Below are 57671 nucleotides of genomic sequence, written 5' to 3'. Positions count from 1 at the left end.
GCACCATGCTGTTCCTCCTGATCACTCGAAACAGGCTTCCCTCTTATTTGGGAAGCTCGTTTGGCTTTATCGCTCCGCTGATCGCCTCTCAAAGTGAAGGTATCGCTGTCCAGTTGGGTGGCGTAGTGGTCACAGGCCTTGTGCTTATTGCGGTGGGATTTATTGTTAAAGCCGCAGGTAAGCGAGTCATTGATCTTGTCATGCCTCCCGCCGTCACGGGTGCCATTGTCGCGCTTATCGGGCTTAACCTTGCTCCGGCCGCTACGTCTAATTTTCAAGCACAACCGTTGGTCGCAACGGTGACTCTGGCTGCGATTCTCTTTTTTACAGTTGCTGGACGTGGAATGATTGCCAGACTGGGGATTCTCATTGGAGTCATCATAGGCTGGGTTTTTGCCGCTCTGACCGGAAACCTTTCGGAAGGCGCGACTACTGCTATTCATGATGCCGCATGGATCGGGTTACCACAGTTCCACACTCCACAATTTACTGTGCACACCATCCTCGTGACCCTGCCGGTAGTGATCGTGCTTATCGCGGAAAACGTAGGACATGTCAAAGCCGTGAGTGAGATGACCGGGCGTGATCTAGACGATTTGGCTGGCGACGCACTCATCGCGGATGGATTAGGAACTACTTTTGCTGGAGGCTTCGGTGGATCAGGAACCACCACGTATGCAGAAAACATCGGTGTTATGGCTGCAACGCGAGTCTACTCAACAGCTGCTTATTGGATTGCGGCTTTGACAGCAGTTGTCTTGGCTTTTATCCCGAAGTTCGGGGCGCTCATTTTCACTATTCCTACGGGCGTTCTCGGGGGCGCGGCCATTGTCTTGTATGGCCTCATCGGAATGCTTGGTGTGCGGATCTGGCAAGACAACAAGGTCAACTTTAATAACCCTGTGAATCTTACCGCTGCTGCTGTGGCACTTATCGCAGGAATCGGAAACCTGACTCTCACGGTCTTCGGCGTTGAACTTCAAGGTATTGCTTGGGGATCCATGGGAATCATCGTCTTTTACCCAATCTTGCGATGGTTGTATACCCGTGTTGGTGAGGGGCAAACAGCACAGTTTTAAAAACTGGCCCGTATCTTGATCAAGATACGGGCTTGCGTTATTTTCCGGGGAACATAGCCGGCATGCGTGTACTGTGTATCCACAGAGGTCATCAAGGGAAGGGACCCTCATGGAACATATGCAACAGTCAGTGATTGAGAATCGCTTCCTCGTTGGAATCCACTATAAGGTTCCTCTGTCGGAGATCCCTACGGTGTTCGAGCCAGCATATACAGCTCTCGGTGACCTGTTTAAAAAGCAAGGAGTAGCGCCTGCTGCCCACGTCGCTTATTACTATGAGATCTCAAGCGGGGTAATACACATGGCTCCAGCGTTTGTGGTGCAGCCGAAGGACTGGGCCTTGATGGAGGCTGCCTGTGGAGCTTCTGACGAGGCTCATTACGAGTGTCTTCCTAGCCAGGTAAGCGGGATGACTACGTGGGAAACACCAAGCACTACCGCGGCTTTTGTGGAACATAGAGGGTCATATTCTGCTCTTCCTAAGGTGTGGAGTGAACTGGAGAAACGAGTGGCGGAATGTGGGGAACCGGGGCCGCTTCGCTGGGAAGAATATATGGTGATGTCGGAGCAAGAGGAAGAACGTGTGACTCGCTTGTATTGGTCATATTTCTAAGTTTTGCCTTTTGCCCCGACTGCACGGTTAGGAACCAGTATGTCCCCGGAGCAGTTCGCTAAAAGGAGTCAGATTTTCCTGAGGATCGGTCCCAGTGTGTCGTCTTGTTTCTTTGTGTAAAACAAAATTCCCAAGACCATCTACCTGTGAGGAAACATTGACTATATGCTCTGCTAGCTCATTGGCGGCTCGTTGAATTCTTATATGAGTTGCCTCTGATTCGATGCTGCCAAAATCTTCTGTAGCAACGAAAACCCCTGTAGGTACAACTATCGCGCGCATATAGGTAAACAGGGGACGCAAGGCGAAGTCGAGAACCAAAGAATGCCGTGCAGTGCCTGCAGTAGCACCGATAAGTACCGGCATATCGACGAGAGCTTCCGCATCAAGAACATCAAAAAAAGTTTTGAATAATCCGGAGTAGCTTGCTTTAAAGACAGGGGACACCGCCACGAGGGCATCTGCAGACGATAATTTTTGCTTGACCTCTTCTAGCCGTGGCGTCCCAACGCCCGTCGACAATGCAGTGCTGAGATCCGGGATTAGTTCAGATAACTCGATTGAATGAATCTCTAAAGACTCACCACGCGCAGTAACAGCCGCGGATACAGCACGAGCGATAGTATCGCTGACATTTGTGGTTGATGAGGGAGTGGATAAACCTGCCGATATGACAACGAGAGAGCGCATAGCTTAAGACTCCTTAGAGGTTGGATCAACGAGGAAGTGTGGAGAATCCCGATGTTCAGCGAGCCAGCGGTGGCTAGGAGGGTTACTGGGAACGTGTTCTGGACGGCGAGCTTCCATACGCTTTCGCAATTCGGGAACCACATCTTTTCCTAGAACCTCAATTTGTTTCAAAACAACTTCTTGTGGAAGTCCTGCATGATCAATGAGGAACATTTGGCGCTGATAATCGCCGACCCAGTCTGCAAAGTGCATCGTTCTTTCAATAACTTGCTCAACTGTACCTACAGTTAGGGGCGTTAATGAGGAGAATTCTTCTAGTGATGGGCCGTGACCATAGACAGGGGCATTATCAAAGTAAGGACGGAAGATACGCTTGGCTTCGGATTCTGTTTCTGCGATAAATACCTGTCCGCCAAGGCCAACAATTGCTTGATCGGCTTGCCCATGACCATACGATTCATAGCGTTTGCGATATAGGTTGACCATTTTGGCTGTGTGCTCTTTGTTCCAAAAAATATTGTTATGAAAGAACCCGTCACCGTAATATGCTGCTTGTTCGGCGATTTCTGGGGAGCGGATAGAGCCGTGCCAGACGAAGGGCGGTACATCTTCGAGTGGAGCTGGAGTAGAGGTATAACCCTGTAGTGGTGTCCGGAATTTACCGTGCCAATGAACAACTGGCTCGCGCCACAGTCTGCGGAGAAGATGATAGTTTTCTACTGCTAACGGCAAGCCGTCGCGGATGTCTTTACCAAACCACGGATAAACAGGGCCGGTATTTCCACGTCCTAGCATGAGATCAACCCTGCCTTGCGCAAGATGCTGGAGGAAAGCGTAGTCTTCAGCGATCTTTACTGGGTCATTTGTTGTGATAAGCGTAGTTGAGGTCGAAAGCTGAATATTGGTGGTTTTGGCGGCGATATATCCCAGATGTGTCGTAGGGGAGGAAGGCACAAAAGGCGGATTGTGATGTTCACCAGTAGCAAAGACATCGAGTCCTACTTCTTCTGCTTTGAGGGCTATCTCAGTGATCCTGTTAATGCGTTCATGCTCTGTGGGGGTCTCTCCAGTAATAGGGTTGGGGGTGAGATCGCCGATCGTGAAAATCCCGAATTGCATGGTGTTTCCTTCTTGGTGTTAAAAGCGTTTTGGAAAACATTTTATATGACATGTCAACAAAAATATTTTGCAAATATTCCACGCAGATGTTTGAAGGAGTTTTCACGCCAGGGACTAGATGCTCAACGCGGTTTTAGATGTGCAGATGAGGCATAAATAAAGCGCTGAGGAGGGGAGTGTCCCAACCTCAGCGCTTTATCAGAAAGGATTATTCAGCGTCCAGATCTTTTTCGATCAGGGCTGCAATCTTCTCAACTGCTTCTGCGTTTTCAGAAGTTACGGTGACTTTATCGCCTTTTTCTGCGCCGAGAGCCATGATCATCAAGGATGACGCTGCATCGGTTTCATCATCGTCTTCCCCCTCAAGGGCAAGGAAGATTTCCTCATCGAACTCGCCGGCTGCCTCTGCGATGATGGAAGCTGGGCGTGCGTGGAGGCCAACTGCGGAGCCGACTGCAACAGTCTTAGAAGCCATGGAATATTCCTTTCATAGTGTTGAATCCAGCTCTGGAATGCTGAATCCTAACGCTTTTCTTTGTCCCTAAAGGAGATTAAAACTCAGTTTTGCGCATGTGAGAGCCTTGCGTAAGAACCTTGCAATGCGCAAAAACCATGATCGGAGTTTTCCTCCGTAGGTTCTATGCCCGATTCTATTCCGATTCTGTCGGTTTTTCCATTAAACGGGCATAGAATTGTCATAATCCTTTGTGTTTGGATGTTTGATGTCTCATAAGGAGTCTTGTGAGATAAGTTCTACGCTTGGGCTTTAACAGCTGCTTGCTCTGCCAGCTTGTTGGGCCACAAGCTTTTTAGTGCGATGACGGAAAACGCGGAGACAACCACACCAGCTATTATCCCAAGGACGAAACCCCAGATGGGCTCGATAGCAAAGGAAACAAAAATTCCGCCGTGGGGAGCCCTGGAAATAGTATGTGTTGCCATGGTTATCGCTCCAGTGACCGCACCGCCTGCCATCATCGAGGGGATGACGCGCAGTGGGTCGGCTGCGGCGAAAGGAATGGCGCCTTCAGAGACAAAGGAAAGACCGAGCAACCAAGCCGATTTGCCGTTCTCTTGTTCTGCTGGGGTAAACAGGTTTTTTCTTATAAGCGTGGCAAGGGATAGAGCAATGGGAGGCACCATTCCTGCTGCCATGACTGCTGCCATGATCTGTAAGGAGGCCTGATCGCCAGTAGACAAACCTGCTGTGGCAAAGAGATAAGCAGCCTTGTTCACTGGACCGCCTAGGTCAAAGCACATCATTAAGCCAAGGATGATGCCCAAAAGGATGGCGGAAGAGCCCGACATCGTTCCTAACCAGTTTTGTAGCCCCATCATGGCTGCAGACAAGGGGCGTCCTAGTAGAAGGAACATGATGAGGCCTATGAACAGCGAGGTGAGGAGCGGGATGATGACCACTGGCATAAGAGATTGGACAATCCGATGTACTTTCCACGAGCTAATCCACAGTGCAATAACGCCTGCTAATAAACCAGTAACCAGGCCGCCAATAAAACCCGCGCCTAAAGTCACGGAGATGGCGCCACCAACAAAACCGGGGGCGATACCAGGACGCCCTGCGAGGGCATAAGCAATGTAGCCAGACAACGCTGCCACAATAAAACTCATTGCTGCTTGACCTGTAGCAAAGAGAACAGCGCCAAGATAAAGCAATAGCCCTGAACGGTCGAAGGTTATGTCGGAGCCGTCGATAGCTACGGTATTGCCAGGCAGGTTGGTAATTGAATACTCGCTAGCGATCGTCTTCCAACCATTGGCTATGTCATATCCTCCAAAGAGGAACCCTAATGCAAGGAGGAGACCACCCGCGGCGACAAAAGGAACCATGTAAGAGACGCCAGTCATGATTGACTGCTGTACTTTCTTGCCTAGACTCAGGCCTCCGCTTGGTGCTGTATCGGTTGTTCGTCCGGAAGATGAAACGCCTGATACTTTGCGAGCTTGCGGATTCTGTGCAGCGAGAACGGCTTCCTCTAGCATTGCTACCGGCTCGTTGATAGCCCGTTTAACTCCCGATTCGACTAGTGGTTTACCGGCAAATCGCTCCCTGTCTTTTACGCCAACATCGGTGGCAAAAATAACCACGTCCGCAGCGTTAATCGTATCTTGGGGGATAGGCGTAACTGCTGAAGATCCTTGGGTTTCTATCACTAACTCAACATCGTCGCGTTTGACGGCTTCTTGACTGAGGGAATCTGCAGCCATGTACGTGTGGGCTATGCCGGTGGGGCATGCTGTTACTGCGACGATACGAGTGATGTGATTTTTATTAGCTATTGCAGCTTCTGAAGCTTGGGCGTCTGTCGGGGTTTCAGGGGCAGGATGGATGACGGTATTCACCAATTCGACTACGTGCTCTTCAGAAGTAGCGTTGTGCAACGCATCGATAAAATCTTTTCGGACGAGAGCTCTCGCAAGTTTGGAAAGGATCTTTAGGTGCTCTTTCCCACCTCCGGCAGGCGCTGCAATTAAGAAAATCAGAGAAGCGGAGCCGTCCGGAGCACCGAAATCCACGCCATCTTTGAGCCGTGCAAAAGCAAGAGTAGGTATCTGCACAGACTCGGAACGACAATGTGGAATGGCGATTCCGCCAGGAACGCCGGTACCAGATTTTTCTTCTCGCGCGAGCGCATCAGCGAGAAGCGTTGCCGCATGATCGGTACGTCCAGCATCTGAGACGATGTCCGCGAGGGAAGAAATAACATCGGTTGGAGTTGGGCCGAACTCAGCGTCCAACCGCACCAGTGAAGCAGTGATTACGGGTTGAGCCATGGTTTTCCTTGAGACTATGCCTCCGTTCGCGTCAAGGACGATAAGAAAAGGCTGTCCTTCATTGTGGCGGTGAAAGGCAAACTGCGTGATAGATAGGGGTAGTGGCTAAAAACAGCACCGTCCGGTGCTCGGAGATTGTTCGAGTAGGGTTAAGAAACTTTAATCTTAGTAAAAGCGAAGACTCGAGTTCCGGCTACGTCTATGAGATCAGGTGTTGGGATAGTGGTTCCAGGTAAGGCTGCGGCTGCGCTGCCATATGCGACGCCTAGTGCTAGAGACTCGGACTGGGATAAGCCTGTGCTTTGTCCCATGATAAAACCGGCGAGGGTACAATCGCCAGCCCCTACAGTGGAGACGACGGTGGTCTCCGGTGGCTGAGCAATCCATGAACCGGTAGTAGAGACTAGTACGGCTCCTGAAGCTCCCAGCGTTACTAGTACGGCTTCCAGTCCCTGCTTTATCAGCTCTTCTGCCGCGGAAACCACTGGCTCGTAGTTTCCTTTTTCGGCTTCAGCTTCAAAATCTATGTCCTTAGCGCCAACTAGCTGACCTAGTTCCATGCCATTCGGCTTAATTATTGTGGGGGCGACCCTAGTAAAATCAGCGGCTAGTGCAACGAGTGGTTTATCAGAAGTGTCAACAGCGATGTTGATGCCCGGAATCTCTTTTTGCAGCTTTTCCACGAGTTGGGAGTACCAATTTATGGGTGCTCCAGGTGGCAATGAACCGGAGAGAACGACCCAAGATGCGCGTCGTGAAAAAGCAAGGAGCTCGGATTCTAAAGCTTCAATATTCGTGGAGTCTAGTTGTGCACCTTGATCATTGAATTTTGTTGTTGTTCCATCAGGTTCAGTAACAGCGGTATTCACTCGAACATGTCCACAGACTGGGACTGCGTGTCCTGGAATTTCAGCTTGCTTGACCAACTCTATAAAAGGGTCGTGTGCTGCAGAGGGGAAGAGCGCAATAGTTTCATGTCCCGCTTTTGCTATCGCTTGAGACACATTTACCCCCTTTCCACCGGCTACGCTTTTGTTCGAGATCGGGCGTTGTACAGAGCCTCGTCGTAAAGCGGTATCGAGGGTAAGCGTTGTGTCAATGCTGGGATTGGGTGTGAATGTAAGTATCACGGGATCACCACCTGGGTGTTGAATGTGTTGAAGCTGGCTCGTAGCTGTTTTGAGGCATGCCGGTCGGTTACTAAGAAATCGATGTCATCAATACTGGCAAACGTGACGTCAGAAGTTCGGTTAAGTTTCCCGGAATCGCAGAGCGCAACTACGCGCCTGGATTGGGCGATCATAGTGGCCTTGATGGAAGCTTCTCGCGGATCGGACGTGGTCAGTCCGGTTTCAATGCTGAGACCGGTTGTTCCCATGAATGCGATGTCTGCTTTAAGCGTGCGTAAGGATGCTTCCGCTTTTTCGCCAACAATCGCTTGAGTTCTTCCTTTAAGCGTCCCACCAAGGATCATCACGTCAGGAACACCGGCTCCGCTAAGCGTTCTGGCCACATTTGGGGAATTAGTAACAACTAACCAGTTTTGTCCCACGTAGTTGCGGGCTAAAACGCTGGCGAAACTTTCTGTAGTAGACCCTGCATCAATGAAGATGGCCGCGGTCGGTCCGGGGATCAAGGGCAACGCTGCGTGCGCGATGGCTTGCTTACGCCGTTGCGATTGATGAATGGGAAGATCATCGTCATCATCTACCGCAAGTATTTCTATATGAGGCATAGGGAAACCGGATACTGCGCCGCCATGAACTCGAGTGAGTAAACCTTGATGTTCAAGACTTTTTAAATCGCGTCTGATCGTCTCTGGTGTGACACAAAAACGCTGAGAAAGTTGTGTCACACTACAACGGCCTAAATCATTGGTAAGGGTGACAATTGCTGATTGTCTAAGTTGAACCTCTTCGACGGTGGCCATAGTCACCTCCTAACAAAATTGGCGTTTTGTGAAGAGTTGAAGCATGTTGATTTCCGCCGTTTTTACCGTTTCTGCTGGAAAAATGTTGAAATCAATGCCCAATTTATGCCCACTTGTGTCTGTTTGTCAATAGTTCTCTGTTTGTTTGGTTGCGGAAATGTTGAGTTTGTGGTGATGTGTAGGAAGAATGAACTTCAACTGTGAAGATGGGTGGAAACCTTGAATAACGTTGCAACTGACACAGTTTTTAAGGGCACTGGAGTGGTATCTGGTGTTCGCTACGCAAAAGCTGTGTGGATTAGCCCGCGTCCCGAATTGCCGCAGGCTGGTGAAGTGATCGAGGAGTCCCTGCGCGAGGCTGAGTTTGAACGTTTTACAACTGCTGCGGACGTCGTCGCTAAGCGTTTGCTTGATCGCTCACAACGCGCAGAGGGCGCTGCTTCAGAGGTCTTGAAAGCGACTGCAGGCATGGTCAATGATCGTGGCTGGAGAAAAGCTGTGAAAAAAGGCACACAAGGTGGCCACCCGGCCGAATATGCTGTTGTTGCAGCCACCACTAAATTTGTTTCGTTGTTTGAAGCTGCCGGTGGAATTATGGCCGAGCGCACAACGGACCTACGTGATATCCGGGACCGTGTGATTGCACAGCTTCGCGATGAACCGGAACCAGGTCTCCCAGATGTTGAAGAGCAGGTTGTGCTTTTCGCTGATGATCTCTCGCCTGCGGATACTGCAGCGCTAGACACTGATTTTTTTGTCGGGCTAGTCACTGAGCTAGGTGGCCCGACCAGTCATACCGCTATCATCGCTCGACAGCTGAACGTGCCTTGCATCGTGGCAGCTGGGGAGAAGATTCATAAAGTGCAGCTCGGTGAGCCTGTGCTTGTCGACGGCGCCCTGGGGACCGTGACTCTTAAAGCAGACCCAGAAACCGCCCGAGCCGCGGAGCAAGAATCCAAGCTACTCGCAGAGCGTATTGCGCAATGGCAGGGCCCAGCGACCACCAAAGACGGACACCGCGTGCAGCTGCTGGCTAATGTTCAAGATGGTAAAGCCGCTCGTATTGCAGCCACTGATAGCCAGGCTGAAGGTATTGGTTTATTCCGTACTGAGATGTGCTTCCTCACCGCAACGGAAGAGCCAAGCGTTGAGGAACAGGCGAAAGTTTACAAGAAGGTCTTAGAACAGTTCCCGGATTCTAAGGTTGTCGTCCGGTCACTAGATGCCGGTTCTGATAAGCCTGTTGCTTTCGCTTCAATGGCAGATGAAATGAACCCAGCTCTTGGAGTGAGGGGGCTTCGGGTGGCGCGTGCCAACGAGGCTCTCCTGACGCGACAGCTTGATGCTATTGCCAAAGCCGCGGCGGATCTTGGTCGCGATGAACACTCACCGACGTGGGTTATGGCGCCGATGGTGGCAACTGCTCGTGAAGCGAAATGGTTTGCTGGGCTATGTGCAGACCGTGGTTTGGTCGCGGGTGCCATGATTGAAGTCCCAGCGGCTTCTTTGATGGCAGACAAGCTTATGCCGCACCTTGACTTTGTTTCCATCGGTACAAATGACCTCACCCAGTACACCATGGCAGCGGACCGTATGTCTCCGCAGCTAGCGTACCTGACCGATCCGTGGCAGCCGGCGGTACTGCGTCTTATTGCACATACTTGTAAAGAGGGCGCACGGTTTGATACCGCTGTGGGTGTTTGTGGCGAGGCTGCTGCTGATCCTCTGTTGGCCTGCGTGCTTACCGGATTGGGCGTTAACTCGCTATCCGCTGCTTCGACGGCTATCGCAGGCGTTGGCGCTCAGCTTGCTGCCGTTGACATGGAAACCTGTAAGAAAGCGGCAGAAGCAGCCTTGGATGCCGAAGGGGCTAAAGAAGCGCGTGCTGCTGTGAGAGCTATCATTCAGCCTTAGTCTAGGCCTAGAACCTCAAAGGGGCGGGGCTACCAGTAATATATGGTGGCCCCGCCCCTTTGTTGCGGCGTTTGTTTATTTACGCGGTGATGACCTCAACATCATGCTCGCGGAGAGCTTTGATGAATGATTCGGGAGCATTTGAGTCTGTGATCACTACGTCTATGTCGTTGATTGAACCAAAGCTAACAAGATAATCAGTTCCCATTTTTGTTGAGTCACACAAGACGACTACTTTATGCGCATTCGTGATCATGGCTGATTTGATTGCTGCTTCTTGAGAATCAGCGGTGGAAAGGCCATGATCAATTGTTAGCGCATTTGTGCCGATAAAAGCCACATCTGCGCGCATGAGGGCTAATGTGCGCAGTGCAGTGTCACCCACAACAGCTTGAGTGATTGCGCGTACGCTTCCACCAAGAAGCTGAATCTCGTCGAGCCCTGAGTTGGCTAGAGTCAACGCGATAGAGAGGCTGTTGGTAACAATCGACCAATGCTTTGCAGCTGGTTGAACCGATAAAAGTTCCGCCAATGCAGCTGTGGTCGTACCTGCATCAAGGAACATTCCACCATGGGACTCAGGGAGATATGACAGAGCAGCGTGTGCAATGGAGTTTTTAGCTCCGGATGCTGAGCGTGCACGAGTATCCAAACTGAACTCGGTGGTTTGGAATGTCTGATTTGCCACTGCACCGCCATGAACTCGATGAACGACTCCCTCACGGTCGAGCACTGCCAAATCTCGACGAATAGTCTCGGCGGTAACATCAAATCGGGCGGCAAGCTCAGTAACATTGACGCGCCCCTCTACCGCCGTAAGAGAAGCTATTTGGCGCCGTCGTTCTTCTGAGTACATGTCCAATCCCTTCGAGTGAAATCAAATATCGGAAAAGTTCGGTGCTTGAACCGTTGTTTTCCGTAAGACTTACCTCTTGTCATTTTGTCACGGGTAAAAGGAGAAAACAGTCAAACGGACAAATGAATCACGAATGTTCGGACATGAATCAAAACATTTTTTGGGAAAAGTAGGCGTTAGCCAAGGTGGCGGTGTCCGTTTTATTTGAATGTGATGTTTATCTTGCTTTTTACATACTCCCTGAAATGGGGGTAACCGTGCTGTGCAATCTAAAAGGATAAGGGTGGATCAGAGTTTTCGAATAACAGAGACTACCTTGCCCATGATGTCTGCTTGGTCACCTGGGATTGGTGAGAAAGCGTCATTGTGGGGGAGTAGCCATATTCCTGAAGAGTCTTTGTGGAATTCTTTTACGGTAGCCTCGCCGTCAATGAGGGCAGCGACAAATTCACCTTGTTCTGCAACAGGCTGAGAACGTACAACTACCCAGTCTCCATTGAGGATGCCTGCATCTCGCATAGATTCGCCCACGACTTCGAGCATGTAGAGCTCGCCATCTCCCACAATCTCTTGGGGGAGCGGGTAGTAGGCATCCACGTTTTCTTCGGCGAGGATTGGGCTGCCTGCGGCAATGGATCCTACGATAGGAATGAAGCTAGTAGGTGAAGTTTCGGAGGGGTCTGGCGACTTGCTCGGCTTTGCGTTTTGTTTCCTGCCCGGTTTAGGGGTGCTGGATTCGGGCAGTGTTCTCACGTCGACAGCGCGTGGTTTATTAGGGTCTCTGCGCAAATACCCTTTCTTTTCTAGCTCTTTGAGTTGATACGCCACGGATGAGGTGGACTGCAAGCCTGCGGCATCTCCAATTTCTCGAATGCTTGGTGGGTAGCCTCTCAAAACAACAGCATCTCTGATTACTTCAAGGATGCGTCGCTGACGTTCGGAAAGCTTCTTCTGGTCAGGCTCGGTGGCGTTCGGTTTATTTGATTGTTTGGCCATTGATGTCATATCCCTTCAGGATTTTTTTTTGGGGGGGGGGGGGAGTTCTTTTAATGCTCCGCGAACGTGTTCGTCCTCTACTGCTGTTCACCTTAGCTTATCTTTGTGCTCTTAGGGTGATCTGTTCGAAAAAATGGATGAGAGACTTGACCGTCTGTTCGAAAAGGTGTAAAAATCGAACGTGTGATTGATTCTTCGAACATATGATCGTGTTTCTGTGTGGTGTGTTTGAAGTGGTTTTTATAGTGACTTTGTTGCTAAAACAGCAGGGATGATTTCTTTGCTGCGAAAAGTTAGGAAGAGTAATGACGCTGGCTTATCGCCCTCAAAAAATGAGTGATTCTCGGGTAAATCGAGCGCAAATTGTTCCTGCGTCGGATGTCTGGGACATTGACGCGAATCGTAACAGTGATATTAAAACGAATGTTCGTACACTTTCCTTGCATGAAGGATCTGGACGTAATAGAGGCAACCACAAAGAGTGGCGGAGTTTGTTAACCACAGCGGTTCCTCGCTGGAAGGAACACGCCAGTAATGTACTTGCTGGTGCTGTTTTTGGTCTTTTCCTTCTTCTTGGAATCGTCGTTGCGGGCGAGATAGAAGGAAATCCGAGTACGATCCCTGCGCAAAGTACTTCTGGCTCTGAGACTCTACATGCAGGAATACCCCAGTTCGGTGCTAAGAATTAGGACGTCGTGCGTTTTTTGAAGGCCGCCTTTAACAGCTATTGCTCAAGCCTGTGCGGTAGCCTTTAAGTTACGCTAGTTAAACGACTATCGAGTGTAGGGATTATTCAAAGTGTATTGCCCGTTCTGCCACCATGAGCATTCCAAAGTTATCGATACCAGAATGATTGATGCTGGTTCAGCAATCAGGCGGCGGCGTGAATGCTCGGAGTGCAATGGCCGTTTTACCACTGTGGAAAAGGCACAGTTACTAGTAGTAAAACGTAACGGCCTGACGGAGCCCTTTAGCCGCGATAAAGTTATCGTGGGCGTGAGGAGAGCCTGCCAGGGGCGTGACGTGAGCGAAGACGCATTAAAACGATTGGCCCAACAAGTAGAGGAACGTATCCGGAAGCACGGAAGTTCTCAGATTCAGGCAAATGCCATAGGCCTAGCAATTTTGGAACCTTTACGAGAACTCGATGAAGTTGCCTATTTGCGCTTTGCTTCTGTCTATAAATCGTTTGAGAGCGTTAATGATTTTGAATCTGAGATCCGTTTGATGCGGCGGCGTGATCGTAGCCTTTAGAGCTGCTCGATTGCTTTTGCAATCTTCCTTTCAGAGACTGATTGTGCAGTTCCCAGCCTTTGGGCAAAAAGGCTGACACGCAATTCTTGAATCATCCATTGGATATCTCGTATCTGTCGAGTAGATTTTCCGTGCCCAGATTTTTGAACTTTCTGCGCTAGGTCCCGTTCTAATCGATTAATCAGTAACTGTCTGTCTGCATCTCGATCAGGCATCCGACCCATGTCTTCGAGCCGAAGCGTGATTGCTTGCACGTATCTTGAAAGGTGCTTGAGGCGTTGTGCTCCATGCTGGGATAGGGCATGCGGCGGAAGTAGAAAATTGAGTTGATCGTTAATATCGTCGATAGCTGGACCTGCCCAATTGCTGATCTCTGATTTGATGCGAAGATAAGAGTTAATACCGGGAGCTAATTCGACGACTATTGCACGTACCTTGCTGGGAACTAATGGTTTGATAACCGCTTGTAGCTTGGAAAACTCTTCTGGTGACCTCACCGCGCCACCGTGAGCGATGATCAAGTCTCGTACGACCGCAACCCGCGCATCGTTGACAAAGCCTGTGGCGCCACCGTGCGGATAATTTTCTATAGCAACTCGTTGTTGCAGCGGCAGTCCATTGAGCATCTTTTGGGTGTTCACGGGTACGGCTTTGAGTAATAACGTTAGCGTCGCTGTAAACATGGAGGCATCAGCCTCGCGTTTAGTCGCCATAGCCTTAACAGAAACGCCTTCGGGCGTAACGACAAGTGCTGGGTACGTTGTCACTATTTGTCCATCGACTTTTGTGGTGACTTCTTGTGCGATAGCACCTAGAGACTGCGTAGTCCATTCCTTAGCAGAGGACTGCTCAACTGCATGAGACACCCGCGAAACCGATGCTCGGATCTGCTCGGAACGTCGGGATTTGAGCGACTCGAGCGATTTATCCCGATCGATGATACGCCCGCGTTTATCCACAGCCGCGAATGTTATTTTGAGGTGTTTGGGAAGCGCTTGTGGGTTGAAGTCTTCCGCAGATATTCCAGGACGACCCAATTCTGCTAAGCATTCGGCGATGCGATGGTAAAGGGAACCGTCACGATAGGCCAGCATCGCTGTGATTTTATGGGCAAAATCGGGTGCAGGAACAACGGTTTTACGCAAGTGTTTAGGTAAAGAACGGATCAGGTCGGTGACCAGATCTTCCAACAACCCTGGAACAAGCCATTCAAAGCCATCGGCATCGAGGCCTCCCAGCAAGGGCACGGGGACAAGAACGGTGACACCGTCGTCTTCGGCACTGGGATCAAAGTGATAAGTTAAACCGAATTCCAAAGACCCTCGGCGCCATACATCGGGGAAATCTTTCTCATCGACGTTTGCTGCGCCATCTCGGCGCAGTTCCTCCAGATCAAAGTCCAGAAGGTGTGGCGTTTCGTGCGCAGTAGTTTTCCACCAGCGGTCAAAGGAACGTCCGGTGGCGATGTGCTTGGGGATTCTGGAATCGTAAAAGCTAAAGAGGGTATCTTCATCGACTACAACATCACGGCGTCGGATTTTTTCTTCAATTTGTGCAGCTGAAAGTAGTTTTTCTGCGTTACGACGATAAAAAGCATGGTGCGTAGTCCAATTGCCGTTGACTAGCGCTTCCCGAATGAACATATCGCGGGCAGCGTGAAGATCAATAGAGGCATACCCGACTGATCTATCCGCAATAACTGGCACACCATATAACGTTGACCTTTGGTGCACCATGGCGGCCACGCGCTTTGTGGACCAATACGGCTCAGAGTAATGGTGTTTGAGCAGGTTTTTACCTATATGTTCGACCCAAGCGGGATCGATTTCCGCTACATTTCGTGCCCACAATCGGGAAGTTTCTACCAGTTCCGCTGCCATCAGGAATTGCGGTGGACGCTTGGATAAAGAAGAACCTGGGAATACTAAGAATCTGGAGTTTCTGCTGCCTATGAACTCTTTGGAATCACCATCGCGCAAACCGATATGAGATAACAACCCAGAGAGCAGAGCTTTGTGTAAATTGTCAGGATTGAAAATCCCTCCGATGTCTTCTGGGTTGGTCCAGCCAATCTGTTCCCCGATGCTACGCAACTGACGAATGAGATCTGACCACTCCCTGATGCGCATATAGTGCAAAAATTCAGATTGCATGGTGCGTCGGAAAGCATTGCCAGACAGTTCTGCACGCTTTTCTGCGATGTATTCCCAGAGCTTAAGATAGCTAAGAAAATCGCTGCTTGTGTCTTTAAAACGTGCGTGGAGTTGGTCCGCCTGGCTTTGCTTTTCCAATGGACGTTCACGGATATCTTGAATGCTCAAAGCGGCTACCACTATGTAGGCCTCTCTGAGACAACCGTATTCTTTTGCAGCAATCAGCATTCGCGCAAGACGGGGATCCAGGGGAATCTTGGCTAAGCTACGGCCGACTGTGGTGAGACGAAGAGAATCTTCTTGATCTGACTCGGTGAGAGCTCCGAGCTCTTTGAGAAGCAAGAAACCGTCGCGGATGGCCCGGGTGTCAGGGGCTTGAATAAAAGGAAAGTTTTCAATATCGCCTAATTTGAGCGAAGCCATCCGAAGGATAACACTGGCCAAATTTGTTCGCAGGATTTCTGGGTCAGTAAATTCTGGTCGAGACTCAAAATCTTGTTGGGAGTACAAGCGGATCGCTATGCCATCCGTGACACGACCACAGCGTCCTGACCTTTGATTGGCGCTAGCCTGCGAAATTGGTTCGATAGGAAGGCGCTGGACTTTAGTCCGAGTGGAATACCTGGAAATGCGTGCGGTTCCGGTGTCCACCACAAAATGAATACCGGGAACAGTAAGTGAGGTTTCCGCGATATTAGTTGCTAAAACAATTCTGCGTCCTGAATGGGGAGAGAAAACCCGATGCTGCTCTTGGTTGGAGAGGCGGCCGAAGAGGGGAGTGACCTCAACGTTTTTCCAGCGTTTGGCTTCGATAGCATCCATGGCCTCGCGAATATCTGCTTCTCCTGCAAAGAAGCACAGGATATCTCCGGGGCCATATCCCATAAGCTCCTGGATGGCTTGGATAAGTCCATCGATGGGATCGACGTCTATAAGTTTTTCGCCCTCGGAGAGTTCAAGCGGACGATAAAGAATCTCAACGGGGTATGTGCGCCCGGAGACTTCAATGATTGGCGCAGGATTACCGTGGGCGTCAGAGAAGTGCTGTGCAAATCGTTCTGGATCGATTGTCGCAGAGGTAATGATGACTTTAAGATCAGGACGCCGTGGAAGGAGCTTCTTGAGGTAGCCGAGAATAAAATCGATATTGAGACTGCGCTCGTGCGCTTCATCGATGATTATTGTGTCATAAGCGTTGAGGAAGCGATCTCGCTGCATCTCTGCGAGCAGAATGCCGTCGGTCATCAACTTGATAGACGTGGACGCAGAAACGCGATCATCAAAACGGATGGCATATCCCACCGAATCACCGATTTTTTGACCGAGTTCTTCCGCGATGCGTTCTGCAACCGTGCGTGCAGCAAGCCGCCGCGGTTGTGTATGGCCGATCAAACCACGTACTCCGCGGCCTAGCTCTAAACAGATCTTAGGAATTTGCGTGGTTTTTCCCGATCCTGTTTCTCCCGCAATAATGACAACCTGATTGTTGGTGATAGCTTCTGCGATAGCGTCACGTTGGCTAGAGACTGGAAGATTCTCGGGGAACGTAACAGCAGGAATGTTTGCTGTTCGTTGTAATAATGTTGCCTGGGCTTGATCAATATCATTGGTGATAGCCTTAATGGCACCCATGGACGAGGCCTTGTGAATACGACGAAGAAAGACTCGTTCCTCGGCAATACTGACCTGATTAAGCTTTGTGCGAAGCGATTTCTTTGCAGAACGTAACTCGGCATCCGGTCGGAAAGATGCCGTCGAGTGTCGTTGCTTCTTAGGAGTGGCAGGGATTGCGTTGGTATCAACGTTGTTATTATCGCGGGGCTGATGTTTCGCAGTACTCATTTCTTGACCATGGTACTTGGCTCTGTTGGGTAAAAGAACCTCAACTGTTGAGTACATAGCTTGTGTGTGAAATCACCGCATCGAATTTTTACCCCTAATGTGGGTATTGTTTCCTATTCTGATGGTTATAAGGGGTGGGTAGGGAAGCATTCTTTACCCCCATTGTGATCAAACGATAATCTATACAATGAAAATTGTTTTTCCCTATCAAGAAAATAAGTATCAAGAAAATAAATACACTGGAGGGTGTTATGTCTGACCCACATGATAAAGATAGCAATGCAACAGGGGATCATAATAAGGGTGGGGCAGATGATTTTCGTCCTTACCCGGAGGTTAATCATCCGGAAGACAAGCCAGATTTTCCTTATAGCGCTGGCGAGCCTCGGCAGAATCAGACGGGAAGTTATGACGGTTATTCTGCAAACGCAATGGAGCAAACAGCGGCTGGGGTAAATGGCAACGCTTATGCAAGCCCCGTGGCACAGGAGATGCACCCGGACGTGGACCGATTTATGGTCACTGGTGATCCAGGGCTCCAGATCAAGTCTGCAATTAAATATGGATTTGGTATTACTTTTAGTCGTCCAGTGCTGTGGATTCTCGGTGCTTTTATTGTCTGTTTGATCGTTATCGGCGGCAGCATAGGCGTAGCACTACCACAGATAGCTGCTCAGATTGACGCAGGTTCCGCTCCCGGACCGGAAGATTCTGGTAGCCCAGTCTTTGACATCGTTGTTTCGTTGATTACTGTGTTCCTGACAGCATTCTTGTATCAATTGCTATTGCTGCAAATAGACGGGAAAAATATTTCTTTTTCTGCTGTTTTCCAAAAAGTAAATTATTGGCCTGCGACGCTTACTTTGCTGGCTATTGCTGTGATTGATTTTCTGATTCTGTTTGTGGTCGCCGCAGTCGTGGGCGTTAACCTGTGGAAAATCTCTGGTTCTATAACTGATCCGCAACTTATCGCTGTGACGTTGGGAGGGCTAGCAGTTTATGCTCTTATCTCTCTATTAATCCAGCCATTTGTGAGTTTTTCTGCGTATTACGCAGCTGATCGCCGAGGCGGAGTGAAAGATGCTCTGTTGTGGGGAATTGCTGTTGGAAAGAAAAATTATCTTCGGATCCTTGGGTTTTTGATCCTTACTGGACTTATTTCTGTTGCTCTTATGATTTTTACACTTGGATTGGGAACGTTTATTGTCTTCCCAGTCATCTACAACGCTACAGTTCATGCTTATAGGCAACTCGCGGGTGGTCCATACCCGAAGTATTAGAGATAGGCTCCAAAAAGATCATGAGAAAAGCGCTGTCCAGAGGAAACCTATTGGACAGCGCTTTTCTGCTGTATGTTTATGCCTCGGAGGCTAAAGCGTTGTGATAAGCCTGTCCAACAATTGAACCAAGCTTCTGGTATTCCTCTGTGCGTGTGGAAGAAGCGCGGAATACTAAGCCCACTTGGCGCGCGGCTGTTACTTCGCGTGCAAAGCTTGCCGTCGCAATGTTAGGCCGATTGCATTCAATAGGTATTGAACTCTCGGGGACTAGTGTGCTTCCAAGGCCTGCTCCCACGAGCTGCATAACGGTGGTAAGGCTAGCTGCACGCATTTCAGCGTTCTTAGAGCGCGCAGGGTTAACATCTACCTGTTTGCAAAGGTCTACGATTTGGTCGTGTAGGCAGTGACCGTCGTCAAGCAAAATAAGGTCAAGTTCTCGCAGACTGCTCAAAGTGAGATTATCGCGTCCTGCAAACGGGTGGTTTTTGTGCACTACCATCCGGAAGTTTTCGGTATAAAGAGGCATTTCGATAATCCCTGGCTGCTCCGTGGGGAGTGCAAGCACTGCGCAGTCGAGTTGCCCGTCGCGCAGTTGCTGGAGTAAATGCTTGGTTTGTTCTTCAATAATGCGTAATTCGAGATCGGGGAATTCCTCGTGTACCAAATCAAGGAGTTGCGGGAGGATGTAGGGTGCGATCGTTGGGATAATGCCTAAAGATAGAGGGCCTGAAAGCGTGCCGGATGCGCCCTGTGCATAAGAAGTAAAAGCATCCGCGGCGTCTAGTGTGGCTTTTGCAAAGGGGAGAAGAGCCTCTCCTGCGGGGGTTACGATGACTCGTCGAGTAGAGCGCTCGATAAGCTGTACGCCTAGACCATTTTCCAGGGCAACCAGGGCCTGCGATAAGGATGGTTGTGAAATGGATAGCTTGGCTGCGGCGCTTCCGAAGTGCTTATTTTCTGCAATTGTGACAAAAGTTCGTAGCTGTGCGAGAGTTGGTCGGTATTCTTTATTGCTCATACCTATTTATTATAGCTAGTTAAATCGTAAAGTCATATTGACACTGTGGTGGGGAATAGGTATAAACGATTGTAGGTGCATGACACTACGGTGAAACCTATTAAGCATGCCTGCTATGAAATGGATTATGTGGGGCTAGTGCACGTCTAAGGCTTTGCTCCGGCTCTAATGTGCAATTCATATACTCATGGTCGCAGGCATCTTTTGGTATGCATAGGAGCATGATCTGCCGTGGTTAACTGTGAAGTCTTTGGATTTGCGGCTGGCTACGGAAATAAAAGTAACGTCATTTGTTTTATTGGAGGAAAACATGGCAATCCTGACAGTTGGAGAGAAGTTCCCTGAGTTCGAGCTCTTGGCCCTTAAAGGCGGTGACCTGCACAACGTTAACGCCTCCCAGCCTGAGGATTACTTTGAGACCGTTTCTTTGGACAAATATGAGGGTAAATGGAAGGTAGTCTTCTTCTACCCGAAGGACTTTACCTTTGTTTGCCCCACCGAAATTGCTGCATTTGGAAAGCTCGATGAGGAATTCCAAGACCGCGATACCCAGATCCTTGGTGGCTCCATTGACAACGAGTTCTCTCACTTTAACTGGCGCGCTACGCACCCTGAGCTCAAGACCATCCCATTCCCAATGTTCTCTGATATTAAGCATGAGCTTATTCGTGAGCTTGGTGTTGAGAATGCCGCAGGTGTCGCAGATCGCGCAACCTTCATCATCGATCCTGACGGAATCATCCAATTTGTTTCTGTTACCCCAGATGCTGTTGGCCGCAACGTAGATGAAGTTCTCCGTGTGCTAGATGCTCTTCAGTCTGAGGAAGTATGTGCTTGTAACTGGCAGAAGAATGATCCGACCAAGAACATCGACAAGCTTGAGGTAGTTCAGGGATCCCTGAAGTAATCAGTTGAACTAACCAACTGTGGTAACGCCTGCGATTACAGAGGCGTGATTGGCCCGGGGCAGATTCTTTGTATGAGGTTTTGTATAGAGACGTTAGCGCCGGGCCCTTTTAGATAAGAAAAAATTTCAACAAAAGGAAACATATGTCCATCGAGAACCTTAAGAATGCGCTTCCAGAGTACGCAAAGGACCAAAAACTCAACATTGGTACCCTCGTTAGGTCTACCGAACTCAGCGAACAGCAGCTGTGGGGAACTTTAGTAGCGACTGCGGCAGCAACCCGCAACGATACGGTTATCTCAGAAATCCTTGATGAGGCTCAGGACCACCTTTCTGCAGAAGCAATTGAAGCTGCTTTTGCTGCTGCGACTGTTATGGCCATGAATAACGTAGCTTACCGGGCTAAGAGCTGGCTCGGTGACGACTTTGCTCAGGTGAAATTTGGTCTGCGGATGAACATCATTAACAAGACTGGCGTTGATAAAGCTGATTTTGAGTTATGGGCTGTTGCTGTTTCCGCGATTAATGGTTGCGAACACTGCGCAGTCGCACACGTTAAAACGGTGCAAGAAGAGGGACTGACAAAGGAACAAGTCTGGGAGAGCATCAAGATCGCTGGCGTAATGCAAGCTATCGCACAAGCAGTACAAATTGAGGCTGCTCGCTAGAAACAGCTGGCTAACGCTGAAGTTATAACGTCTGGCGTCCTAGATAATTTCAGCGTGAACTACTACTAAGAAAGTACGCGGTGCTTAGGGTTTTAGACCCCTGAGCACCGCGTACTCGTAGAAAAACATGAGATGTTAATGTGCGTAATCGAGTGCTAATTGTGAGAAGCGTACTTCGCCTGCAGCATCGGAAGCATCAAGGTCAACAGTTCCAACAAAAGCAAAGGCGTTATCACCCGCAGGATCTTTGATTATCTGGCGTACTTGCCATTCTCTGCCAGAAGCCTGTACCAGGAAGTACTCCCGCCCACGAGCCTCCGGTCCAGTATCAAGATCCGAATATTCGTCAAAGTAATCATCCAAGGCAACTCCGAAATCGGGAACTTCGCTGAGATATGCGAGCATCTCTTTGAGTTCGTCTTCTTTCTCGTCTGCGAAAAGCTGGACGAGTCGGAACATTGTGTTACGCACCATAATGGTGAAGGCACGCCTATTAGCTGTAAGCGCGGTTGGGTCTTCCACTCCGAAAGCTAGTTCGCGTTCAAGAGTCTCTTGAGAAATCGGCGCATCGGGGTCTGCCATCTGAGCCCATTCGTCGACAAGCGAAGAGTCCACCTGGCGGACGACCTCTCCCAGCCAAATGATGACGTCGTCAAGCTCTTCGGTGCGATACTCAGCAGGGACGCTGTGCTGCAGCGTTCTCCACGCATCGGTGAGATACCGCAGCACGACGCCCTCAGAACGTGCAAGGCCGTATGTGGCTATCAGATCACTGAACGTCATGCCGTGTTCGATCATGTCTCGGACTACAGATTTGGGGCTTAGCTCAAATTCTTTAGCCCATGGATGACCTTGAGCGTATATCTCGAAAGCATTCTCTAATTCATCCTCTAATGGTTTTGGCCATGTGATGTCCTCGATCAATTTCATGCGTTCGGTGTAGTCAACGCCCTCTGCTTTGAGTGCAGCTATCTCGGTTGCGCGTGCTTCCTTTTGCTGCGCAATCAAAACCTGTCGAGGATCATCCAAAATAGCCTCGAAGGTACTAATCACGTCAAGGACAAAAGTGTCCGATTGACGGTCAAGCAGTTCAAGAGAGGCTAGCGCGAAAGGCGCCAAGGGCTGGTTGAGTGCAAAGTCTCGTTGCAGCTCCTGGGTAATCGCATAATAGCGGCCGGTTTCATCCGGGGTTTCTAGCTTCTCGACGATCCCAGCGTTGAGAAGCCCCCTGAATAATTCAAGGCACGTCAGGATGTCTTTATTTTGCTTTTCACGCGAATCATGGTTGTTACGAAGCAACTGTTTGAGATGCATGTAGCCATCACCGGGGCGGCTAATGATATTGAGCAGCATTGAATTAGATACCCGGAACTGGCTTTGCAAATGCTCCGGTTCCGCGGTGCTGAGGCGCTCGTAGGTGCGTTCTCCCCAGACAACATCGCCGTCACGCGCCGATTTTTTGCGTAACTTTTTTAGTTTTTTGGGGTCGCTACCTGCTCGTTGTCGGAGTCGCCAATTTTCAATTTCAAATTCAGGAGCCTCGATTACCACAGACCCGACTGTGTCAAAGCCAGCTCGTCCCGCACGACCTGCAATTTGGTGAAACTCCCGAGACGCAAGGATACGCTGTTTCGTGCCATCAAATTTAGCGAGACCAGTAAACAACACGGTGCGAATAGGCACATTAATGCCCACCCCTAAAGTATCTGTGCCACAAATTACTCGCAGAAGACCCGTCTGAGAGAGCTTCTCCACTAGGCGGCGGTATTTGGGCAACATACCGGCATGATGTACCCCAATACCGCGACGCAGTAGCTTGGAAAGAACATGGCCAAAAGTTGTGGTGAACTTAAAGTCACCGATCTCTTGCACGATTTTTTCTTTGGCATCATTGTCTATGATCGTCATGCTCGTCAGCGATTGGGCGCGTTCGATCGCCTCCCGCTGGGTGAAATGCACAACGTAAATAGGGGCCTTACCCGTTGAAAGAAGGTCTTCAATAGTCTCATGGATGGGCGTATAAACATAAGAAAATTCCAGCGGGACTGGCCTCGTGGAACCGGAAACTAGCTGGGTATCGCGCCCAGTGCGCTGTTCCAGATCTTTTTCTAAGAAGGAAGTATCGCCTAATGTCGCTGACATGAGCAGGAACTGTGCCCGAGGGAGCTCCAAGAGTGGCACTTGCCAGGCCCAACCGCGACCAGGTTCGGAGTAATAATGGAACTCATCCATGATGACTTGGTCGATGTCAGCGCGAGCGCCGTCCCGAAGTGCAATGTTGGCTACAATCTCGGCCGTGGCACAAATGATAGGAGCGTTGCCGTTAACGGTGGCATCACCCGTCATCATTCCTACTGACTCGGGGCCGAAAATATCGCATAGCGCGAAGAATTTTTCGCTGACAAGAGCCTTGATGGGGGCCGTATAAAAAGAGCGTTGTCCCCGCGCCATTGCAATAAAATGAGCTGCGGTAGCAACCATGGACTTTCCGGAGCCCGTAGGGGTCGCCAAGATAACGTTGTCTCCGGCAAGGATCCCCAGAGCGGCTTCTTCTTGGGCCGGATAGAGAGAAATTCCCTTAGCCTTTGTCCACCCCAAGAAAGAGTCAAAAATAGCGTCGTCTAAAAGCGACGAGGGGACTTCTTCTAGGTCGGGGAGCATCTGAGTAAGGTTCACAGTGATTAACCCTAGCCGGGTTTGTTGTCGTGTGCTGAAACACGTATCACATGCGCTAAGAACAGAAAGGAAAATGGGGGAATAGCTATACGACATGACAAAGCAGGGAGGGAATAACGTGTTCATTCCCTCCCTGGTGGGGCTGTTTTTGACGTTAGAGCTCCGTTTCCCCATCTGGCTCGTCAGTGTTGTCTGTGGAAGTTGAGGGGTCTTTATCGTTCTCGCTTTTTCCACCGTTTAATGAACGGTTGTCGATGTCTGCAAGGAATTTCTCAAATTCTTCTCCCAGCAGCTCAGCGTTAGGTACGGCACTTTCTCCTGGCATGACAGCCTCAGGATTTGCCTCACGGTACCGCTCAAGTTCTTCGTCGTATTGTTGCTCCAAAAGGCGAACAACATTTTCGATTTCTGCAGAACTTGCAACTTGTTCTTCAATTTGAAGAGCAACCTTGCGAGAATCCTCTTCTAATGTGCGAAGCGGAAACTTTAACCCGGTGGAAGATGAGACAGCTTCAAGCAAGCTCAGCGTTGCTTGTGGATACGGTGATGCAGAAAGATAGTGCGGAACATGTGCGGTGTATCCGGCTACGTTTCGTCCTTGCTTGTTGAGCAGGCGCTCAAGCTGAAGCGATGCAGACCCCGGGACTGTGATCTTGGTGTCTAAGCTGAAATGATGATCGATTAAATCCGCGGAATTTCCGTGAGCGGAAACCACCATGGGCCGGGTATGTGGGGCAGCCATAGGGGCTGCATACAGACATATGGTGCGAGATACCCCAAAGCGCTCTACGAGATCCGCGACGGCTTTAGTAAAAGCATCCCACCGAAGATCTGGCTCGGGTCCAGAGAGAAGTAGGAAAGGCGTTCCCGAATTATCTCGGAGAACCTCAATACCTAATGCGAGTTCCTCTGCGCTAACAATATTATTGTGTTCGATGGTTACCGAGGGGCGCCGGGATCGGTAGTCGATGAGCTCGTCATTATTAAATGAAGCCACTGGCCTATGGTCGAGAGCTGCAAGCAAATGCTCCGCACTGGCATCGATTGCATGTCCAGCGTCCGCATAACCCTGGAGCGCAACGATGAGAGTTGGGCCTTCACTGTCCTTCAAGGACACTTCAGGCGCAGGGAACTCTAATTCGTACATGCGAGCGTTTTTCTCTTGCATGTTACTCCTCCTAAACATCTTCCCACATCTTAATAGCGTTCATAGTGCCGGACGAAAGACACAACGAGGTCACTATTTACGCTAAGCCCTCCATTTTAGTCTGTTTTACGATAATGCGGGTAAGCGGTAGCGTAGTCTTCTCCACAGAACACAATAGTGGCGTTGAACAGCCATTTCTCTGTGTACTTTCAACAACAGATCGTGTGAGCTTTTTGTTCCACGCTGAGCATTTTTCGCGGGTGCCAGTGCTTTTGTAGAAGCATCCACTAGAGATAATAGAAAAGTTGTTGTACACAGACAGCAACAGAAACCTAGAGTTATCCACCGATAAGAGTGGTTCAAGTATGAGGCACTGTCCAACCTGGAACAGTCTCAGTAGAAATTTGAGACATGAACATTGTCTTTACTCCGAGAGAAATACTTGCCAATATCCCTGGTTTGCTTGGCTATTACCCGCATGAGTCCTTGGTATTTGTCACCTGTGTCAAAAATTCTGAGAACCGTATAGTCCTCGGTCCTGTGCTGCGTCTGGATATTAACGATGCTAGGCATCTGCCGGATGTAGATCAGGCATTAAGCGTTGTGGAACCGGAATTTGTGATGGGTTTTGTGATTACGTCACGATTAAGTGCAGAACAGATCGAAGATTTGCGAGACTATCTTTCCCAATTGTCTCATTGTGGGATTCTGCACCTGGATGGATGCTGGATTACTACGGATATTGCTACGTCACAGCGATACCGGGCGTTGTTCCTGGGCGATGACGCACAGCGATGGGCAGATAAGGATCGATGCTGGCAGGAAGGTGAGATCTCGCAGATTTCAGCCTCTCGTACTAGCCAGGCTTTGCTCGAATGTGGAGAATTGCCTGCTATCAGTCGTGGGGAAGCCTTTCACTATTTTGAGGCAACAGGGGAGCAGCTGGAGGATTTGGATGTTGCCTCTTTGTGCCAAAGTGCATTAATGCGAGCGCAAGCAATAAAAAGTGACAAGCAGCAGGGATGCGACTTAATTAAGCAACTTCGTATGATCCTCATGTCGGCTTGGGAATCCCCCGCAGACACGCATTATCTTAATAATGCGCATTTAAACGTAGTGAGAGAGATATTGTCGGATTCCTTCCTCAGAGATTTATGCCTCTCCGAGTTTCTTGAACAGCCGGAAGCCGCACGACGTGTGACTCGTGAAGTTGCACAGCTCTCATCAGGTAATATCCGCGCCAACGCTTTGTGCGTTTATGCCATTAGTTGTTGTAGCACGCCTTTGTCTCCGCGGATTCCTATTGCCTTGGCTAGTGCTTTGGATGACAATCCTGACCACCGTCTTAGCCGCTTACTGTTAGCTGGGTATCAAACTGGGGAGCTAGCCCGTGTGTACGAGGCTGTGCAGGAAGGAGTACAACAAACATGGGAGTCTCTTGGCTTTTGCAATGACGGGAAAACGAATGCAGCAGCATAAGCTTCTACGTTTATGCTGCTGCAGAACGGTGGAAAAATCGGTTATTTACGCGCGCTATGGGCACGTTCTCCCAGCTTAGAGGTAAAAGACCATGCATCTTCAACAATGGTGGAAAGATCGGTGCGCGTAGGATGCCATCCCAGTTCTGACTGGGCTTTGGCTGAAGACGCAATCAATACAGCTGGATCACCAGCTCTGCGTGGCGCAACCTCTGCAGGAATGGGATGGCCCGTCACCGTACGGCACGCTTCTATGACCTGCTTGACCGAGAAGCCTTCTCCAGAACCAAGATTGAAAATTCTATGGACACCCGGTTGATTGGACTCCATAGCTAGAACGTGAGCATCGGCGAGATCTCGAATATGGATGTAATCGCGAACCGCAGTGCCGTCTTCAGTGGGCCAATCGTCACCGAACATAAGAATCTTGTCTCGGTGTCCCAATGCCACCTGGAGTATCAGAGGAATGAGGTGGGTTTCCACTTCGCGATTCTCACCGATGTCTCCGTAAGCTCCGGCAACATTGAAATAGCGAAGGCTCGTAGCGCTCAGACCGTAAGCGTGTGCATAAGACGTGATGGCGTGGTCGATAGCAAGCTTAGTGGCGCCGTAGGGATTGGTCGGCTGGGTGGGGAAGTCCTCTGTGATGGGGACTGACGCTGGCTCGCCGTAGGTTGCCGCAGTAGAAGAAAAAACCAGATTTGTTACGTTGTTGGTGCGCATCGCGTCCAAAAGCGCCAACGTGGTAACAAAGTTGTGTTGCCAGTACTCGGATGGTTTTTCCACTGATTCGCCAACCAAAGAGCGTGCTGCAAAGTGCAGGACAGCATCGTATGAATCAGATGCGAGTATCTCGTTGGCTTTGTCGCGGATATCTCCTTCGACAAGACTGGCTCCAGCAGGCACAGCCTCCCTGTTACCAGTAGAAAAGTTATCTACGATTGTAACTTCGTGGCCCTGTTCCAGAAGCACTGCAGCGCAGACGCTTCCTACATATCCAGCTCCGCCAGTGACAAGGAGTTTCATGTGTGTGCCCTTTAAATTTCTTCGATTCGTACTGCGTGAGCTAGGTCGTCGATAAGCTCTACTGTTTTTTCTCCGTGAGTGATAATAACTCGACCGTCTACCTCGCTGAGCGTGACGGTTGTGCCAATTCGAATGTCTGCGTCGATAAGTGCCTGGAACTGATCAGTATCCACTTGAAGGATCTCGTTGATCTGAACTATGCGTACGTCCCTAGGGGTGGAACGGGCTACGTCAACGGCACGCTTGCCGGGCTCTTCCTTTTTCTTCAGGGAAACACCGAGTTCGTCTAAACCGGGGATTGGGTTGCCAAAGGGGGAACGTGTGACGTTATCGAGGACTTCGACGAGGCGTCGTTCTACTTCGTCGCTCATGACATGTTCCCAGCGGCAGGCTTCATCGTGAACTTTGTGGATATCAAGGCCAATAATGTCCGTAAGGAGGCGCTCTGCAAGGCGGTGTTTGCGCATTACAGCAGTGGCTAGAGATCGTCCAGTGGGTGTCATTTGAAGGCTGCGGTCGGATGCGACTACGACGAGCCCGTCGCGCTCCATACGGGCAACTGTTTGGCTAACTGTAGGGCCTGACTGATCGAGGCGTTCGGCGATGCGGGCGCGAAGGGGAGTAACCCCCTCTTCTTCCAGCTCGTAAATGGTCCGCAGATACATTTCTGTGGTATCGACCAAATCTTTCATTTTTAACCTCTTTCCTTTATCCACCGTGGGGCAGGCTAATCAAAGTTCGTGGCGAGTTCTCCTACATAAATCTATATGGATTCTGTCGAACTTGCAGGTTTGGGCTAGGTAAGATGTCTGCGGCGTGTAAACCGCATGCACTAGAAATAGAATATCAGAATGGGTTGCTGGGGATAAATTGAAAACTTCAATTAATTAGTGATGGAAAACCAAACTCCCTTGAAACAAAAGTTGTCTGATTCAAGGGAGTTTCTAGATGAAAGGCTCGTTAGATTGCGTAAGCGCGAAGCTTATCGGCGCGGGCGCCGTCGCGAAGCTTAGTCATGACTTCGCGCTCGATTTGGCGGACGCGTTCGCGAGACAAACCGAATTGACGGCCGATCTGATCAAGAGTTCGGGGAACTCCATCGTCTAAGCCATAACGCATTCGAATAACGTCTTGTTCTCTTTGCTCAAGAGTGTCTAGGACTGAACGAATATCGGAATGGCGCAATGAAGCGACGACAGCGGACTCCGCATCGGTTGCTTCAGAATCTTCGATGAAATCACCCAAGGGGGCTTCTTCATCAGCGCCGACCGGCATATCTAAGCTGACTGGATCGCGAGATTGGCGCAACAGAAGTTCGATTTTGGACTCATCGATTCCGGATTCTTCTGCAAGCTCCTCATTGGTAGCTTCCCGGCCAAGGTGTTGATACATTTCACGCTTGATTCGTGAGAGTTTGTTGACCTGTTCTACGAGATGAACTGGAAGACGGATGGTTCGTGACTGATCAGCCATGCCTCGTGTGATTGCCTGTCTGATCCACCACGTTGCGTATGTGGAAAATTTAAAGCCCTTGGAATAATCAAATTTTTCCATGGCTCGGATAAGGCCGAGGTTCCCCTCCTGGATGAGGTCGAGAAGCGGCATGCCGCGGCCGGTATAACGCTTAGCTAGGGAGACGACAAGGCGGAGGTTTGCCTCAAGGAGATGTGCGCGAGCTTTGCGACCGTCTTTGACTAAAACTTTAAGGTCTCGTTTCATCGCGCGTGTGAGTGGTTCTTTCGAGTCCTCTAAAAGATGCGCAGCATAGAGTCCAACCTCAATAGTTTGAGCTAGCTCTACTTCATCTTCTGCGGACAACAAGGCAGTTTTTCCGATGCCATTGAGATAAACGCGGACGAGGTCTGCAGAGGGATTATCGTTAGTTTGTCCGCGGCGGCTTCCGCGGTCAATCAACTCCTGAGCTAGTTCTTGGCTGGATGATTCTGTCATCATGACCTCCTCAAGTCGGCGCTTCTATGGGACTCAACGGAAAAACCTCTGAAAAAGTTCCCGATTAGCTTTGATGGATTAACTTGGGGTTATCTCTTAGCCCCGAAAGAGTGCATACGGATAGATACCCCGGATAAATCAGCACTCCACTATCACTGTGAAGGGACCCTGATTTACAGAGGAAATTTCCATTGTTGCACCAAACTGACCTTCCTCCACGTGGATCCCGCGTTGCTTTAATGCTGTGGCGATCTTTTCCATGATGGGCTCTGCTTCTTCTCTCGGAGCCGCCTCTGACCATGAAGGTCGTCGGCCTTTAGCGGTGGCACCCATAAGCGTGAACTGGCTGACTAAAAGAACAGGGGCCTGTGCCTCGGAAACACTTTTTTCGCCTTCGAGAATGCGAAGTTCCGCAATTTTCCGGGCCATTGTTTTCCACGCATCAGCGTCGTCGTTTCTTCCCACGCCTACCAAGGCGAGAATGCCTCCTGTATCTGGCGCATTAATACTGCCTACGACGCGTCCGTCTACGGACACGGATGCTGAACTTACTCTTGTGAGTACTGCACGCATGTGGCCTACCAACCCGTTGTGATGTCTGCGGGGAGGATAATCCCATGCTGAATGAGGGCAACGATGGGTTGGATAAGGGCTGCACAGAGAGCATCGTCTTCAAGACCATTGCTAAAAGCATAAAGACCAGCGACTTCACGCAGAGACAGCCCTGTCGGGTGCAACCCCGCAATAATGGCGGCGATGTGCTGGTCTACGTCGTGACTAAAGCGGAAACCGTCGGTTCGGGTCAGTCTTAGTGCAGCTGGTGCAAATCCCATGCCTGTCTCCACATCCGTTGTAGAGACATCTTCTTTAGCCACACCAGGGCGTAGATAATATTGAGCGTCCAGAATTGCCTCTGCGTCTTTAGACCGTAGCCATTCCATTCTTACGAAGTGTTCTTGAACTTCGTCGCCCACATAGGCGTCGATGGGGTGGGAAATATCTTCAAAGACTACTTCGGAGGGAAGGTGGTCGTCGATACGCTTTATTGCGATGAAACCGAATCCCACCGCGGTGACATGGGCGCGGTCAAAGTGTTGCAACCAGTGCTGCGTGCGCTGTGCTCCCTCGCTACTGCGAGGATCTACAGACTCGTCTCTTAACCAGGTGTTGACGTAGTCAATGCTATCGACGATGTCTCGTTGGATGAACCATGCTGATATCCCTTTCTCGGGAATCCATGATGCAACTCGTGCTGGAACAGATTCTTCTTCGCGATACACCCAGGAACCCAATGCATGAAGGCAACCTTGTTCTTTGAGATGCTCGACTCCACCTCGGACAACGCACTCGGTGGCTCCATCTAAATCGAGGCCGGAGTCACGATAGACATGTCCAATTTCTGGGGGGCCGACAACAAAAGGCGGGTTGGCTACGATCCGGTCAAATTTTTCGCCGGACACGGGCTCAAACCAGGAGCCAGAACGTATGTCGAGCGATACTTTATTTGCCACACCGTTAGCTTCTGCGAAATCAAGAGCGCGGTCATGGACATCAGTCGCGACGATTGTGCGTGCGTAGGGAGCTTGCCCCAGTGATTGAATGCCGGATCCCGCGCCGAGGTCGAGCAACGCGTGAACAGGTGTTCGTGGAGTCGTCGATAGTAGCGATAAACTGGCGGCGCCGATACCCAGGACATGGTCTTTCCCCGGAACGTGGCCTGCGGCCATAGAAGCATCCATGTCGGAAAAAACCCAAACCAATCGACCATCGATCAAGGTACTGCGAATGTCGATCCCAATAGTGACGAGGGAGTCCTTCTCCTGTGCCATTCCGAGCGTTAAAAGAGCGTCGATGATCTGTACGCCGAGGACGCTGTCAAGGTGCCGTCGAGGCACCTCAGCATGTACCAGAAAAGCTTGTATCAGGATGGCTAGTGGTTCTTCTTCTCGTGTGCGCAGCGTATAGAGGATTGACGCGGGTTCACCTCGGGCTATAGAGGAAAAAGCTGCAGGTCCTAGATATTCTTGCAACGCTGCAGGGGTGAAACCTACCTCTTCAAGTACCTGGACAAGCTGGAGTGAGATCTCAGTGAGAGTACTGCGCATGTATGTAGCACGTCTTTCTGTGAAATGGCGTGGAGAAGCCGTGGGTGAAGCACTGTAGAAACCGTAACAGGTGTTAAGTAATGGAAGCTAAAGGAAGGAGCGCGGAGAGGGGGTTAGCGTGCCGACTCCTGCCTGTGTCGCTTATAGTTCGGTGCTGTGCTACAGCGGTCACGTAAGGTTTTGTGAGACATTATCGTCTGTGTCATCAGCGTCAATAACCATAGGTTGGTTTGTTGTGGCGGAAGGCGCAGAAAGCTGTTGTTGATCGTTGTGAGCGTTATTTAAATAGCGCTCTTGTTCTCGCGCTGCAGCAGGTTTATACACGGTTGGCGCACGAGGATCTCTCTTTTCTCCTACGCCGTTGGCAATGACAACGGCGATCCAGGGGAGTGGTACGCAGATGATAAAAAGAATTACTGATAAAACCATGTTGTGCATCCAGATATATGCAGCCATGGCTGCAAGCAGAAAAGGAATCCGTAATCCTTGAATCCAGGAGTAAACCACTTCTCGATGATGGCGGTCTTCCGAGGGGCTCTTCTTGGCATCGGTGACTAATTCCACACGGTGGCCCATGAGACGGCGTAAAACACGAGTCTTTCGGCTTAGCTTGAGCTCGGCTACCTCAGTATCCGCAAGATTATGCTCACTGTGATCTCCTTGACGCTGCTGCATAACCTCCTAGGGTAGACCCATGTAGCCGAGACCACACATTGTGGTGCAATATAGGTGGAGTGAGTACGAGCACGCAGACCATCGAACGTCCAGACATCAGAGAAGACAATCTCACTGGTGATGACACCCCGAAGTTCTTCCATTATGTGAAAAAGGATCAGATTGTTGATTCTGCAATTTCAGGAAAAATGGTTGTCGCTCTGTGTGGAGAAACCTTCCCTGTAACCAAACAAGCTAAGCCTGGGTCGCCTGTATGCCCAGACTGCGAGCGTATCTATAGGGGTCTACGTAAAAAGTGAAAAGCGACCTACGCGCCTGGCAGCGCAAGGCGCTTACCAAGTATTTGATGAAGGGCCCGCGGGACTTTCTTGCAGTAGCTACTCCTGGTGCTGGTAAAACCACCTTTGCCTTGAGGGTTGCTACGGAACTGAAAGAAAACCGTACTGTCGACCGGGTTATCGTCGTTGTGCCTACGGAGCACTTGAAAGTGCAGTGGGCTCAGTCAGCCGCACGAGTGGGGTTGGCTCTAGACCCTTACTTTAAAAACTCCGATGCAGTTAACCCCCAATACGATGGCATCGTGGTGACCTATGCGCAGGTTGCTATGCACCCGTTTAAGCACCATGCGGTGTCTACCGCAAAGCGCTCATTGGTCATCATGGATGAGATTCACCATGGCGGCGATGCTAAAAGCTGGGGCGACGGAATCCGCGATGCTTACGGTGACGTGGAACGTCGATTAGCTTTGACCGGAACTCCTTTCCGCTCGGACGATTCCACGATTCCGTTTGTCCGCTATGAAGAAGACGGCGAAGGCCACCTTGTGTCCCAGTCGGATCACACATACGGCTATTCGGATGCATTGGCTGATGGCGTAGTGCGCCCCGTGGTGTTCTTGGCATATTCTGGCGAGGCCCGCTGGCGCACAAACGCGGGCGAGGAATTTGCTGCGAGATTAGGAGAACCTTTAAATCCGGAACAGACAGCGCGCGCGTGGAAGACCGCTCTAGACCCCAGGGGCGATTGGATACCTGCAGTACTGCAAGCTGCCCATACGCGGTTATTGCAGCTGCGCAAACATATTCCTGATGCTGGTGGTCTTGTGATTGCAACGGATAAAACGACGGCGCGAGCTTACGCCAAGATTTTGGAGCGTTTGTCTTCCACACCGGTCACTGTGGTGTTGTCTGACGAGGCCGGAGCTTCGCAGCGCATTGAAGACTTCAATGGGTCTACCGATGAATGGATGGTAGCGGTGCGCATGGTGTCTGAAGGAGTGGACGTCCCTCGTCTTGCCGTTGGTGTGTATGCAACATCCGCATCCACCCCATTGTTCTTTGCGCAAGCAATTGGGCGCTTCGTGCGGTCCCGAAGAAAAGGCGAGACCGCATCGGTATTTCTTCCTTCTGTTCCGGTCTTGCTTGATCTGGCGTCGAAGCTGGAAAACTCACGTGACCACGTTTTGGGTAAGCCAGATAGACCCAGTGAAGGTTGGGATGACGAGTTGTTGGCCCAAGCAAACAAAGAAGAGACCGAGAAGGATGACCTGCCTAGCTATGAGTCGCTGGGAGCGGACGCAGAGCTAGATTCGCTGATCTATGATGGCTCGTCCTATGGAACGGGTACTTTTGCAGGATCAGACGAAGAAGCTGATTATTTGGGACTTCCAGGGCTTCTCGACGCCGACCAGATGCGTGCGTTGCTCCGAAAGCACCAAACTGAGCAACTTGATGCGCGAGATGCGGAAGCAAAAGAACGCGAAAGGAATGAAGAAAGCGTTAAAGCAACACAACAGCAGGATTCTGCAGACCGGGTTGCAAGCGTTGAGATTCCTCGACTCCGCAAAGAGCTCAATGCTTTGGTATCAGTGACAGCTTCACGCACTGGTAGGCCCCACGGAGCTATTCACACTGAGGTGAGAAAAAAATGCGGTGGCCCTCCCACCGCCATGTGTTCAGCCGAACAGCTCCAATCACGTATTGATTATTTACGTCGCTGGTAAAGAGCGAAGTGAGCTGTAGTGCTCGATGCGTTACGGTGGCCTGCTTTAACTGAAAAAGAAACACTATTATTGCGAAAATGATTACTTTGATAGGCATAATGGAGCCTACAAGTATTTTTCACTTTTACTCGGAAGGACATTATGACCACCCCGAAGAACCCCTATGGTAATAACGAGAATGGTTTTGGTGACGGATTGCCGCAGCAACCTAACTCAATGCCTGCATATCCTGGAGTAGGAAATACAGAAGGGGACTATGGCCAGGATTCCTTTAACGGAATGCATTACGGAAACCCAGAATATGGTGCAGTAACTCCGGCGAACAACACCATTGCTTATTGGGCGCTGGGCTTTGCCATTATCTCTGTGTTGGCTGTACTCAGCATCGTGGGTCTTATCTTTGCGTTTATTCCCGCGCTCGTTGCCCTCGTTTTGGCGATTATTGCGCTGGTGAAGGGGCGCAAGATGCCTTTAGGATCTAAGACCCGTAAAGGCATGTCTATTATCTCCCTGGTTCTTAGTATCCTTATTATCGTTGGATCACTGGTTAGCGCTTTGCTTTTGGGAGCTTTCGTCCTAGATACAGCTGGCAACTGTGTTAACCTTCCACAAGAAGAACAACAGCAGTGCGTTGAAGCCGAGCTCAATAAAAAGTTTAATAACTAAAAAAGATAAGCGTGGTGGCCTTCCCCGACTTCGGGGAAGGCCACCACGCTTATCTACAGCTATAGCTAATTAATCAAGATAGTCGCGGAGAACCTGCGAACGTGACGGGTGCCGTAGCTTAGACATAGTCTTAGACTCAATCTGGCGGATACGCTCACGAGTAACTCCATAAACCTGTCCGATTTCATCAAGCGTTCGTGGCATACCATCAGTGAGGCCAAAGCGGAGTTTAACTACACCAGCTTCACGCTCTGAGAGCGTATGGAGAACATCCTGTAGCTGATCTTGGAGCAACGTAAAGGAAACTGCATCGACAGCGATAACTGCTTCAGAGTCTTCGATGAAGTCACCAAGCTGGCTGTCGCCTTCATCGCCGATGGTCTGGTCAAGAGAAATTGGTTCGCGCGCATATTGCTGGATCTCGAGAACCTTTTCCTCGGTGATATCCATTTCCTTAGCCAGCTCTTGCGGGGTGGGTTCGCGTCCCAAATCCTGCAGCAGCTCGCGTTGGATTCTGCCCAGTTTGTTAATGACCTCCACCATATGGACAGGGATACGAATGGTTCGTGCTTGATCCGCCATAGCGCGGGTAATAGCCTGTCGGATCCACCACGTAGCATACGTGGAGAACTTGTAACCCTTGGTGTAGTCGAATTTTTCAACTGCGCGGATAAGACCGAGGTTGCCTTCTTGAATCAAGTCTAGGAAAGCCATACCTCGACCGGTATAGCGCTTAGCTAACGAAACTACCAAACGGAGGTTGGCTTCTAGCAGGTGGTTCTTAGCCTTGCGGCCATCGCGGGCAATCGCGCGAAGATCGCGTTTAACTGCAGGAGTAAGTTTTGCTTCCCTATCTCCGTTGTTAAAGGCCTCTTCCATCTGCTCCATGCGGTAGGTGGCATAGAGACCAGCTTCAATGCGTTTAGCTAGAGAGACTTCTTGCTCCGCATTAAGGAGAGCGACCTTACCGATTTGTTTCAGATAAGCTCGCACCGAGTCTGCGGAAGCCGTGAGCTCTGCATCTTTGCGGGCTTGGCGCAGAGCAGCAGACTCGTCTTCGTCCCAAACCGAGGAACCTTCATCGTCTTCCTCGTCCTCAGACTCTTCAGAAGCTTCTTCCTCATCGTCATTGCCCAGAACCGATACAAGATCGTCTTCTTCATCGTGAAGATCATCCTCTGTGGCGTCGAGAGGATCATAATCATCGTTGTCATCGGTCTCAAGCTCGTCTTCATCGGTAGATTCCAGTTCAGGCGAAACCTCTACTGGTTCTTCGACTTTGACTGCGCGCTTAGGCGCTTTTTTAGCCGCCTTCTTAGCGGTTTTTTTAGCTACCTTTTTGGCCGTTTTCTTAGCTGTTTTTTTAGCGGTTTTCTTGGCCGCTTTTTTCACGGGAGCAGAATCCTTCAACTCGACAGAATCCGATTCGATGGATGACGCGGTGGGGGATTCAGCTTCAATGCCGCCGACGAGACCCACTGTGGTGGATACCGGCTCGGCTTTGCGCGGAGCGGCCTTCCGAGCGACCTTGCGTGCCGTCTTCTTCGCTGCGACTTTCTTTGCCGTCTTCTTTGCGGCAGGAGCGGCTGCTTCACCGGCAGGAGTTCCAGAAAGACCGGTGCCGCTAGTGCGTGCCGTTGCGGAAGATTCTGAATTATCAGTGGCTGCCACGTACGCCCTTTCGATTGGATGAGTGAGTTTCCTCGTAAAAAGGTTGATGCCAGGTAGGACGTGAAGAACAGAGCTGTTTCTTACTCGCCTATGGGGCTTAACCCGATGGAAGCTTTAACGTCAAAAGCCTCATTATTATTCCCTGCTTAACGTGTGCACTTTACATAAAGTTCAACAAGCGGAAGGACACAGGGAGAACTGGAGGTCGAACGTGGAAGTTCCTAGGCATTTTACTAATTACGACTTGGACAAAGCGCCATTATAAAACATTTAAGGAGATTGCGGGGTTTGAGGGGGCGTTACTTGCAAAATTATGGAAGTTTTAGCGGTAGCGACCCCATGAAGGTTGGCAGTTTTTACGATGCTCTAGGGGCGGATATTTTGGTCAGCCGCCATTGCTGCTCCTACGATTCCTGCAGTATTGCGTAGCTTTGCAGGTACGACAGGTGTAGCGATAGTGAGCTTAGGGATCCATTTATCGGCTTTGCGTGAGATTCCTCCGCCTACGATAAATACGTCTGGCCAAAAGAGCCGTTCATATTCGCTGAGGACTTTAGAAACACGCTTGGCCCATTTGGAATAGCTTAGCTCTTCACGGTCTTTGGCTGCGGATGAAGCGAGATGCTCGGCTTCTTTTCCTTCTACGAGCATGTGTCCTAGTTCAGTATTGGGGAATAGGACGCCATTGATAAAGAAAGCGGAACCGATTCCAGTTCCTAAAGTGAGCAAAATGGCGGAGCCGCGGCGAGCTTGTTCTTCTCCGAAAGTGACCTCGGCGATGCCTGCCGCATCGGCGTCGTTAAGCACTGCAACGTTACGTCCGCCTAGGGTTTTTGTAAATAGTTTCTGAACATCAACGTTGATCCATGATTTGTCAATGTTAGCGGCGGAAAGAGCTACCTGATTTCGGATTACAGAGGGAAGCGTTATTCCGACTGGTCCTTCCCATTCAGCTTCTGTAACAATGCGGAAAATCGTTTGGGCGACCGCTTCGGGGGTGGCAGGTTTGGGCGTTAAAATTTTAATCCTGTCTCCGACAAATTCACCGGTATCCAGATCAACACGGGCGCCTTTAATCCCAGATCCACCAACATCAATGCCAAAGCCAATTCGTGTCATGGATTTGAGCTTACTGAATGGCAAGCGCCTGTGAGCGCAATTGCAGCAGATTTACGCCTCTACGCGATGTAAATAACGCACAACATAATGAGGAACCGCAAAAACGTATGGGGGCTTTTGGGCTGCGTAATCTAGGAAAAGAAGGAAGAATGGGTTGTGCGTAAACAGTTTTGTAAAAGATGTCACTTCCGTGATTTAAGGACGGTTGAGCAGCATGTCAAACAATGATGATCATGATGTAGATGCGCATTTGTCACACGAGGGAGCTGCGTGTGCTCGGGCAGGACAAGCAGTAGCTCTTTTAACTGCAGAGCACGATGCAGAGCCAAGTACTGCGGTCCAGCTTGCAGGCCATGCTATTGCGATCGCTGATTGTGCTGCTGCTGCCATTAGAAGACAGGTTGCCCAGCTGGGAGACCTTTCCGACTTCGTGCACACTAAGTCTTCTCCAGTAGATCCGGTGACTGTAGTGGACACGGAGGCAGAGAGAATTATCGCCGAAGAGATTGCCCGTAGACGTCCGAGCGATGGCATTATTGGGGAGGAAGGCAGCGAGCTGGTATCCGTCAGCGGGGTGACGTGGATTGTTGACCCGATTGACGGCACGGTTAATTTTCTCTACGGGATTCCTCACTATGCGGTATCGATCGCGGCTGCCGTAGATGGTCAAGTCGTCGCTGGCGCAGTAGTGAACGTGGCTACCGGACGAATGTATGCCGCTGCAGTAGGAGCAGGTGCAATTGCTGCTGATGAAGGTGAAGACTGGTCTGTCATCAGGGTGAGGTATGTCCAGGATCTAGCCATGGCACTTGTAGCTACTGGGTTTTCTTATGCGGCGAAGCGGAGGGAAGAACAAGCGCAATTGCTTGTGCACGTGCTGCCCCAAGTACGTGATATTCGCAGGATGGGAAGTGCCGCTTTAGACTTGTGTTCCGTGGCGGAGGGGAGGATTGATGCTTATTTTGAGCGCGGTCTTAACTCATGGGATTACGCTGCAGGGGCGTTGATTGCAGCTGAAGCTGGTGCGAGTGTCCGAATCCCGCCTCTTTCTACGCCGGGAACGTCGGGGGAAATTGTGTGGGCCTCCTCACCTAGCATTTCGATAGAGCTAGAAAACCTTATTACCTCACATAACGTGCGAAATTGAAGAGCATGAATTGATAGGTTCACTTCTTTGAAGTTACCCCCGTTAGGGAGGTTGTTGGAACTGAAGTGACAATCTGGGATTTGTGCCTTAATATGCGCGTCGATAGATGCCACACAGTAGTTCGGGCAGGGGCAGGCATACAACGCCGCTGACGCGATGACTGTTCTGCAATTTACTTCAGGAAGCGAGACACATGGCGACTGACTACGACGCACCCCGACGTCGAGAAGAAGACGAGATTGAGACTGACTCCCTAGAGGGACTGAAAGCCGCAGAGTCAACTAAGAGCAATATTGATGATGACGGTGAGATCGTCGAACCTTTTGAGCTTCCCACAGTGGATCTTTCGGGAGAAGAACTTAGCGTTACCGTGATTCCTCGCCGTTCCGACGAGTTCACCTGTTCTGTTTGCTATTTGGTTCAACGCAATAATCGTATCGATCATGTCGAAGATGACGGCAGTATTATCTGCAAAGATTGTGCGTAACTAAGTCGTCATGAGGGCATAGGTGCGATGCATTCATCGGCCGTAACTGCCAACGTGGATGCTGCGCGTTAGCGCACAAAATATAAGGTCAGAGGCTGCTACATTTTTAGCAACCTCTGACCTTATGCGTGTCCTCAGTGGATTAGCATTAGCGTCACGTGTTGACGGTTTGATGAGGCACAAAACTCTGAAGCAATTGTTCTGGGTTCTTAGAAGAAATCAGCCAGTAGGGGGTGGGGTCGTCCTCGTCGTCTAACACGAGCATCACCATCTCAGGTACCCAGCCATGAGAGACCATAAAAGCGGCAGGATCAAACTGGCGTCCCATCGCGTTGCGTTTGGCAGAAGAGGGGACAGCCAACGAACGCGAAACTACGGTAGAAGGCAGGTTGGCTTCGCCGACAACAAGCCAACGGGTTCCCTCAGAGTCCTCCTCGACAGTGATTTTTGTCCCAGACCAAGAAAGGAGGACCCACGTCGATATTGCTGCTAGAAGGACAGCAGTGCCATAGAACCAGATACCAGATCGATTTATCCCAGCCTGTGTCGCGATGAGGGCGACGAAGGCTGCGGCAAAAAGCCACCAGTACCATGGAACCCATTGTCGTTCGCTGTACAAGACTTTTACTTGATTACGTTCCCCATCAGTCACGCAGCACAGTCTACTGCAGTGCAAGGCGACTACAACTGCTGAGCACTGAGATGACTTCACAGTGGTTTTGAGCTTTACGACGCTATTGCGGTGGGGTCGCAAAGCTTATTCAAGAAGATGGCCTCATAAATGTGAGAATTTGTACGTTGGTGTGGCATTCTTATGCGGTGTTTGTGCCGCATCGGCACAGAAAGACTTAGGTCAGATGAACAACAGAGCAAGGAGCTGCATCGTGGATGCCTACAGTGATCACCAAATAGGACCTGTGTCGATTAAACGGCTAGATAAAGATCTTCCGCTACCTCAGCGTGCACATCGCGGAGACGCAGGAGTGGACCTGTATGCCACCGAGAACATCCAGATTCAGCCTGGACATCGGGCACTCGTAGGCACCGGCGTGGCGTTAGCTTTGCCTCTAGGGACTGTGGGACTTATCCACCCACGATCAGGACGTGCTCTAAAAGAAGGACTCAGTATTGTCAATGCTCCCGGTACAATCGATGCAGATTATCGTGGAGAAATCAAGGTGTGCCTGATTAACCTTGATCCTCAGACACCTATCTCTATTGAGCGTGGACAGCGTATTGCTCAGCTTGTGATTCAGAAAGTTGAGTTGGTTGATTTTATAGAGGTCGAGGAGCTCGATGACACAGTACGAGGAGCTAGCGGCTACGGCTCTACAGGGGTTAACTAGTTTACGGGCAGCGTAGTCTGTGGTTACAGCTAGTTGTGTTGCTTTGTACTACCAGCCCTTGATTAGCCACAAAGAATTACAAGCAGTGCAAGTGTGAAGGAAGAATATGTCTATCTGGCCTTTTGGTAAAAATAAAAATGAGTCTACTGACAACCCGGATATGGACCGACAAGAAGACCCCGGATACCCGGCAGAAAATGATCCATCTCTGGTAAAAGCAGATCCAGAGGGTGATTCTTTAGATGACAGCTTGGTAGCGGATGAGTCCGAAGGCGCAGATCCTCTTCATGATGCGATCAATGGCCAGAGAGGTCCCTTTGATGCCGGACACGTCGATATTGAGGAGTTTGATTTCTCTGATTTCTCCGATGGAACACTCAATCTAGGTTCCTTACTTGTCCCGCTCCCACGCCCTTCTGAGGTGCAAGTGGAAATGGGGCCAGAGGGGCCGAAGATGCTTCACATTCTTACAGAGCACGGACGTATCACTCCGGTTGCTTTCGCTGCGCCTTCTTCCGCAGGGCAATGGCGTGAATCGACCAAAGAAATTGCAGCGGGAATGCGTGAAGACGGGCTCCTTGTGCACATCGAACATGGTCCTTGGGGGCGTGAGATCGTTGGATCTGCAGACGGAGGAAACGGGATAATTCGCATCATTGGTGTAGATGGACCTCGTTGGATGCTGCGGATGACTCTTGCTGCGCCGGCGGAATCTGCTGAGCAGATGGCTGAGCTGGGCCGTGAAGTTATCGCCCGTACTTTTGTGAATCGCGGAGATGCTCCTATTTTGGCCGGAAGCTCATTGCCAGTGGCTCTTCCGCAACCACTTGCAGAGCAAGTGCAGGAAGAGATGGCGCGACGAGCTGCGATGGAGAGCGACCCGAATAATTCTCAGCCCCCAGCGGCACCTTCTGAATAAACCACTGATAGTAATAAAGGAATTAAGTGGACTCTTCTGTTACAGAACCTGAAGGAAAAACCAAAGATACTGGTACGTTTTTGGACCAGATGGGTGGTCTTGGAGGCTTAGTCTCCTCGACTTTGCCTATCCTGGTTTTTGTTCCAATCAACAACACATGGGGTCTTAATATTGGCCTCTTGGCTGCGATCGCGATAGCGATAGCAGTCACAGTGTGGCGCCTGATGCGGAAAGAAAATCTTCAGCCTGCTATCTCAGGGTTTATCGGAGTAGGAATTTGCGCGGCAATCGCATGGTGGACTGGAGACGCCAAAGGCTATTTCCTTTATGGCATCTGGATGTCAGGCTTGATGTCTCTCGTGTTTATAGTCTCCTTGATCGTGCGATGGCCTATGGTCGGAATCATCTGGAAGGGGATCAATGGCGAAGGCATGGCGTGGAGAACAAACGTCACGGCGCGTCGTGCTTATGCTGTCGCTACTCTCGGATGGGCCTTAGTATTTGCAACGCGCTTTGTAGTTCAGCGTAATCTTTATGATGCAGACGCAACGAATGCGCTAGCGCTTGCACGTATTCTCATGGGCTGGCCGCTTACCGGATTAGTCACGCTACTTACGGTGTGGATGGTTAAGAAAGCCGCACGTGCGATGGCCACAGAGCAAAATATGCCTGTAGAAGAAACTGCGGATCGGGAAGCTAACCCTGTCGATCCTCAAGAAGGACATAAATAAATGACTGAGACGGCAGCGGGTATTCCCGAGGGATCGAATGTAACCCTGCATAAGGGAACAAAAGTCGAGTTGACCATTGAGCGGTCAGCACATGGGGGCGAAGGAATAGCCTTGTCTGAGGGGCGGGTGGTTTTTGTTCCTAATACCTATCCCGGGGATGTAGTCGAGGCCACAATTACGCAGGTGAAGAAAAAATTTGCTCGTGCGGAACTGGATGCAGTGATACGAGCATCTGATCTTAGAACAGTCAATAGATGTCTGGCAGCGTTGCATGGCGCCGGATGCTGTGACCTAGGAGATATTAAGCCTGAAGAAGAAGCTCAGTTCAAAGCACATATTTTGAAAGACCAGCTTCATCGTTTAGGCAAGATCACTGATATTCCTGCTATTGATGTGCAGACTATTGGGGAACCAGTGGGTTGGCGCACCCGGATGCGCCTGGGTGTCGATGCTCTGGGGAACGCCGGTTTTCGTCGTCGCAACTCCCACGACATAGTGGCGCATCATCGTTGTTCACAAGCTGTTCCAGGCTTGTTGGACGGGATCGTCGAATCTGAAGGAGCGGCAGTGAACTTTACGTTCACGCCAGGTTCTCAGATTGTGGTCGTCCTGGACGATGAAGGTAAACGCTCAGTCGTGGAAACACGAAAGCCATCGCGAGGGCAACGTGCTGAGTCGATTCAAAAAGTATTGGAAGGCGACGGCAACGTTACTCAGGTCATCGACAACGCACAATTTACTATTCCAGCAACAGCTTTTTGGCAGGCACATAAGGCTTCGGCCCAGCATTATGCTTCTACTATCCAACGCTGGATGAAAACTACGCTGCAGGAGCTTAACCTCAAGGATGCTGTTAACGGCAAACCCATTGGATGGGACCTCTATGGTGGGGCAGGAGCTTTTGTGCCCGCAATGTTGGAGGGGCTGGGAGAAGACAGCACTATCCACTCTGTGGAGCTAGCGCCAGAAGCTGCAAAAGCTGGAAAACATGCTCTAAGAAGCATCCACGGCGCCAAACGGGTGGTCTTCCACTCCTCGCTGGTGGAGCGGGCTGTGCCGAGGCTACCAAAGCCTGTTGCAGTGGTGCTCGACCCGCCACGAGTGGGAGCTGGGCGAGCAGTCATTGATGATATTGCGCTAGCGTCGCCTGAGGTTGTTGTTCATATTGGTTGCGATCCTGCCACTTTTGCTCGTGATATGTCGTATTGGTTGGAAAACGGGTACGCATTGATTCGTCTCCAGCTTGTGGATGCTTTTCCAGGTACTCATCATTTTGAGACCCTCGGCTTATTGGTGCGCGATAAGGGCCGCAAACTTTAATTCGTGCGCTTGTGGCGACATGCGAAAGTGGTGGGCTTTATTAGTCGGAGTACATGACGGAGTAGAATGCGTTTAAGAATTTTTGTCACTTCAGGCTTGTAGCTGCATGCGCCCCCAATCGCATGTCTCCTCAGACCGTAGAGCTCTCCACTATCCTTAGCGGAGAGTGCTAACAGCTAAGCCCGTCGTCCGCGATCAATGAAAGGGTGCGCCTTTCCTCCATGGGTATTCTTCACACCGTCTCGTCTCCGGCCGACGTGAAAAGGCTCTCTTTTGATGAGCTTGATGCGCTTGCTGCAGAGATTAGAGAATTTCTTGTTGAAAAAGTATCTGCTACCGGAGGGCACCTGGGGCCAAATCTCGGAGTAGTTGAGCTGACGATTGCTCTGCATCGTGTCTTTTCTTCTCCTTCGGATCCCATTATTTTTGATACGTCACATCAGTCCTATGTTCATAAGATCCTGACGGGTCGCGGGGGGCTGTTTGACTCGCTGAGGCAAAAGGGAGGCTTGTCCGGCTATACAGACCGTGCAGAAAGCCCTCACGACTGGACCGAATCTTCACACGCTTCAGCAGCATTGTCGTACGCCGATGGTTTGTCCAAGGCGTTTGAGATTCAAGGAGAAACCCATCGCAACGTCGTTGCGATTGTTGGCGATGGCGCTTTGACCGGCGGGATGTGTTGGGAGGCTCTCAATAACATCGCAATGGGCAAGGATCGCAATGTTGTGATCGTGGTCAACGACAATGGCCGCAGTTATTCTCCTACGATCGGTGGTTTTGCCGATAACTTAGCGGGCCTTCGGATGCAGCCGTTCTACGACAAGATGATGGAGCAGGGGAAGAGCACGCTGAAGGCCCTTGGCTGGGTGGGTGAGCGAACTTTTGAAGCGCTTCATGCATTCAAAGAAGGCGTTAAATCTAGCGTTATTCCCACAGAAATGTTCCCTGAGCTGGGAATGAAGTACATTGGTCCGGTTAATGGGCATAACATCAAGGCTGTAGAAACTGCGCTCCGCTATGGACGTGATCATAAAGGTCCGCTGATTGTTCATGTGGTTACCGAAAAAGGCAAAGGCTATGCCCCCGCAGAAAATGATGTTGCGGAACTCATGCACTCCACGGGTGTTATTAACCCCAAGACAGGTGAACCCGTAGGAACAAAAAGTCCCGGCTGGACGTCTGTGTTTAGCAAGGAACTTGTGGAGGTCGGCAAGGAACGCCAGGACATCGTGGCCATTACCGCTGCGATGGCAGGCCCGACTGGTTTATCGGCCTTTGGGGAAGCCTATCCGGAGAGATTTTTTGACGTAGGGATCGCTGAACAACATGCGATGACCTCTGCAGCGGGTCTAGCCTTGGGCGGCCTACACCCTGTTGTCGCAGTGTATTCGACATTCCTCAATCGGGCGTTTGACCAGATGATCATGGACGTCAGCCTCCTTGAACTGCCGGTCACCATCGTGCTGGACAGAGCAGGCGTAACTGGTTCTGATGGAGCAAGCCATAATGGTGTATGGGATTTTGCGATAACATCGGTGATCCCGGGGATGCGTGTTGCGGCGCCGCGCGATGGATCGCAGCTTAAAGAGCTCTTCCGTGAAGCGGTATCTATCGATGGTCCCACGGTGGTCAGATTCCCCAAAGGAAATCTTCCTGAGGAGATCCCCGCCCTCATGAGGCTTGACGACGGTGCGGAGGTGTTGGCTTATGCGGACACTGAAGGTGCTGATAGTGATTCGCCTAGCATTTTGATCGTTGCAGCAGGCATTATGGCGAAGACCGCGATGGAAGCATGTTCGACCTTGATTGAAGAGGGGCTAAACGTAACAGTGGTGGATCCGCGATGGGTTTCACCTGTTGCACCGTCGCTTATTGCTATGGCAGCAGATCATGACCTCGTGGTCACCATCGAAGATGGCATTATCCATGGTGGTATTGGCTCGATGATCAATGAGGCTCTTAACGCTGCAGAAATTGATGTTCCGGTTCGGAACTTAGCCTTCCCGGAAGTGTTCCCTGAGCATGCGTCGAGAAGCGAACTTCTTAAGATGGTGGGACTCGACTCTCATAGTGTGACCACTGCTATTTGTGGTTGGGCGGAAGATCTCTTTGGCCCTAGTGAAGCAGAAGCGGAATAGCGGAGAGGCTGCGTCGAAAAGCTTTTATAGGAGCTTGCGGCGCAGCGGGTCGAGGACAATCTGAATTTGCCACTCGCGCGCCTGGTGATCGCGTAAAGCCTGTACAAGATCGTCATGGGAGACAATCGAGTATGTGGTGCAGCACAGCCAGACGATTTCTCGGAGAGCTGAGGGCTGAAGAATATTCTCGACGGGAATCTCCAGGTGGAGAGACAGGGAGCTTAACGAGCGCTGTACGTCCTCCCAGGCCGCCAAGACCTCAGGATAGTCGCGTCCCCACAAAGATTTGGGAGGATAAGGGCGCGGTGGGCGAGGATTCCTTTGCGGCCATTGACTAGAGGGAAGCTTGCGGGCAGCCGTGACAACGCTCAACCACCTACGAGATGCCTTCCGTAATCGGGAAGGATAACCGGGTGATCGTTCTACTGCACGTACACTCTGAGGCATGGAAAGTGCTAAACCGATGACTGCTTTATCAGGCAGTATACGAGACACGGCCTTGTCCACTTCGTAGGCTTCCTTCTCTCGTGCATTCCAGACTTCTCTGGCCACGACAAGTTGCTCGGGATCTTTGATGGAACCAATTCCTTTAAGATCTATCCACTGTTTAGGCGAGCGCGGAGTGTCATATTCCATGTGGACAAGGTGGGCAAACTCTTGTTCAGCCCAATCGAGCTTGCCTTGAGAATCGAGTAGCTCCGCCATTGCATCAGCAAGGTCTAAGAGAGTTTCTACGTCTAGAGCTGCATAGTTTAGCCAGTCTGTAGGAAGGGGACGTGTGGACCAATCCTCTGCGCCATGTCCTTTGAGCAATGTGAAGCCGACGATTTCTTCGGTCATTGCGGCAAGGTTGACGCGCGGCATACCGATGAGCCTGCCGGCAAGTTCGGTATCAAAAATATTAGAAGGGCGCAGTCCCAATTCGTGCAGGCACGGTAGATCACTGGGGGCCGCGTGAATGACCCAAGTATGGAAGTTGAGCACTCTTCCGAGGTGCTGAGTGACAGCCTCGGGATGGATTGAAGGGTCGATAAGCACCGTGCCGGCTTGCCTTCTACGGATTTGTAGAAGAAAAGCACGATCGTCATAACGGAATCCTGAGGCACGTTCTGTATCTACAGCAAACGGTCCAGTTCCAGATTCGAGAAGACGCGCTGCATCAGCTATTTCTTCTACCGTAGTGCACAGTGGAGGAAGGCCCTCCCTGGGTTCGTCGAGAAGCTCGGGCATAATGTAAGTATTAGCGGCCTATTGCTGAAATGCCCTCAGGAGGCAGACCTGCGACGTTGGCAAGTACCTTTGAAAAAGCGAGGACATGAGGTGCAAGATCATAGGATTCCGCGGTCCATGATGCCCGCATCTCAACTTGATATGCCCTTGGTGGTCCACCGATGTCTCCAAAGCGAACTGAAGACGTAGATGTCACTGTTCCGCCTAAGTTGCTAAAACCTGCATCTGCAAGTCCTTCAGTCAGCCATTCCCATGCAACCTCTGGGAGCAAAGGATCGTTGGCTACAGAAGCATCCATATCTGCTTGGATATAAGCAACAAGGCGCATGGTTCCTTCCCATGAGTCCTCGGAATGAGGGTCATGAAGGAGGATGAGCCGGCCGAAAGCGTCTCCATCGCTGTGGTCAGGGATACGCGAGCCCTGAGTTGGGTCAGATACCTCTAGGCCGATTGCGTGGCTAAACGGAGCAAGACGCTGCGGGGGACGGATTGTCCCCAAAGTGATCTCAGGACGCAGCATAGCCTGATGCATAGATTCGACCGCCTGGGAAAACTCCAGTGGGGTTGAGTCCGTGGCGTCCGAGATATTGGGCGTCGACGGTGCTTGAGAATCAGTCACAAAGGAGAACGTAACTTTTGCTGTGCACGTTTGGTTGGAGGCGCGCCGGAAGTGCATAGTGCTTGAACCCTGTATAGGAAATAAGTCGACGTGAGATGGGGTAGACAGGAGATGTAGCCTGCGCGCGACGAAGATTCTTTGACCGTGAGCTGGAATAAAACTTAAGATTGATAGCAAGACGGGAGTTTTGGTGGATGGGACGATTTACAGAGTCGCTTTCTCCAGGATTTCTGTCTGATTACTACGAACACGTTATAGACGGCAACTAGGTGCAGACAGAAAGGCTATGCAGTGGCAAAGAAGATTAACTTCGACGAATTGAATAGTTTGCAAAGGTATTCGCAATTTGTGACGTTTAAAGCGATACCAGGAGCTTTGGGAACAGACAGAAGCGATATCATCGCTCAGGCACAGGGCTTTTTCGCTGAGCTGGAACGCGAAGGTGTAGTTTCCGTCCGCGGAATTTATGACTTGTCGGGGTGCCGGGCTGAAGCTGACTTTATGATCTGGTGGATTGCAGAGGAATTTGAACAGATTCAGGATGCATACTGCAGGTTCCGTCGAGACACCGTGCTGGGGCAGACCACAGAGGTCTTCTGGCTAGGTAACTCACTCCACCGTCCTGCAGAGTTTAACCGTTCACACCTTCCCTCATTCATTATGGGAGAAGAGCCCGGTCAGTGGATCACTGTGTATCCTTTCGTGCGTTCTTATGACTGGTACCTTATGGATCCACAAGAGCGTCGTGCCATCTTGGTTGAGCATGGTCAAGCAGCCCGCGAATACCCAGATGTTCGCGCTAACACTGTCCCCGCTTTTGCCTTGGGTGATTATGAGTGGATGCTGGCCTTTGAAGCACCGAGCTTGGACCGCATCGTTGATTTGATGCATCAGATGCGTTACACCAAGGCGCGGCTTCACGTACGTGAAGAGGTTCCTTTCTTCACCGGTAAGCGAGTAACGACTATCGGCGATGTGATTTCTGTACTGCCATAACGCTTCTGGTTTTTAAAAATACTCCCCTCGGCTCAGCCGCTGTGTGGGCTCATAGGCGAGGGGAGTAGTGGTTTTATTTAGTCGACGGGCTTCTCTTCTAACTCAAGGCAGATTGAGTTAATGCAATAGCGCAGATCTGTAGGAGTGGAATAGCCTTCCCCTGCGAAAACATGGCCTAGGTGTGAGTTGCAGGTGGCGCACAGGACCTCGGTACGCACCATTCCTAGCGAGGTGTCGGAGCGCTCGATAATTTTGTCCCCTGCTAGTGGGGAGAAAAACGAAGGCCACCCGCAATGGGAATCAAATTTCTCTGTGGATCTGAACAGTTCAGTTCCACACGCCCGACAGGAATAAACGCCTTCGGTCTTTGTATTGGTGTATTTGCCAACGTGAGGAGCTTCAGTCCCAGCTTGTCGCAGAACCCGATATTCTTCAGCGCTGAGTCGTTGCCGCCACTGATCGTCGGAAATCAGCTTGAAGTTAGTCATAATAAGCACTCCTTGTTAGTCGACGGGCTCGGAAGACCAAGCGCCAATGGATCTTATGTATCTATCAACGCGCGGGCTTTCCTGATATTTCCCTTTATGAGCCGATTCAGGAATTTAACAGCAATACAGCAGGATTATGGTAGCTTTCGATGTGAAGTCGCAGGATAAGTGCTGAATAAAAAGGGAAGATAGGGCAGAGTGCTTTTTGGAACTTCTTCGAGATTTAAGCGGTCGACGGATTCAGCGCAGCAGCGTTGTTAACATCCGCCTGTCGCCATGCCATGGCACTGACGCTGATAGCGATGATGAGCAGTCCCCAGCCAAAAGTGGCCTGGAAAGTAGTGAGCCAAGGGCCTACTACCGGCCAATACGATGAAGTCCAATCAAATGGAGCAAGGACAAGGAGTGCACCGATCCAGGCTGTCCACGTATGCATAGGGGAGCGAGAGAGAAGAACGGTAAACAGCAGGGGGAAAAGAGTCATGGAATAGTACATTTGCCCCAGCGAGGATAAGAAAAAGCCGGCGAGGAGTAGAAGCGATGCTGTGGAAGTAATCCACAGCAAAGGTTCCTTTGACCTCCATTGAAGGAGGAAGAGGATCCCCGCAATAACGAGTCCGGCAAAGAGCACGAAAAAGAAAGCGCTCACCCATGTCGGCGCACCAAAGTACACTGCCATGCCACGCAAGGAGCTATTGGCGTAGTCTCGAACCTCTTTAAGATAAGGCGCCGTACGGCTAAGGTACTCGGAAGCACCTGGCACTAGGAACCAACCGACAATATTGGTAACTATCGGAATTCCCAGCGCAGCACACAGGGTTTGCCAGTGCAGCAAAACTAGCGGGATAAAAAGGACTGGCAAGAAAACAGGTTTGACCACAATCGCCAGGCCAATAATAATTCCAGCCCACCACCGCCGATTATCAAGAGTTAATCGGAGAAAAGCGACAAAAGCTAGAAGCAAGACTCCGTTGATATTGGAAAAGATGAGGGTGTTTCTTACAGCTTCTGTGAGAAAGGCGAGTGCGATCACGAGCGGAAAGACCGCACTTTTAAGCGAGTATCCAAAAAGCCGAGTGAGAAGCGCCAGCGCCGCGATGATGGCAGCGGCATTTGCGATGATGAATACCAGGCGTTGAAACGCAAAATGAGTGCCTAGGGCTATCGGCGACAGGAGAACAGTGGCTCCGGGGTTATAGAGATAATGCGGGTCAACGAAATAGTATGTCTCGTTATAGACAGGAACTCCGTCGAGGAAACGTCGTAAAGCATTATAAACGGTAGAGAAATCATCGGTGATGCTGCCGTTAACGCCTAAAACCGCGACACTGTATATGACCAAGCCAATAGCTAGCGGATATAAAGCCTTTTTTCCCGCGCTATCCCATGGCGTTTGAGCTAGTGCCGGTTGGGAGTAGGAGAACGAGCGGGATATCTCCGCTTGCCGACGCAACCATTGAGGGAAAGAAAAACGGGTGCTACGGGTAATTTGATTCTCGGTCACTTTGATTACCGTAGTAGAAAAACCCGTGGGGTGGGGGATCGAAACTGGTTAGTACCTCGAAAAATCTGCTGTTAGGGTTTGTTGCCTGAAGTGGCTTTGAGCCTGAGAAAAACTGACCCATCTGTGGCCGTGAGAGTTTCTTCTACAGCAAAGTGATACAAAGCGGTGGTGGTCGATGAGTCGGCGCCAAAGCTGGGTGTTTCTACGGGCAACGCAATGACAGGTGCGATGGTCAGGTGAATAATATCAATGAGCTGGGCCTGAAGAAGCTTCCGATACAAGGATGGTCCGCCCTCACAACTGATGCGAGAAAACTCGTTCTTGCGCAGAGTTGTCAGTGCGGAGTGGAGGCCTGAGGGAGTCTCTAAATCTGAAACCATAAGAACGGCGATCCCCGCATCAGTGAGTTGATGGTATCGATGCGCCCGCTGGACGTCCTGCTTATCGACGTTCTCAGTAATCACAAGTAAAGAATCTCGTGCGCTTGGTTCAAAGACAACCGAATCGCTGGGAAAATCGAGGGAACGGCTGACTATGCCAAGGGTGGGAAGGGGAGTCTGACCTCTGGCTTTTCGCTCTAGCTGCACTTCTAGTGAAAGCGAAACAAGGCCATAAGATTCGGCCTTGATGGTCGCGGAGGTAACCAGCACGAGATCTGACCATGCCCGCACAGCCGTGATCATCTCTGCATCCAGAGGAGTGGAGGAAAAACCGGATACACCGTTGATGGTCGCGGATCCATTAAGAGTGGCTAAGGTGACAGCTCTTAGTTCCGGGTGTTGGGCTGGCTGGATCTCTCCTAGTAACTGTTGTGCCTGCTGCTGAGTAGTGGACATAAAACGATTAGACCATAAAAGGCGGCACCTCTTAAGAGGTACCGCCTTGTGCTGAGCGGATGACGAGACTCGAACTCGCGACCCTCACCTTGGCAAGGTGATGCGCTACCAACTGCGCTACATCCGCATGTTTCTACTGTTTGAAAAGCCTGAAACAAGGCTTTGGTGCGCGATACTGGGATTGAACCAGTGACCTCTTCCGTGTCAGGGAAGCGCTCTCCCGCTGAGCTAAACGCGCTTAATACGAGGTGGAAACGGGAATCGAACCCGTGTGCACGGTTTTGCAGACCGTTGCCTCACCACTCGGCCATTCCACCGTGGCGTTACCGCCGTAGATACTAAGGTACCTGAGCGGATGACGAGACTCGAACTCGCGACCCTCACCTTGGCAAGGTGATGCGCTACCAACTGCGCTACATCCGCATGTTTCTACTGTTTGAAAAGCCTGAAACAAGGCTTTGGTGCGCGATACTGGGATTGAACCAGTGACCTCTTCCGTGTCAGGGAAGCGCTCTCCCGCTGAGCTAAACGCGCGGGCGTTCAAATAAATTTGAACGTGGAGCGGATGACGAGACTCGAACTCGCGACCCTCACCTTGGCAAGGTGATGCGCTACCAACTGCGCTACATCCGCATTACAACTGTTGTTGCGAGATGAAACTTTAGCCTGAATTGTCGGTTTAGTACAAATCCCCAGTGAAACTAAGGGAACCGCCGAATTTTATGCCTGCTGCGGTGATAGCGAGGGGATCTTTGTTGGGACATCTCCTTGACGGTGACACTAGTTTGAGTGCGTCCTTGAGTGCACTCAAAGAATCGTGGGGTTTGGTGATCATTGGTTGGAGAATATCTGGGAATGGCACTGGGTATAGGGTGTGAATCTCTAGGCGGATATTAGAACAGCGGGGTTAAAAGATGCTTCTGCATTGGGTTTTGAATAGAAATGTAGATGGTGCTAAATTCTAGTTCTGTTGCACATTGAGTGCGGATTAAATATAAGGTCCTATGGCTCAGTGGAAGAGCGTTCCGTTCACACCGGAAAGGTCGCTGGTTCGATCCCAGCTAGGACCACCAAACCGAGATGCCCCCCACCCTTGATGGTGGGGGGCATCTCGGTTTATCCCTGTTGTCTGACGCTACTTTTTCTTATCGCAAGCAATGCCGTCATTATCTCTATCGAGTCCAGATCTGTAGCCAGGTTCTCCACGACGCATATGCGAGTATCCTGCGGCGCGGGCTTCTTTGCAGCTGCTGAAATACACGTCTTGTGCTGGTGCCGGAGCTGGTGGAGGGGCTACGAACTGTTGTGGGGCCTGGGCGGGGACCGGCGTTGGTGTTGGGGTAGGCATTGGGGCTGTAGGAGGCGGAGGGGCCATGAACTGCTGTGGTGCTGGTTCTGTAGATGATGGAAGCTTAGGTGTTGCTGACGGTTTCTTGGAAGTACTTCTTGCCGTGCTGGTCCACTCACTCGTGGACGTGGGCGTAGTTTTTGATGTGGTGCTTGATGCCGCGGAAGAGGTGGGGGACACTCTGGAAGACGTAGAGGTTGTACTGGTTGTTGGTGCAGTCTTGTTAGAAGAGGCTTCTGTTGTGGACATAAGTGCAGAACCGAGTATGAAAGCGATAAAGGACGCAAGCGTTACCTTTCCCCAATGGCGTTTGAGGGGTTCCGCACCTTTCTTTTCTCGTCGTTGGTGAAGTAACGTCCATACGCCCGGTAAGAGTGACATCAGGCTGATCAATAGGAATGCGACAAAGAAGCGGAAGTTACTTTCAGCAATCGCGCCAAATATGCCTAAAAGTATGATGAACATGCCCAAGGTGATCGCTATGAGTGAGGCTACTACTTTCATATTTTTGCCCTTTGAGTGGTATTTCTTAGCGGTTTGAGGGGGTAGGAGAGTAGGGAAGCGGGAAGATGAGGGGTCTTCCATCTCTAAGAGAGCAATAGTGCGCTTTCCATAGCTTGTTGTGTGTCTGCTAAACACAGTCTTTGCTTATCGCTGCAAAAACCGAAGGTTACTCCTAGTTTTTTAGGTTATTGCACAGGGGAAACGATTATGCGGCTTTTGTGAATTTGATATTCGATGGGGGTAATAATCCACTACGTTGCACATTGTTGGTCTTATGCTCTAGCCGTGCGATCGGGCGCGGTATTGGAGTCAACGCGGGTTAGATTCTCATTGTGGAGAGTTCATCTTGTCGAACTTTTCCGGGGGTACATTTAAAGAAAATTAACCCTCCGAGGGAACTTCTATGTCCAAAGAACCGACTCTTAATTGTGCTCGCATCCTTATGTATTGAATGTCACTATAGATAGATATAGACAGCTCATATCTTGTTACATAGGAACGTAAAGCAATCCAATATGGAAGAGTGGGAGCTGTAAGCAGCTTCGACGAATGGGAGAATCTAAGTGAGTGGTGCTGGGGACAGCGTGTGTGGTCGCGATACTCCCATTCTGGGTAGGGTGGCCGCTTGTGTTGCCGCGTTGACTGCAACCTGTGCGCTTTCTATGAGCGCAGGGTCTACTGCGTATGCCCACGATGTGGTTATCGATTCCGACCCTGTCAACGGCTCAACTATTGACTCTTTCCCAAGGTCTCTTTCACTGGTCTTTTCCGGCGAGCCAAAGCCTGGGTTCAATACGGTTGCAGTGAGTGATGCATCAAACTCCAAGGTGCTTTTTACTGCTGACCCTCATATTGAGGGACGAAACGTGAGCGTTGAGGTGCCGTCGGACATAACGCCGGGACCGGGCGATTATATTTTGGGCTTTCAGATTACGTCGTCGGATGGGCACGCCACCCGCGGCAAGACCACCTTTACTGTGGCCGGCGAACGCGCCGAGGGGGCGTCGACAAGCTCGGATTCGAGTGACGTGACTCAGTCTGCGGGAGCACGGGGTTTTCCTGGATGGCTCTGGCCCGTTATTGGATTGCTCGCGGTTGCGGGCATAAGCAGTGGGACTATTGTGGCACTTAGGTCTCGTAAACAGAAAGGTAATTAATTATATGTCTATCGTTAGTTCTCGTATCAAGGTCGGAATATGTGCTCTCGCTGTTACATCGCTTGCGCTGACTGCGTGCTCTAGCTCCGAAAAAGATTCCGCCAAGAAGGTAGATACTGCTACCTCTGCGGCGGCCTCTGCAGGCGCTAAAGCTTCCGAAGCAATGTCCGCCAAGGGGGTTGAGCTTGCCGACGGCTACGTGCGAGCTATGAGCGAAGGCAAGGATATGACTGCCATTTTCGGTCAGATTAAAAATCACACTGATAAAGAGATCACGGTTACCGGTTTCACCTCTTCTATGAATGCCAAGATGAACCAGCTTCATGAGGTTGTCGACGGCGTGATGAAAGAAAAAGATGGCGGATTTGTCATTCCTGCAGGGCAGACCCTGACATTGGAGCCCGGTAAAGATCACATGATGCTCATGGGGCTGGATAAGCCTGTTGCAGCGGGAGACTCCGTAGATGTGACTCTGCAGCTTTCCGACGGATCAACCGTAGCCGTTAAAGAAGTTCCTGTTCGTACCGTTGCCGCCGGAGACGAGAGCTACGCTGAGGACGGCTCTCTCCACAAGGAGACCGGTTCCACAGGAATGATGCACAAGCACTAAAGATAGCTGCCGCGTAATGTATTACGCGGCTTTTAAAACTATGGTCTTACTTTAAGTCGGGTAAGGCCATCAGCCTTGTTGGTACCCAATCACCTGACCTCGGAGCACATGATGACAGCCGCTCAATCCCATTCTGATTCCCACCTACAGTCAGAAAAATCGCCGCCAGTAAAAGGAATATCTCGTCGTAGTTTTCTTTTAGGGTCGGCGACCGGGGCGACGGTTGTCGGTGGGGCTGCATTGGCGGGATGTACTAATGCAGAACAACACGCAACAGCAAAGGATGCGTCGGTCAGCGCTGCCTCAGTAGCTGCGGCACGTGAGCCTTTTGACGGAGCGCATCAGTCCGGAATTGCTACATCCGCGCAAGCACACCTCACTGTTATTGCTCTGAACGTACGCGCAGGTGTGAACAAAGTTGGCGTACAGCGTTTGCTCAAGCTGTGGACGGAGGATGCCCGTCGTTTGACTCAAGGAGAGAACCCTCTGGGTAGCCTTGAACCAGAAATGGTGACAAAACCTGCGCGTTTGACCATCACATGCGGGGTGGGAAAGCGATTTTTTAGCATCATCGGGAAAGAAGACCAGCGTCCCGCGTGGCTTCAACCCCTTCCTGCGTTTTCCAAAGACAAGTTGGATCCACGCTGGGGTGAGTCTGACATCGTGATCCAGATTGCGTGCGACGATCCGGTGACCATGGCTTTTGCTACTCGCCACATGATTCGTTCTGGCACGGACTATACGGAAACCTTGTGGGTACAAAAAGGATTCCTGAACGCCAACGGTGCTAATGAAAAAGGCGAGACGCCTCGTAACCTGTTTGGTCAGAAAGACGGAACTGTTAACCCACACAATGACCAAGAGTTTGACGCTCAAGTGTGGATTGATAAAGCAGATGATTCCCCGGCTTGGCTTCATGGGGGATCGTGCATGATTGTTCGTCGTATTGCCATGAATCTTGATACCTGGGAGATTCTTGATCGCGAATCCCGCGAGATAGTCATTGGTCGAGACCTAAAAGACGGTGCTCCGCTAAGCGGCGGTTCTGAGTTTGACGCGGCTGATTTCCACGCTGTGGATGAGTACGGACTGCCTAAGATTGATCCTCGGTCGCATATGGCGCTGGCCACGCCGCCTTCTGACAGCCCGGATCAGAAGATTCAGCGCCGGGCTTACTCCTATGATGAGGCGCCTATTCCAGGTTCGGGGCAGCTATCGAATGTGGGCTTGGTATTTTGCTGCTTCCAAAAAGACCCTCGGAAACAATTTATCCCTATTCAGCAACGCCTCAATGATTCGGATCGACTGAACGAATGGATCACCCATATTGGATCAGCTGTGTACGCTATTTTGCCGGGAACATCTGAGGATAGCGGAAGTAAAAAACACTACTGGGGAGCTGAGCTCTTTGAATCCTAACAACTAGTTGTAGGATGGGAGCTGAGCGTCGGTAAGCATTGGTGTGATACATCTGCAGTCATGCTCGCATGAGTCTGTGCTTGAGAAATAGTTCTTTTTAAGCGCAATCTTGTGCGGGCATTTTCTTAACTAGCACAACTTTCATATCCAGCTTTGACCTTCGCCGCTATTTACAGCCCACGCGTCCAGGTATGACGCTGAGCATGAGCGCAAGTAAGGAGCGCATTTTTATAATGGCACATCTCATCGAGGCGACGCCTAATCTGCATCAACCGTTCATGGTCCAAGCTGGAGTAGCAGCAGGTGCTGCTATGAGAGAGCTTGAGCTACCCAATAAGGGTCCAGAGGCAATTGTCTGCGTTAAAGACTCCGAAGGCACTCTGAGAGACCTTTCCTATGTCCCTGAGACAGATACGCAGGTAACCCCGGTACCCGCAAACACGGAGGAGGGCCGCGAGGTCATCCGTCACTCGTGCACCCATGTGTTGGCGCAGGCTGTGCAAGCTGAGTTTCCAGGGACCAAGCTAGGCATCGGACCGGCAATCGAGAATGGCTTCTACTACGACTTTGATGTTGCAGAGCCTTTTACTCCTGAGGATCTGAAGCGCATTGAAAAGCGGATGAAGAAGATCATCAAGCAGGGACAAAAGTTTGAGCGCCGCACGTTTGCGTCCGTAGAGGAAGCAACAGAAGCACTGAAAAATGAGCCCTATAAGCTTGAGCTTATCCGGGATAAAGGAAGCGTCGATCCCGACTCTGATGAAGCTACTGAGGTCGGCGCGGGTGATCTGACGGGTTACTACAACCTCAATCCACGCACGGGAGAGGTCGATTGGTATGACCTTTGCCGCGGTCCCCACGTGCCTACCACCAAGTACATTCCTGCTTTTTCCCTTACCCGATCCTCCGCAGCATACTGGCGCGGAGATCAGTCTTTGGCTGATTTGCAGCGAATTTACGGTACCGCATGGGAATCTAAAGAGGCCCTTGAGGAATACCAGACGATGATGGCAGAGGCTGAGAAGCGAGATCACCGCCGTCTAGGAGCTGAGCTTGATTTGTTCAGCTTCCCTGATGAGATCGGCTCAGGCTTCCCGGTATTTCACCCCAATGGTGGAGTTGTGCGCTTGGAGATGGAAGAGCACTCCCGCAGACGACATATTGCGGCGGGATACTCGTTTGTTAATACCCCACACATCACCAAGGGAGATCTGTTTAAAAAGTCTGGTCACCTAGACTTTT

At 50.7% G+C, this 57671-nt stretch carries 52 protein-coding genes and 7 tRNA genes (2 of these 59 only partly in view); 26 read left to right on the top strand and 33 right to left on the bottom strand.

What is annotated here, in order from left to right; genetic code table 11:
- Both CKV68_RS02040 and CKV68_RS02035 read left to right on the top strand, forming a co-directional pair.
- On the top strand, positions 1 to 1079 hold the 3' portion of the coding sequence (locus CKV68_RS02040) for a uracil-xanthine permease family protein (protein WP_014525907.1). It extends 208 nt beyond the left edge of the window; only the last 1079 of its 1287 coding nucleotides appear in the window; its start codon lies beyond the left edge, outside the window; its stop codon occupies positions 1077 to 1079.
- A gap of 109 nt (positions 1080 to 1188) precedes the next feature.
- Complete coding sequence (locus CKV68_RS02035; protein ID WP_231910446.1) at positions 1189 to 1692, top strand: hypothetical protein; 504 nt, start codon at positions 1189 to 1191, stop codon at positions 1690 to 1692.
- A 27-nt stretch (positions 1693 to 1719) separates the two neighbouring features.
- Here CKV68_RS02035 and CKV68_RS02030 read toward each other — a convergent pair whose 3' ends face one another.
- The 6 genes from CKV68_RS02030 to CKV68_RS02000 form a co-directional block, all read right to left on the bottom strand.
- Positions 1720 to 2382, bottom strand: a complete 663-nt coding sequence (locus tag CKV68_RS02030; RefSeq protein WP_013911706.1) for an FMN reductase — start codon at positions 2380 to 2382, stop codon at positions 1720 to 1722.
- A 3-nt stretch (positions 2383 to 2385) separates the two neighbouring features.
- Positions 2386 to 3501 carry a CE1758 family FMN-dependent luciferase-like monooxygenase gene (locus CKV68_RS02025; RefSeq protein WP_038618721.1) on the bottom strand — a complete coding sequence of 372 codons (1116 nt, stop codon included), beginning with the start codon at positions 3499 to 3501 and terminating at the stop codon, positions 2386 to 2388.
- 208 nt (positions 3502 to 3709) lie between these two features.
- Positions 3710 to 3976, bottom strand: coding sequence for an HPr family phosphocarrier protein (locus CKV68_RS02020; protein WP_013911704.1), 267 nt, complete (start codon positions 3974 to 3976; stop codon positions 3710 to 3712).
- A 278-nt stretch (positions 3977 to 4254) separates the two neighbouring features.
- Positions 4255 to 6294, bottom strand: coding sequence for a PTS fructose transporter subunit IIABC (locus tag CKV68_RS02010; RefSeq protein WP_095075499.1), 2040 nt, complete (start codon positions 6292 to 6294; stop codon positions 4255 to 4257).
- A gap of 149 nt (positions 6295 to 6443) precedes the next feature.
- On the bottom strand, positions 6444 to 7424 hold the full coding sequence (locus tag CKV68_RS02005) for a 1-phosphofructokinase family hexose kinase (RefSeq protein WP_013911702.1): 981 nt from the start codon (positions 7422 to 7424) through the stop codon (positions 6444 to 6446).
- Positions 7421 to 8224 (bottom strand): DeoR/GlpR family DNA-binding transcription regulator, encoded by an 804-nt coding sequence (locus tag CKV68_RS02000; RefSeq protein ID WP_095075498.1) that lies wholly within the window; start codon positions 8222 to 8224, stop codon positions 7421 to 7423. Before CKV68_RS02000 ends, CKV68_RS02005 begins: the two co-directional genes overlap by 4 nt.
- A 210-nt stretch (positions 8225 to 8434) precedes the next feature.
- On the opposite strand from CKV68_RS02000, the gene ptsP reads away from it, so the two are divergent.
- Positions 8435 to 10138 (top strand): phosphoenolpyruvate--protein phosphotransferase, encoded by a 1704-nt coding sequence (ptsP, locus tag CKV68_RS01995; RefSeq protein ID WP_095075497.1) that lies wholly within the window; start codon positions 8435 to 8437, stop codon positions 10136 to 10138.
- Positions 10139 to 10217: 79 nt separating this feature from the next.
- On the opposite strand, the gene CKV68_RS01990 is transcribed toward ptsP, so the two are convergent.
- The gene (locus CKV68_RS01990; RefSeq protein ID WP_013911699.1) at positions 10218 to 10994 is read right to left on the bottom strand and encodes a DeoR/GlpR family DNA-binding transcription regulator; all 777 of its coding nucleotides are present in this window, start codon (positions 10992 to 10994) and stop codon (positions 10218 to 10220) included.
- Between the two features lie 288 nt (positions 10995 to 11282).
- Complete coding sequence (lexA, locus tag CKV68_RS01985) at positions 11283 to 11990, bottom strand: transcriptional repressor LexA (RefSeq protein WP_095075496.1); 708 nt, start codon at positions 11988 to 11990, stop codon at positions 11283 to 11285.
- A gap of 305 nt (positions 11991 to 12295) precedes the next feature.
- On the opposite strand from lexA, the gene CKV68_RS01980 reads away from it, so the two are divergent.
- Both CKV68_RS01980 and nrdR read left to right on the top strand, forming a co-directional pair.
- Complete coding sequence (locus CKV68_RS01980) at positions 12296 to 12679, top strand: cell wall hydrolase (protein WP_095075495.1); 384 nt, start codon at positions 12296 to 12298, stop codon at positions 12677 to 12679.
- Positions 12680 to 12788: 109 nt separating this feature from the next.
- Positions 12789 to 13244 carry a transcriptional regulator NrdR gene (gene nrdR / locus CKV68_RS01975; RefSeq protein WP_013911696.1) on the top strand — a complete coding sequence of 152 codons (456 nt, stop codon included), beginning with the start codon at positions 12789 to 12791 and terminating at the stop codon, positions 13242 to 13244.
- Here nrdR and hrpA read toward each other — a convergent pair.
- Positions 13241 to 17239 (bottom strand): ATP-dependent RNA helicase HrpA, encoded by a 3999-nt coding sequence (gene hrpA / locus CKV68_RS01970; RefSeq protein ID WP_095075494.1) that lies wholly within the window; start codon positions 17237 to 17239, stop codon positions 13241 to 13243. The two genes, nrdR and hrpA, sit on opposite strands and share 4 nt — an antisense overlap.
- 251 nt (positions 17240 to 17490) lie before the next feature.
- Here hrpA and CKV68_RS01965 point away from each other — a divergent pair, with 251 nt between their 5' ends.
- Entirely contained in the window at positions 17491 to 18519 is a 1029-nt protein-coding gene (locus CKV68_RS01965) for a DUF2189 domain-containing protein (protein WP_014525898.1), read from the top strand.
- A 76-nt stretch (positions 18520 to 18595) separates the two neighbouring features.
- Here the strand turns inward: CKV68_RS01965 and CKV68_RS01960 are convergent, their stop codons facing one another.
- Entirely contained in the window at positions 18596 to 19537 is a 942-nt protein-coding gene (locus CKV68_RS01960; RefSeq protein ID WP_013911693.1) for a hydrogen peroxide-inducible genes activator, read from the bottom strand.
- Between the two features lie 310 nt (positions 19538 to 19847).
- Between CKV68_RS01960 and CKV68_RS01955 the strand changes: the two genes are divergently transcribed.
- Positions 19848 to 20444: a peroxiredoxin gene (locus CKV68_RS01955; RefSeq protein ID WP_013911692.1), complete on the top strand. Its 597-nt coding sequence runs from the start codon at positions 19848 to 19850 to the stop codon at positions 20442 to 20444.
- A gap of 143 nt (positions 20445 to 20587) precedes the next feature.
- The gene (locus CKV68_RS01950) at positions 20588 to 21112 is read left to right on the top strand and encodes a carboxymuconolactone decarboxylase family protein (RefSeq protein ID WP_014525897.1); all 525 of its coding nucleotides are present in this window, start codon (positions 20588 to 20590) and stop codon (positions 21110 to 21112) included.
- A gap of 135 nt (positions 21113 to 21247) precedes the next feature.
- On the opposite strand, the gene CKV68_RS01945 is transcribed toward CKV68_RS01950, so the two are convergent.
- A complete protein-coding gene (locus tag CKV68_RS01945) occupies positions 21248 to 23788 on the bottom strand; it encodes a DEAD/DEAH box helicase (protein WP_167376954.1) in 2541 nt (846 codons plus the stop codon).
- A gap of 154 nt (positions 23789 to 23942) precedes the next feature.
- Positions 23943 to 24956 (bottom strand): PAC2 family protein, encoded by a 1014-nt coding sequence (locus CKV68_RS01940; RefSeq protein WP_013911689.1) that lies wholly within the window; start codon positions 24954 to 24956, stop codon positions 23943 to 23945.
- A 390-nt stretch (positions 24957 to 25346) separates the two neighbouring features.
- Here CKV68_RS01940 and CKV68_RS01935 point away from each other — a divergent pair, with 390 nt between their 5' ends.
- Positions 25347 to 26414, top strand: a complete 1068-nt coding sequence (locus CKV68_RS01935) for a DUF4192 domain-containing protein (RefSeq protein WP_095075493.1) — start codon at positions 25347 to 25349, stop codon at positions 26412 to 26414.
- 41 nt (positions 26415 to 26455) lie between these two features.
- Here the strand turns inward: CKV68_RS01935 and galE are convergent, their stop codons facing one another.
- The 6 genes from galE to CKV68_RS01905 all read right to left on the bottom strand — a co-directional run bounded on the left by galE (position 26456) and on the right by CKV68_RS01905 (position 32169).
- On the bottom strand, positions 26456 to 27439 hold the full coding sequence (gene galE / locus CKV68_RS01930; protein ID WP_013911687.1) for a UDP-glucose 4-epimerase GalE: 984 nt from the start codon (positions 27437 to 27439) through the stop codon (positions 26456 to 26458).
- Positions 27440 to 27450: 11 nt separating this feature from the next.
- Positions 27451 to 28131 (bottom strand): metal-dependent transcriptional regulator, encoded by a 681-nt coding sequence (locus tag CKV68_RS01925; RefSeq protein ID WP_013911686.1) that lies wholly within the window; start codon positions 28129 to 28131, stop codon positions 27451 to 27453.
- Between the two features lie 268 nt (positions 28132 to 28399).
- Positions 28400 to 29389 carry a sigma-70 family RNA polymerase sigma factor gene (locus tag CKV68_RS01920; protein WP_014525892.1) on the bottom strand — a complete coding sequence of 330 codons (990 nt, stop codon included), beginning with the start codon at positions 29387 to 29389 and terminating at the stop codon, positions 28400 to 28402.
- A gap of 138 nt (positions 29390 to 29527) precedes the next feature.
- Entirely contained in the window at positions 29528 to 29962 is a 435-nt protein-coding gene (gene dtd, locus CKV68_RS01915) for a D-aminoacyl-tRNA deacylase (protein WP_095075492.1), read from the bottom strand.
- A 5-nt stretch (positions 29963 to 29967) separates the two neighbouring features.
- Positions 29968 to 31494: a DUF7782 domain-containing protein gene (locus CKV68_RS01910; RefSeq protein WP_095075491.1), complete on the bottom strand. Its 1527-nt coding sequence runs from the start codon at positions 31492 to 31494 to the stop codon at positions 29968 to 29970.
- A gap of 168 nt (positions 31495 to 31662) precedes the next feature.
- Entirely contained in the window at positions 31663 to 32169 is a 507-nt protein-coding gene (locus CKV68_RS01905) for a DUF3099 domain-containing protein (protein WP_038618686.1), read from the bottom strand.
- Between the two features lie 59 nt (positions 32170 to 32228).
- On the opposite strand from CKV68_RS01905, the gene CKV68_RS01900 reads away from it, so the two are divergent.
- From CKV68_RS01900 to CKV68_RS01890, 3 genes are all read left to right on the top strand, one after another.
- Positions 32229 to 32468, top strand: a complete 240-nt coding sequence (locus tag CKV68_RS01900) for a DUF3039 domain-containing protein (RefSeq protein WP_013242069.1) — start codon at positions 32229 to 32231, stop codon at positions 32466 to 32468.
- The gene (locus tag CKV68_RS01895; RefSeq protein WP_095075490.1) at positions 32465 to 34171 is read left to right on the top strand and encodes a DEAD/DEAH box helicase; all 1707 of its coding nucleotides are present in this window, start codon (positions 32465 to 32467) and stop codon (positions 34169 to 34171) included. The genes CKV68_RS01900 and CKV68_RS01895 overlap by 4 nt, the downstream gene beginning before the upstream one ends.
- Before the next feature lie 141 nt (positions 34172 to 34312).
- Positions 34313 to 34837, top strand: a complete 525-nt coding sequence (locus CKV68_RS01890) for a DUF4190 domain-containing protein (RefSeq protein ID WP_095075489.1) — start codon at positions 34313 to 34315, stop codon at positions 34835 to 34837.
- 69 nt (positions 34838 to 34906) lie between these two features.
- On the opposite strand, the gene CKV68_RS01885 is transcribed toward CKV68_RS01890, so the two are convergent.
- Positions 34907 to 36508, bottom strand: coding sequence for an RNA polymerase sigma factor (locus tag CKV68_RS01885; RefSeq protein WP_014525887.1), 1602 nt, complete (start codon positions 36506 to 36508; stop codon positions 34907 to 34909).
- Positions 36509 to 36874: 366 nt separating this feature from the next.
- Positions 36875 to 37627, bottom strand: coding sequence for a polyphosphate--glucose phosphotransferase (ppgK, locus tag CKV68_RS01880; RefSeq protein ID WP_013911678.1), 753 nt, complete (start codon positions 37625 to 37627; stop codon positions 36875 to 36877).
- Between the two features lie 214 nt (positions 37628 to 37841).
- Here ppgK and CKV68_RS01875 point away from each other — a divergent pair, with 214 nt between their 5' ends.
- Positions 37842 to 38774 (top strand): inositol monophosphatase family protein, encoded by a 933-nt coding sequence (locus CKV68_RS01875; RefSeq protein WP_014525886.1) that lies wholly within the window; start codon positions 37842 to 37844, stop codon positions 38772 to 38774.
- Positions 38775 to 38967: 193 nt separating this feature from the next.
- Positions 38968 to 39261: a DUF4193 domain-containing protein gene (locus CKV68_RS01870; protein ID WP_013911676.1), complete on the top strand. Its 294-nt coding sequence runs from the start codon at positions 38968 to 38970 to the stop codon at positions 39259 to 39261.
- Positions 39262 to 39415: 154 nt separating this feature from the next.
- Here the strand turns inward: CKV68_RS01870 and CKV68_RS01865 are convergent, their stop codons facing one another.
- The gene (locus CKV68_RS01865) at positions 39416 to 39913 is read right to left on the bottom strand and encodes a DUF3093 domain-containing protein (protein WP_014836490.1); all 498 of its coding nucleotides are present in this window, start codon (positions 39911 to 39913) and stop codon (positions 39416 to 39418) included.
- Positions 39914 to 40145: 232 nt separating this feature from the next.
- Here CKV68_RS01865 and dut point away from each other — a divergent pair, with 232 nt between their 5' ends.
- From dut to dxs, 5 genes are all read left to right on the top strand, one after another.
- The gene (gene dut / locus CKV68_RS01860; RefSeq protein WP_013911674.1) at positions 40146 to 40607 is read left to right on the top strand and encodes a dUTP diphosphatase; all 462 of its coding nucleotides are present in this window, start codon (positions 40146 to 40148) and stop codon (positions 40605 to 40607) included.
- Between the two features lie 106 nt (positions 40608 to 40713).
- Complete coding sequence (locus CKV68_RS01855) at positions 40714 to 41526, top strand: DUF3710 domain-containing protein (protein ID WP_095075488.1); 813 nt, start codon at positions 40714 to 40716, stop codon at positions 41524 to 41526.
- Between the two features lie 26 nt (positions 41527 to 41552).
- Positions 41553 to 42257 carry a DUF3159 domain-containing protein gene (locus CKV68_RS01850; protein ID WP_095075487.1) on the top strand — a complete coding sequence of 235 codons (705 nt, stop codon included), beginning with the start codon at positions 41553 to 41555 and terminating at the stop codon, positions 42255 to 42257.
- Positions 42258 to 43577, top strand: a complete 1320-nt coding sequence (locus CKV68_RS01845) for a class I SAM-dependent RNA methyltransferase (RefSeq protein ID WP_095075486.1) — start codon at positions 42258 to 42260, stop codon at positions 43575 to 43577.
- 221 nt (positions 43578 to 43798) lie between these two features.
- Complete coding sequence (dxs, locus tag CKV68_RS01840) at positions 43799 to 45718, top strand: 1-deoxy-D-xylulose-5-phosphate synthase (RefSeq protein ID WP_013911670.1); 1920 nt, start codon at positions 43799 to 43801, stop codon at positions 45716 to 45718.
- 24 nt (positions 45719 to 45742) lie between these two features.
- On the opposite strand, the gene CKV68_RS01835 is transcribed toward dxs, so the two are convergent.
- Both CKV68_RS01835 and CKV68_RS01830 read right to left on the bottom strand, forming a co-directional pair.
- Positions 45743 to 46948 carry an HRDC domain-containing protein gene (locus CKV68_RS01835; RefSeq protein ID WP_095075485.1) on the bottom strand — a complete coding sequence of 402 codons (1206 nt, stop codon included), beginning with the start codon at positions 46946 to 46948 and terminating at the stop codon, positions 45743 to 45745.
- 10 nt (positions 46949 to 46958) lie between these two features.
- A complete protein-coding gene (locus tag CKV68_RS01830; RefSeq protein ID WP_029975278.1) occupies positions 46959 to 47567 on the bottom strand; it encodes a DUF3000 domain-containing protein in 609 nt (202 codons plus the stop codon).
- A 291-nt stretch (positions 47568 to 47858) separates the two neighbouring features.
- Here CKV68_RS01830 and hemQ point away from each other — a divergent pair, with 291 nt between their 5' ends.
- Positions 47859 to 48563, top strand: a complete 705-nt coding sequence (gene hemQ, locus CKV68_RS01825) for a hydrogen peroxide-dependent heme synthase (RefSeq protein WP_095075484.1) — start codon at positions 47859 to 47861, stop codon at positions 48561 to 48563.
- A gap of 77 nt (positions 48564 to 48640) precedes the next feature.
- Here hemQ and msrB read toward each other — a convergent pair whose 3' ends face one another.
- From msrB to CKV68_RS01780, 9 genes are all read right to left on the bottom strand, one after another.
- Positions 48641 to 49051: a peptide-methionine (R)-S-oxide reductase MsrB gene (gene msrB, locus CKV68_RS01820; protein WP_013911666.1), complete on the bottom strand. Its 411-nt coding sequence runs from the start codon at positions 49049 to 49051 to the stop codon at positions 48641 to 48643.
- Positions 49052 to 49274: 223 nt separating this feature from the next.
- Positions 49275 to 50555 carry a glycosyltransferase family 87 protein gene (locus CKV68_RS01815; RefSeq protein WP_095075483.1) on the bottom strand — a complete coding sequence of 427 codons (1281 nt, stop codon included), beginning with the start codon at positions 50553 to 50555 and terminating at the stop codon, positions 49275 to 49277.
- A gap of 71 nt (positions 50556 to 50626) precedes the next feature.
- A complete protein-coding gene (locus tag CKV68_RS01810; protein WP_095075482.1) occupies positions 50627 to 51391 on the bottom strand; it encodes a pyrimidine reductase family protein in 765 nt (254 codons plus the stop codon).
- A 54-nt stretch (positions 51392 to 51445) separates the two neighbouring features.
- Positions 51446 to 51518 (bottom strand) — tRNA-Gly (locus tag CKV68_RS01805).
- A gap of 36 nt (positions 51519 to 51554) precedes the next feature.
- A tRNA-Val gene (locus tag CKV68_RS01800) sits at positions 51555 to 51629 on the bottom strand.
- 8 nt (positions 51630 to 51637) lie between these two features.
- A tRNA-Cys gene (locus tag CKV68_RS01795) sits at positions 51638 to 51708 on the bottom strand.
- A gap of 33 nt (positions 51709 to 51741) precedes the next feature.
- A tRNA-Gly gene (locus CKV68_RS01790) sits at positions 51742 to 51814 on the bottom strand.
- Between the two features lie 36 nt (positions 51815 to 51850).
- Positions 51851 to 51925: transfer RNA gene (locus tag CKV68_RS01785), tRNA-Val, on the bottom strand.
- A 23-nt stretch (positions 51926 to 51948) separates the two neighbouring features.
- A tRNA-Gly gene (locus CKV68_RS01780) sits at positions 51949 to 52024 on the bottom strand.
- Positions 52025 to 52389: 365 nt separating this feature from the next.
- On the opposite strand from CKV68_RS01780, the gene CKV68_RS01775 reads away from it, so the two are divergent.
- Positions 52390 to 52464 (top strand) — tRNA-Val (locus CKV68_RS01775).
- A 62-nt stretch (positions 52465 to 52526) separates the two neighbouring features.
- Here the strand turns inward: CKV68_RS01775 and CKV68_RS01770 are convergent.
- The gene (locus CKV68_RS01770; protein WP_080561862.1) at positions 52527 to 52766 is read right to left on the bottom strand and encodes an excalibur calcium-binding domain-containing protein; all 240 of its coding nucleotides are present in this window, start codon (positions 52764 to 52766) and stop codon (positions 52527 to 52529) included.
- Between CKV68_RS01770 and CKV68_RS01765 the strand changes: the two genes are divergently transcribed.
- From CKV68_RS01765 to thrS, 5 genes are all read left to right on the top strand, one after another.
- The gene (locus CKV68_RS01765) at positions 52765 to 53088 is read left to right on the top strand and encodes a hypothetical protein (protein WP_111690588.1); all 324 of its coding nucleotides are present in this window, start codon (positions 52765 to 52767) and stop codon (positions 53086 to 53088) included. The two genes, CKV68_RS01770 and CKV68_RS01765, sit on opposite strands and share 2 nt — an antisense overlap.
- Positions 53089 to 53806: 718 nt before the next feature.
- Positions 53807 to 54400, top strand: a complete 594-nt coding sequence (locus tag CKV68_RS01760; RefSeq protein ID WP_013911662.1) for a copper resistance CopC family protein — start codon at positions 53807 to 53809, stop codon at positions 54398 to 54400.
- A 4-nt stretch (positions 54401 to 54404) separates the two neighbouring features.
- Entirely contained in the window at positions 54405 to 55010 is a 606-nt protein-coding gene (locus CKV68_RS01755) for a copper chaperone PCu(A)C (protein WP_013911661.1), read from the top strand.
- 111 nt (positions 55011 to 55121) lie between these two features.
- The gene (locus CKV68_RS01750) at positions 55122 to 56429 is read left to right on the top strand and encodes a Dyp-type peroxidase (RefSeq protein WP_014525873.1); all 1308 of its coding nucleotides are present in this window, start codon (positions 55122 to 55124) and stop codon (positions 56427 to 56429) included.
- A 233-nt stretch (positions 56430 to 56662) separates the two neighbouring features.
- Positions 56663 to 57671, top strand: partial view of a threonine--tRNA ligase gene (gene thrS / locus CKV68_RS01745; RefSeq protein WP_013911659.1) — the 5' end (the start) only. It continues 1061 nt past the right edge of the window; the window shows 1009 of its 2070 coding nt (coding positions 1–1009); it begins with the start codon at positions 56663 to 56665; the stop codon falls past the right edge of the window.

It is taken from the genome of Corynebacterium ulcerans (assembly GCF_900187135.1).
In the GTDB taxonomy this organism is placed as follows: Bacteria; Actinomycetota; Actinomycetes; order Mycobacteriales; family Mycobacteriaceae; genus Corynebacterium; species Corynebacterium ulcerans.
Note: the sequence above shows the minus strand (reverse complement) of the source record. Positions and strands in the feature narration are given on the sequence as shown.

Excerpts from the sequence above, each read along its gene's own strand:
- CKV68_RS02035 (WP_231910446.1), top strand. The coding sequence starts at position 1,189 with ATGGAACATATGCAACAGTCAGTGATTGAGAATCGCTTCCTCGTTGGA.
- CKV68_RS02030 (WP_013911706.1), bottom strand. The coding sequence starts at position 2,382 with ATGCGCTCTCTCGTTGTCATATCGGCAGGTTTATCCACTCCCTCATCA.
- CKV68_RS02025 (WP_038618721.1), bottom strand. The coding sequence starts at position 3,501 with ATGCAATTCGGGATTTTCACGATCGGCGATCTCACCCCCAACCCTATT.
- CKV68_RS02020 (WP_013911704.1), bottom strand. The coding sequence starts at position 3,976 with ATGGCTTCTAAGACTGTTGCAGTCGGCTCCGCAGTTGGCCTCCACGCA.
- CKV68_RS02010 (WP_095075499.1), bottom strand. The coding sequence starts at position 6,294 with ATGGCTCAACCCGTAATCACTGCTTCACTGGTGCGGTTGGACGCTGAG.
- CKV68_RS02000 (WP_095075498.1), bottom strand. The coding sequence starts at position 8,224 with ATGGCCACCGTCGAAGAGGTTCAACTTAGACAATCAGCAATTGTCACC.
- CKV68_RS01990 (WP_013911699.1), bottom strand. The coding sequence starts at position 10,994 with ATGTACTCAGAAGAACGACGGCGCCAAATAGCTTCTCTTACGGCGGTA.
- lexA (WP_095075496.1), bottom strand. The coding sequence starts at position 11,990 with ATGGCCAAACAATCAAATAAACCGAACGCCACCGAGCCTGACCAGAAG.
- CKV68_RS01980 (WP_095075495.1), top strand. The coding sequence starts at position 12,296 with ATGACGCTGGCTTATCGCCCTCAAAAAATGAGTGATTCTCGGGTAAAT.
- hrpA (WP_095075494.1), bottom strand. The coding sequence starts at position 17,239 with ATGAGTACTGCGAAACATCAGCCCCGCGATAATAACAACGTTGATACC.
- CKV68_RS01965 (WP_014525898.1), top strand. The coding sequence starts at position 17,491 with ATGTCTGACCCACATGATAAAGATAGCAATGCAACAGGGGATCATAAT.
- CKV68_RS01960 (WP_013911693.1), bottom strand. The coding sequence starts at position 19,537 with ATGAGCAATAAAGAATACCGACCAACTCTCGCACAGCTACGAACTTTT.
- CKV68_RS01955 (WP_013911692.1), top strand. The coding sequence starts at position 19,848 with ATGGCAATCCTGACAGTTGGAGAGAAGTTCCCTGAGTTCGAGCTCTTG.
- CKV68_RS01950 (WP_014525897.1), top strand. The coding sequence starts at position 20,588 with ATGTCCATCGAGAACCTTAAGAATGCGCTTCCAGAGTACGCAAAGGAC.
- CKV68_RS01940 (WP_013911689.1), bottom strand. The coding sequence starts at position 24,956 with ATGCAAGAGAAAAACGCTCGCATGTACGAATTAGAGTTCCCTGCGCCT.
- CKV68_RS01935 (WP_095075493.1), top strand. The coding sequence starts at position 25,347 with ATGAACATTGTCTTTACTCCGAGAGAAATACTTGCCAATATCCCTGGT.
- galE (WP_013911687.1), bottom strand. The coding sequence starts at position 27,439 with ATGAAACTCCTTGTCACTGGCGGAGCTGGATATGTAGGAAGCGTCTGC.
- CKV68_RS01925 (WP_013911686.1), bottom strand. The coding sequence starts at position 28,131 with ATGAAAGATTTGGTCGATACCACAGAAATGTATCTGCGGACCATTTAC.
- CKV68_RS01920 (WP_014525892.1), bottom strand. The coding sequence starts at position 29,389 with ATGACAGAATCATCCAGCCAAGAACTAGCTCAGGAGTTGATTGACCGC.
- dtd (WP_095075492.1), bottom strand. The coding sequence starts at position 29,962 with ATGCGTGCAGTACTCACAAGAGTAAGTTCAGCATCCGTGTCCGTAGAC.
- CKV68_RS01910 (WP_095075491.1), bottom strand. The coding sequence starts at position 31,494 with ATGCGCAGTACTCTCACTGAGATCTCACTCCAGCTTGTCCAGGTACTT.
- CKV68_RS01905 (WP_038618686.1), bottom strand. The coding sequence starts at position 32,169 with ATGCAGCAGCGTCAAGGAGATCACAGTGAGCATAATCTTGCGGATACT.
- CKV68_RS01890 (WP_095075489.1), top strand. The coding sequence starts at position 34,313 with ATGACCACCCCGAAGAACCCCTATGGTAATAACGAGAATGGTTTTGGT.
- ppgK (WP_013911678.1), bottom strand. The coding sequence starts at position 37,627 with ATGACACGAATTGGCTTTGGCATTGATGTTGGTGGATCTGGGATTAAA.
- CKV68_RS01875 (WP_014525886.1), top strand. The coding sequence starts at position 37,842 with ATGTCAAACAATGATGATCATGATGTAGATGCGCATTTGTCACACGAG.
- CKV68_RS01870 (WP_013911676.1), top strand. The coding sequence starts at position 38,968 with ATGGCGACTGACTACGACGCACCCCGACGTCGAGAAGAAGACGAGATT.
- CKV68_RS01855 (WP_095075488.1), top strand. The coding sequence starts at position 40,714 with ATGTCTATCTGGCCTTTTGGTAAAAATAAAAATGAGTCTACTGACAAC.
- CKV68_RS01845 (WP_095075486.1), top strand. The coding sequence starts at position 42,258 with ATGACTGAGACGGCAGCGGGTATTCCCGAGGGATCGAATGTAACCCTG.
- dxs (WP_013911670.1), top strand. The coding sequence starts at position 43,799 with ATGGGTATTCTTCACACCGTCTCGTCTCCGGCCGACGTGAAAAGGCTC.
- CKV68_RS01835 (WP_095075485.1), bottom strand. The coding sequence starts at position 46,948 with ATGCCCGAGCTTCTCGACGAACCCAGGGAGGGCCTTCCTCCACTGTGC.
- msrB (WP_013911666.1), bottom strand. The coding sequence starts at position 49,051 with ATGACTAACTTCAAGCTGATTTCCGACGATCAGTGGCGGCAACGACTC.
- CKV68_RS01810 (WP_095075482.1), bottom strand. The coding sequence starts at position 51,391 with ATGTCCACTACTCAGCAGCAGGCACAACAGTTACTAGGAGAGATCCAG.
- CKV68_RS01765 (WP_111690588.1), top strand. The coding sequence starts at position 52,765 with ATGAACTGCTGTGGTGCTGGTTCTGTAGATGATGGAAGCTTAGGTGTT.
- CKV68_RS01770 (WP_080561862.1), bottom strand. The coding sequence starts at position 52,766 with ATGGCCCCTCCGCCTCCTACAGCCCCAATGCCTACCCCAACACCAACG.
- CKV68_RS01755 (WP_013911661.1), top strand. The coding sequence starts at position 54,405 with ATGTCTATCGTTAGTTCTCGTATCAAGGTCGGAATATGTGCTCTCGCT.
- CKV68_RS01750 (WP_014525873.1), top strand. The coding sequence starts at position 55,122 with ATGACAGCCGCTCAATCCCATTCTGATTCCCACCTACAGTCAGAAAAA.